Source organism: Clostridium sp. Cult1, from assembly GCF_021655095.1.
GTDB lineage: Bacteria > Bacillota > Clostridia > Tissierellales > Tepidimicrobiaceae > Schnuerera.
This window is the reverse complement of record NZ_PPXW01000001.1, coordinates 928,368-986,038: the sequence shown is the minus strand read 5'-3', so window position 1 is coordinate 986,038 and position 57,671 is coordinate 928,368. Positions and strand designations below refer to the sequence as shown.

The following is a 57,671-nucleotide window of genomic DNA, read 5'->3' as shown; positions in this document are numbered from 1 at the left end:
TCTCTACCATTTCCCTTACTATTTCATCTCTTATCTTCCACCAACTTTCATTCCAATTTACAAACAAAGCATTTTCTTCTGGAGCTCTGCCAATAATCCTTTGTATAATTATTTTTTCATCTAAATACTCTAAAAATGTAATTACCCTTTCTTTGTATTCATCCTTAGATATTAATTTGACTCGTCCTTCTTTATAAATCTTGCCCAATTCTGTTCCCTCAACTATATATAGTGCGTGAAGTTTAACTTCATCAACTCCCAGTGCAGATAATATTTTTGCATTTTCTATAGTATCCTCCATAGTGTCCCAAGGGAGATTTAAAATTAAATGAATACAAGTCCTAATTCCATATTTTTTAGTCCTTAACACTGCATCTATTAATTCCGCTAAAGAATGACCTCTATTAATTTTTCTCAAAGTATGGTAATTAACAGTTTGTAAACCTAACTCCAAGGTAATTTCCAATCTATATCTATCCTTTATATAGGATAAATACTCTAAATATTCGTTATTTATACAATCAGGTCTTGTGGATACCGATATACCAACAACTCCCTCTACTATGGATTCTTCAATATATTTTTTAAAATCCTCTAAAGGTAAATAGGTGTTGGTAAAGTTTTGAAAATAAGAGATAAATTTTTTTGCTTTATACTTCATACTTATATATTTTTTATTTTTATCTATTTGTTCTTTTACAGTAAGGGTATTGGGAAGGTTCTCAAAGGAACCTCCCTCTTCTCCACAAAATATACAACCACCAGTACCTATACAACCATCCCTATTAGGACAAGTAAGGGGCAAATTAATAGGTAGTTTATATACCTTTTCTCCAAATCTTTCTTTTAAATACTTAGAATAAACATTGTATACTGTTATTTCCAATTATTTCACCTTTTCTATTTGTACATTCCTTTTACTTCTACATCCCCCATATTTATTATAAATTGAACATCTGAATTATATAGTGGATTATATTGATATATTGTATCCATATCTAATATATATCCTTCAGGTGTTACAATATGTTCTTTCTTAACTGAGTTTTCATCTAGAAATATAATTAAAGCTAGTTTCTTATTATTGTTTGGATTTTTTGATATAAAAATACCAGATATATTTTCATTTTTAATGGAAATTCCATTAATATCAATTGTTTCTGAATTTAAATCGATTGGAAGTTCTGTTTTTATTTCCTTTATAAAATCTATCTTTTTAGGATAACCTATTAGTATTACATTGTTTTCTCTATCCTTATCTGTAAGGTTTCTTTCTTCAACTATCTTAACCTTAATACCAAATTGAATTTCCAAATCGTTTGTAAGCATTCTTATTAACTCTTCTAGTTTCTGTAAATCCTTATCTTTTATATGTTCTGGTCTTACTAATATTAATTCTTCTCCATCTAATGCCCTAAGGACTATACTGCCTAATACTAATCCCTTTGCATTCTCATATCTTCTCAACCTTTGCTTTTCTTGCCTTCTATAAAAAAGCATTTGTTCTTCCTGGCTCAATTGTATACTTTCGGGATGATAATTTGGTTCTTTAACAGCTTTATCCATAACCTTTCTAATTTCTTTTCCTGCTACTTTTTCTATAATATTTAATAAACCGTCTATACTTGCGTTTTTAAATAAATATTCCTCATAATAAGTTTGTAGGATTTCAACAAATTTTTCTTCCCCAACTTGTTGTCTTAAATCTTCAAAAAAAGCAGGTCCTCTTGTATATATAGCTAAAGAATAATCTCCCCAGTCCTTAAAATCATCTACGCTACTATTTAGTGGAAGTACTGTTGACGGATATACTCTGTTTCTTATAGTGTAAGCTACTCCATTTTCATGGTACTTATCGTATTCCTTCTCAAAATAATAGGCAGTGGTAAATACGGTTAAAGATTCGTCTAAGAAAGGTTCATTAAATTCATCGTTCCCTACTCCTACATACCACCATTGGTGTACTGTTTCATGAACTGCTGCTTCTATAATAAAAGGTGCATTCTCTTCAATATTTACATGGGACAAATCATGGTATCCACCCATCTGGATTACTTGAGGATATTCCATAGCTCCTCCAGAAAGATAAGTTTCTACTATCCTCAATTCATCATAAGGATATCTGCCTATAGTATTGTTTAAAAACTTTATAGCTTTAGCAACTTCATCTAATACTTTTTCTGCTGTTTTATCAACGGGATGGCTCTTATTCTTCATATAATAGTTGCTAATCTTTATTCCGTCTACTTCCTTAGTTTTAACTTTATAATTTGGACTCATTAAAATTACAAAATCTCTAACATTTTTGGCTTTTATATTTATTATTTTATCGTCACCAGCTACCTTTTCCTCTATTATAGTGCCAGTAGGTGCTACTACCATATCTTTAGGAACGGTGAGTTTTACATTATAATCTGAAATATCACTATAGTTAGATTCTCCAATAGGGTGATATGGGTTTTCATCCCATTTTTTTGTCTTTTCGTTATAAATGGATAACAAAGGATACCAATTGGTTAGAGAGTAGGTTCCTTCCATTTGGTGTAGGCGCTGATAACCCTCTGGAACTTTTAATGTAAATTTGATTTTCAGCTGGATTTTTTCTCCTTTCCCCAAAGGCTTGTCTAAGGGAATTCTTAATATTTGCTCATTCTCTTTAAATTCGGCTTCTTTTTTATCTATATATACTTGATGAATTTTTATATATCCTTTTTCTTCTTCCTTCATTTCAATTTTTTCTCCATCCATTGGATAGTACATACCACCAATGGCAGGCATTGTTTCATAGGATTTAAAGGAATTAGGATATAGATGGAATACCAATTCTTTCAAATCATCATTGTAAGTATTTACAAAGCTAATACTTTGTTCACCTTCTACAGTATGTTCTTCTCTATTCAACTTAATGTTCATATCGTACTTAGTAAGATTATTTGAATCTACTGCATAACCTAGTTGAAAACTACTTAGTAAAATTACTAAAACTAAAAAAATAGATAATAAATTTTTTCTCTTCACAATACCCCTCCTCGTTATTTAACGATTAATACTAAAGCTCTTTTTTAATAAACTCTAAGACTTTTTCTGCATGCCCCTTTGCTTTTATATTTCTAAATTCTTTTACCAATTCTCCTTCTTTGTCGAAGATAAAAGTAGACCTTTCTACTCCCATATACTCCCTTCCATACATCTTCTTAAGTTTCATAACTCCAAATAAATTATGTACTTCTTCTGTTGGATCACTTAAAAGAAGAAAAGGTAGATTTTGTTTTTCTCTAAACTTAGCATGAGATTTTAAACTATCCCTACTGATTCCTAATATAATAGTATCCATTTTTAGAAACTCATCATGTAAGTCCCGAAACTCGGTAGCTTCAGTAGTTCAACCGGCCGTATTATCCTTAGGATAAAAGTACAATACTATATTTTGTCCTTTAAAATCCTCTAAGGAAATATCCTTTCCATCAGTTTCCTTTAAAATAAAATTGTATTTTGACATAGTCACCCTCCTATAAGCGTAATATTTTCTTTAGTTCAAAAGCTACTCCAGATTCATTGTTATCCTTTTCCGTAATTACATTGGCTACTTTCTTTACTCCTTCACTGGCATTTTTCATTGCTATACCACATCCTGCATTTTTTATCATCTGAGCATCATTGTTATCATCTCCAATAGCAATGATTTCCCTTTCAGCTATTCCCTTTTCCTTAGCATATTCTGATAAACTTAACCATTTGCAACCTAACGGATTCATTATCTCTAATAAAGCTTCTGCTACTATTACATTTTCCATTACATGAGAATTAAATCTATTAGGATACTTTTCATTTATATGATAATGGAATCCTTTTAATTCTTCTTTACCTCCAGCATATACTACAGCTAATATTTTATCCTCCTCAATTTCCAAAAAATTTTCCACTTTTTTATATCTTTCTTCAGATTGAGCCACATAGTTATGGTATTTTTTATGATCTTTATCCATTTCAATTATTAGATCTATTCCTTTTTCAAATTGATCTACATGGATTATTGGATATAATCCTCTTTCTTTTCCTTCTTGAATTAATGTCTTAAAATCCTTTAAATCTAAATATTTTTTAATTATTATTTGATCATCTTTAGTGTCCCTGACTATATTGCCGTTATTAGCTAATATAACCATAGGCCTATTTATATCCTTTACTAATTGCTTAGCAGACCAATACCTTCTCCCCGTTGCAATAACAACTTCATAACCATTATCGATTATTTCTTTCATTAGTTTTAAATTGTCTTCAGGAATTATTTTATTGTCGTTTAATAAAGTGCCATCTAAATCTATGGCAATTAGCTTGTACATATTATTGATTTCACCTCTATTTTTAATACTTAGTTTAAGTATACCAAAGTTTACTCCAATTAAGAAGAAAAAATATAGGTTCCAAAGAACCTATATTTCATCATCCTCCTCATAATAATCATCTTCATCATCGTCATAATAATCGTATTCATCATCTAAATCTTCTACAAATAAAGTATAAAAGGCTTCAGATGCTATGTCTAATTCTTCATCATCTTCAATATTTACTAAATCTATACCATCTTCGTATTCCTCGTATCTATATAATAGTACTTGGTCATCGTCTACTGGTACTAATGCAATGTACTCATAATCATCTACCTCAAAGATTCCTATAACATTACATTCTATTTCTGTATCATCATCAAGGGTAAGATAGATTACATCCATCTCGTGATCACAATCACAGTGCTCATGGTCATGCTCGCAATTGCAATTTTCATCATGATTTTTATTCATATTAATTCTCCTTTCAAGAGGTTATTTAATTATATGCTAATGATATCTTATATTATTATAAAAGTATATAGTATTTTAAACTATTTTATTTCTTTTAATACATCTAATAGTAAATCATAGGTCCTTTGAGTTGATAATATGCTAAGTTTTTCTTCTGGTGTATGGACTCCATACATATTTGGCCCAAAAGAGATCATATCCATATCACTAAACTTTTCTGCAAATATAGCACATTCTAATCCAGCATGAATAGCAGCTACCTTTATATTTTCTCCATATTTAGCTTTATATACTCTTTTAAATATTTCCCTTATTTGCGAATTTTCATTATATTCCCAAGCAGGATAGGAGCCATAGGTTTCCCATTGGCCTTTAACTATATCTGCTACAGTTTTTATTTGGTCTCCAATACTCTTTTTTAATGTTCCTTTAGAACTTCTAATAGAGGATTCTATTGTAACTTCATTATCTGATATTCTAACAATCCCTAAATTATTCGAGCTTTCTACTAGCCCTTCCATATCCTGACTCATTGACTGAACTCCTGTTGGGATCAAAGTTAAAGCTGCAATCATCCTATTTAGACTATCTTCTGTTAACACCCTTTCCACTTTAATTTCAGTTTTTTGTGCAATGAGTTCAAACTTAGGATCGGAACTTTTCAATTCCTTCTTTATTCCTTCATCTAGAGCTTCTATAGCTTGTAAAAATATATTTTCATCTTTTTTATCCAATACTATAATTGCTGTTCCATTCATTGGTATTGCATTGGTCTTTGAACCACCTTCTATATGAGCTAGACGTATTTTACATTCATCTTTGACGAAAGCCAATATTCTAGCAATAATCTTGTTAGCATTACCCCTTCCTTTGTGAATTTCCATTCCTGAATGGCCACCTTGCAAGCCAGAAGTCTTTATAGAATAAACTAAATCATCTTTTAAAGGTTTAAAAGCTTCCCATTCTATAGGGATTCTCACTTTGCTCCTTTCTCCACCTGCACAGCTTACTAAAATAGTACCTTCTTCTTCTGAATCTATATTAATAAGTATCCTTCCATCAATATGTTTAGGATCTAATGCTTTAGCTCCATCCATTCCTGATTCTTCATTAGTTGTTATAAGTACTTCTAAAGGAGGATGAGGAATATCTTTAGATTCTAATAGGGCTAAAGCCATGGCTACAGCAATGCCATTATCTCCCCCTAGAGTAGTGCCATCTGCTTTGATAAAATCTTCTTCTACTATTAATTTAAGAGGATCTTTTGAAAAATCATGGTTTGAATTCTCTTCCTTTTCACATACCATGTCCATATGACCTTGTAACACCACAGTAGGGCTATTTTCATATCCTTTAGTACCTGGTTTTTTTATTATAATATTTAATGCCTCATCCTGAAGGGTTTCAAGTCCCTGATCTTCACCGAATTGTTTTAAATAATTGCTTATTTTTTCTTCATGGAAAGAACAACGAGGGATCTTCGATATTTCCTCAAAATAGAAAAATACTCTTTCTGGCTTTAAACCTTCTAATTGTCTTGACACAAAACCACCCTTTCTTTGATTATTTCATAGAGATTTGAATTACTATGACCAAATATATCCACATACCGAATAAATATTTTTTGACCATTTTTAATATGTTTAGTAGTTAGATTTATATATGAATTAATACTTAATCCATCATTATTCCTATAGTATTGCCATTTAAGACAAGGAGTATTACCATTATAATTTATATCTATACCAATAAAATCTAACAAAGATAAAGAGTCATTAGTTAATTTTTCTCTTAACATATTTTTATATTTATCTTTTATGGGAACTCTATTTAAATCTAATTCATATCTATCTAATTCTATATGTAATTCTTGGATACCTTCTTTATTATTTTTGATTTCTATTTCTTTTAAAAATAATTTACCTGATTTATCATGATTCTCATAGGCCTTATATATGTAATATGGTAATGCTTTATTTGCGATTAATCTTTTATTAATAGTCGTAGAAGATAAGGTACCTACATCTGCCATTATCCAATTTCTATTTAACCTTTCTGCTACCACCCCTGTAGTACCGCTACCAGCAAAAAAATCTGCTACAATAGAATCTTCCTTTGAAGATGTTAAGATTATCCTTTCCAATAATTTTTCTGGTTTTTGGGTATCGTAACCTACCCTTTCTTTAGATGTCCTTCCTACCATGTCTATTTGCCAAACATCTTTTAAATTCACTAAAGTATACCAACCTAAACCGTCTTCGTATTCTTTGACTCCTTTGAATCTATAGGGTTTAAATCCTCTGTTATAAGACTTTTCCTTTTGGGGATTGAATATATAGTCTTTCCCCTTAGTATATACTAAAATAGTATCATGCTTCCTTGAATAGTACTTTTGGCTAACTCCACCAGATTTATAAGCCCAAATAATCTCATTTAAAAAATTTTCCTCTCCAAATATTTGATCCATTAATACCTTCACATAATGAACCGTTCTATAATCTAAGTGGATATAGATAGTTCCTTGTTGGCTTAATAGTTCTTTCATCAAATATAGCCTAATACATAACATTTCTAAATAAGATTGAAGTCCATTTTCCCATATATCATCATAAGCAAAATACTCTATTACATCCTCTTTATTTCCATTGTTGATTAATATTCTTCCTTTAAATCTTGATTTGGTTAAAAAAGGTGGATCTATGTAAATCAAGTCTATTTTCTCACCATATCCTTTTTCCAATAGTCTTTTCATAACTGCCAAATTATCTCCTTGATAAAATTGATTGATCCAATCCTCTCTATATATAGGTTTCCTATTATCTAAATTAGGTATAACTTTTTCTATGTAAATAAATGGGTCTATAAAGGATTTGTTCAAAATACTTTCTGCTTTTCCCTTGCTATTATGGAGGATTTCATGTAATTTTTCTATTATGATAATATCCATCTCCTTTTACAATGTTTTAATTTAATTATACTACAGTTGATAAGATAAAAAAGATTTTATTAAATTATTTTAAATTCATTTTTACACTTACTTCTGGATTATTAAAAACGAGTCATTCTTGTAGGCTCCTTATCAACACCCTCCAGCCTTAGAATGACTCGTTTTACTCAAATTATATTGAACATGGACTATATCCACAGTCTTGGCATTCAGAGCATCCACCGCTATGGATCAATTTACCTCCACACATGGGACAAGTTTCAGGGTCTTCCTTTAATTGTTTCTCTACCAATTCTTCTAATTCCTTTTGTAATTTTTCTATTTTTTCTATATTAGTTAGATTGGATTTATTGGTAATAAGTATCCCTTCTCTAGCACAACCATCCCTATAAATTGTAATCCCTTTTAATCCCTTTTTCCATGCATTAATATACAGTTCTTCTACCTCTTCTACGGTAAATTCATTTGGTACATTAACTGTTGACGATATACTTGCATCTATATATTGTTGCCATGCTGCCTGCACTTCTATTCTATCCTTGTAATTTAAGGTTGAAGTAGTTACGAAGAAATCTGGTAAATCTTCTTCTCTTGAAATATTATTTCTATCCATGTATTCCTTTACTATAGGAGTAAATACCTTATAGTAGGTATCCTCATGATGTAAGGATTCAGATTTTCTAGTATATGAAATCTGGAATATTGGCTCTAGCCCATTACTACAACCTATTAAAGTAGATATACTTCCTGTAGGAGGTATAGTTAGAAGTTGGCTATTTCTAAGTCCATATTTTTTAATAAGTTCTAATACATCATCATTAGCATTGGAATTTAAAAATGGTGATCTTAATATAGCCTCTTCTCTATATCTTGGAAAAGGTCCTTGTTCTTTAGCTAATAATGCAGACTGTCTCAATGCTTCATTTATTAGAACTTTGCCAATCTCATGTATTTGCTCTATGGATTCTTGGCTACCATATCTAATGCCTAGTTTTATGAACATATCTGCAACCCCCATAATACCAAGGCCAATCTGTCTCAGCTCCCTTGCCATCTCCCTTTGTTGTGGCAATGGATGAAGTTCCATGTTTTCGTCTAATACTTCATTTAAGAAAATAATTCCTTCTCTTACCATCTCCCCAAATCTTTCATATTCAAATTTTGCTTTATTGGTGAAAGGATTTCTAACAAATTCGCTTAAATTAATAGAAGACAGATTACAACTTCCAAAGGCTGGTAAAGTTTCCTCTGCACATGGATTTACTCCAGCAAATTCAAAGGTCTCATCTTCGCTCATCAAATGCCATGAGTTTATTTTGTTGGTGAACAACATACCAGGTTCTGCCATATTCCAATTATTTTTTGCTAGCTTTCTAAATAGATCTCTTGCCCTTATGGTCTTTCTAATCTCTTCACCAGTAGCCTCTACTTTAAAATAAAGCTCATATTCTTTATCATTTACAACTGCATCCATGAATTCATCAGTAATATTTACAGAAATATTTGCGTATTTTACTTTGGTTAAGTCGTTCTTCACATCTATAAAATCTTCAATATCCGGATGATGGCAATCTAAATTAAGCATCAATGCCCCTCGTCTTCCCCTCATACCGATCAATCCAGTAACTAAAGAATAAAGATCCATAAAAGAAACGGCTCCTGTAGTAGTACTTGCAGCGTTATTTACCTTAGCACCTTTTGGTCTTAATTTTGAAAGAGTCAAACCTACACCGCCACCATAGGAATAAGTCCTTGCCATATATTTTGCTGTATCAAATATAGATTCAATATTATCTTCTACTTTTGGCATTACATAGCAATTTGATAATGTCATCTTTCTACCATGTTTATCTAGACCCCTTCCTGCTAATATCCTACCTGCAGGCATAAATTTTTTATCTTTAATAGCTTTTTTTATAAAGTTATTGCCACCACTTACTCTAGTTAAAAATTCATCAAAACTTTCATTGGCAAACCTGTATTTTTTTTCATATATATCCCTCTGTAAATCTGTCATAACCCAGCCATGTTTTCTAAGTCTTGCTCTTTCATCTCTATAAAGAATATACTTTTTTGCTACATCAGGTCTAACTTTCATCAATTGAATTTCAACAAAGTCCTGTATTTTTTCAATGTGTACCACATCTAAATTTCTGAAGGTATCATAAGCCTTATCTGATATCTGTTTGGCTATGTTCTCATCTATACCTATTTCTGTCTCAGCCATAGCTTTGCTAATGGCATTGACGATTTTATCTCCATCAAAATCTACAATCATACCATTCCTTTTCTCTACTTTTAACATAAAATCCCCCCGCATCAATATATTGTGTATTCGTTTGGTTTGTATACTATATATGCCCAATTTATCATAAGTTAAATCTTAAATCAAGCAATATTTTAACCCTATTTCTTTATTCTAACAAGAATATATTCCATCTAATGATCCTACTTTCATTTTTTACAATTTATCTATATAATATATTAAAGTAAGTAAATAATTTATGGGGGGATAAAAGATGAACAGATTGGGATCCTTAGTAGCTGATTTGCCAGAAGACGTAAACCGATTAATGGTATTCGGTGATTTTACAAAGGCTTTAGAGCTAATAGATCTATATATGACAAGAAATATTCCAAAAGTATTAAAAGACAGATTGATTTTTGAGAAAGATAGAATTAGAAGATTTAAGCAAGATTATATATATTCCTTCGATGAAGCCTTGTCTATTGCTCAAAAAGAAATTAAAGATTTTTCAAAAGAAGACTTGAAATCTTTAAAAGATGGTAGGTATGCAGATTGGATCTATATAGATGGTCAAGTTACTTTTCATAAACGATTTTTACAGAATTCCATTAGAGTACATCCTATTCTAAAGACCAGACTTATTAATCCAAAAGAAGATGACTCTAGCATACTAGATGAAACTATAGACGAAATTATAGATAAAGGGGAAGTTAAATACTTTATCCATGTTAAAACTGGTTTAAGATTAAAAAATGAATATTCTAGAATAGGCGAAAAAATAAGGGTTCACTTACCTATTCCACGAAATGCTCAACAGATAAAAAATATGAATATATTAAATACTTCTCATAATCCTAAAGCTATGGCCCATGAAAATCATCCTCAAAGGACTATCTATTTTGAAGAAATAGTAAAGGGCAAAGATGAATTTACTGTTGAATATTCCTATGAAAGTCATATTAAATACAATGACCTAATAGCCGATAATGTCTCTAAAAATCAACCTACATTTTATACAGAAGAATATCTGCCCCATATAAGATTTACACCTTTTTTAGTCGAATTAGCAAATGAGATAGTCGAAGAAGAAACTAATCCATTAATTAAAGCTAGAAAGATTTACGATTATATAACTCAAAATGTGCAGTATTCTTATGTTAGGCAGTATGCCGCTATAACTAATGTACCTGAATATGCTGCCTACAATCTTAAAGGGGATTGTGGTATTCAAGCAATGCTATTTATAACCCTTTGTAGGATAGTTGGAATCCCTGCTAGATGGCAATCTGGATTAGTAGTTAATCCTAATTATATAGGCTGCCATGATTGGGCGGAATTTTATATAGAGCCTTATGGATGGGTATTTGCTGATCCATCCTATGGTGGTGGAGCTTTAAGGAGAGGTAATGAAAATAGGTGGAACTTCTATTTCGGAAATCTAGATCCTTTCAGAATGGTTGCCAATTCTGAATTTCATTATAATTTCTATCCGGAAAAGAACTTTTTAAGACAAGATCCTTATGATAATCAAGAGGGAGAAATGGAATATCTAGATAGAGCTGTATTTTATGATGAGTATGAGGTTATACAGGAGATTGTTGAGGTAAGTAAAATGAAATAAATGTTTTGTAAAGCATAGGGAGCAAGGCAAACCTTGTTCTCTATTGAATCATTTAGATATATAAATGTATTAAAGGCATATTTGAAAAATTAGGTCTTATATATTCTTTGGTGATTAATTATATCATGTTTTATAAAATATGCATCGCAATATTGGATTGAGTCCTATGAAAATGTTCCTTACTTTTGTTTAGGTTCACGATATGTTTGGGAAAATAAGCCCTAACTTATAAAAGATTCGATTGAAGTATCCGACTAAAAGGAAAAAATCGTTTGGCCGTGTTTTTTAGCGATAGCGATCTCCACGGCCATTTTTACCTTGTGTCGAGATACTTCACGAATCTTTCATTGGAAATGCCATTCTTTATAAATATGCTGGAAACTGCCACTAAAGTTTAAGAACAAAACTAATATACATAAATTTACTACTACACATCATATAAAAATTATGACACATTATGCTGATTTAATCATAGACCTTTTCCATTTTTTTAACTTTAAATAAGGCTCTTGTGGTAAAATACCTATGATAATAAAACATATTGCCAACCCTTGTGAAAATCCTAAAAATAAATCAGGTACATTAAAAAAACGGCTTAAAATAATGTATATTGCTTGTGCAAAAAATCCTACAAATAGTTCTTTTCTCATATAAATACCTCCTTGTAATTAAATAACCGTTATGATACATTCATTTACTTATACTTCATTTAAATATTTTTCCAATCTATATATTCATTTAAAATATCTACAAATTTAATGAAATATTCTTTCTCCAGTTCAGTAAATCTTTCTTTTTCTGGACTGTCTAAGTCTAAGACTCCATATACACTATTATCTTTTATTATTGGAATAACTAGCTCAGAGTTAGAAGCCGAATCACAAGCAATGTGGCCTGGGAATTTGTGAACATCGGGAACTAGTTGAACCATTCTAGTTTTAACCGCCGTACCACATACACCTTTTCCTATTTCTATCCTGTTACAAGCAGGAAGCCCCTGAAAAGGTCCTAGTACTAATTCATCTTCTCTTAATATATAAAATCCTGCCCAATTTAGTCTATCAACACATGCCATAATAATACCAGTAGCATTGGATAAATTGGCTAAATCATCTTTTTCAGAGCTTAATTGTGATTTTAAAAGAAGATTCATATATTTTAATCTTTCTTCCTTATTCATGTTTTTAATAGGATCTAATTTAAACATAGTAATTTCTCCTTAATTTTCGATTATTGTAATTTCTTTGGCAGTTGCCTGAACTGGGTAGGATTCTGCCACAGATCCATCAAAAATAACTTCAACAATTAATCCTTCTTCTACAACCTCTATTTCTACTTCTTCATTTTCTTTCAAAATCTTAGTACCATTGGATATGGTAATTATAGCACTATCATATAAAGTGTCATCTTCTATTTCTCCTTCTACTAATATACTTTGAATTAATAAACCTTCCTCATCAGTATGAATCTCCTTTATTTCACCCCTTATATCAATGGTTTCTGCTGATTCTTTATTGCAGCCAGTAATAAATATAACAGTAGAAAATATTAATATTAATAAAAATATTCTTTTCATAATGGCCCCCTTGTCAAAATATATTAACTATATTTTATCAAAGTATTTGGGACTAAAGCAATCCCCTTTGTATCCTATTCCAGCCAAATAATCCTCCTGTATGGATGAATAATATATTCTGATGCTTATGAAATCTACCTTTTTTTATTTCATTAATCAATCCGTACATAGCTTTTCCAGTATATACTGGATCCAATATTATTCCTTCTAGCTTTGCAAAATAATGAATAAAACCTATCTCTTCAGGTTGACTTAGTGCATACCCTAAACCTGGATAACCATCGATTATATCTATTTCTTCTTTAGTTACAGAAATCTTCTTATCAGTATAGGTGGCAATTTCATCTAATAGATTTATAACAACATCTTGAAAATGTTCTTTTGTGTCACAGATATTAAACCCATAAATAGTAGCCCAATTATCATTTATGTGATTTCCATAATAAAGGCCTGCAAAGGTTCCGCCGGACCCTACTGTAACTACTATTGCGTCAAATTTAATACCCAGCTCTTTTTCCTGTTTTAAAATCTCATCCATGGTATTTACATAGCCTAGCGAACCTATTCCATTAGATGCTCCTTCGGGTATTACGTATGCTTTATGCCCCTTATTTTCTAGCTGTTCTCTTATATCTACCATTATTTTAGCTCTGTGATTTTTATATTCATCTGCTGTAATAAATTTTATATTAGCACCTAGCATTTTATCTAGAAAAAGATTCCCTTCTGTTTCCTCTTCTTCATTTCCTCTCAATACAAGATATGCTCCTAATCCTAATTTTGCAGCTACAGCAGCAGTGGCTCTAGCATGGTTCGATTGAATTCCACCACAGGTAATTAAATAATCACAATTTTTCTCTAAAGCTTCTCCAACTGAAAACTCCAACTTTCTTATTTTATTGCCTGAAACCTCTGTACCCGTTTGGTCATCTCTTTTAATAAAGATATTCTTCCCAAGTTTGTCACTTAGCCTATTTAATTTTTCAATCTTAGTAGGTAGATTGGCTATTCTTATCCTTTTTACCATATTGACACCTCCCTAATATACTATTCAGGAAACTTCAAATCCTTCTTAAACCCCTTTATTGCATCTTCTAGTAGTTCATAATCAACTATATACCCGAATTTATTGTTGCTCTTATCCATCCTTATCACTTTAGAAGTAAGAAAGTTGTTTAGATGATAGGATACAGTTGCACTGGATACTCCTAAAGACTTAGCTATTACTTTGGTAGAAGTTTCTCCTGCTGCAATTAGCTTTAATACTTCATATCTAGTTTTATCTCCAAGGTTTTTAAATATCTGCACTCTTTCTAAAGTTTTGTTCTCGTTTATCTCCTTCATCTTTTTAAATGCTTCTTCCATCCTTAATCCCCATACAGTATAATTTATCTTACTAGTAGTAGCTATTGTAAGAGCATAGGGAAATATCAAAGAGATTAATATATTCGTATTTTCGTCTAACACCTTTGTGTTTAAAATTGAATAGGTAATCTCTTCTAATCCTTCAGCACCTTTATCATTTAAAAAGTTCATTAGATACTCTCCATAATCCTCCACTTTATTTTCAAAGGGACTATAGATTTCATTAAAAATAGGCAATAATTCTTCCATTAGTCTGACATACATCTTTATATACTTTAAAGGCTCTTCAACTATTAGGAAGAAGTTCCACTTAGAACCTGCCTCTATAGGTAATTCCTTAATAAATTCAACCATGCTGTTATAATTTAAGCTAATTTCTTCTGCCTTTTTCATAGCTCCATCTAAATCATCAGGGTAATCATCGTTTATTAACATGATAGAAAAGATAATACTCCTTTTTATCTCATGTTCTTTTAAAGATAATAGCATATCCAAATATTCTTTTTCTTCTTCGTAACCAAATATTCCAGTAGCTCTAGAGATTATATCAATAAAATCATATTCACTTAAATACTCTTCCATATAGAATTTTTTTATTTCCTCTTTAAAAGGTTCTAATCTTTCTTTCACTTTGCTGACAAAGTTTAGATAATCATCTTCTAATATATCTCCATAATTTATATCCTCTTTTGTTTTGTCTAGCTCCTTCTTATAATAAATTAATCTTGGAAATTGTAAAAAATCATATAATTTACTTTCTTGTAAATAGAATTTAAACTTCATTTATTACATCTCCCTTTATTTCTTCTTTCTGTTCATCTACTTCCGTTAAAGCATTTTTATATTTTCTTATAGCAAAAATTAATATTATTCCGCTTATTGCCATTACATAACTTGGTGATATTATATCATAAAGATAACCGAAAAGCATTTGTCCTACTGGAATAAACACAGTAACCGCTAAATTAAATACGGTGGAAGTTCTGCCCATTAACTCAATAGGAGTTACCTGATTAAATATTGTACCCATGGCAATATTAGCTATTGTTGCAAATATCCCTACCATAAAAGAGATTATTAACATTAAAATATATGGTATTAAATTAGTATCCAACCTATCTAGTATAGTCTTAGAAGGTATTGGTGACATAATCAATATAAATAGTGCTATGGAAATGAAGCTTATATAACATAATTTGCCAACATTAATCTTCTTTATATAGTTTGCAGAAAATATAGGAGCCAAAAGCATAGAGGATGATAAGACCATTTGAAATATCCCAAATTGAAAGTCTGTTGCTCTTAATACTTCTTTAATAATAAATATTAACCCTATTGAAAAAATTGGTGCTATAACGAAGTTGATAATAGTCCCCAATGATATCATTGTAGATATAAATTTATTGCTTTTAATTATATTTATTCCTTCTAACAAATCCTTTTTAAAAGCTTTTATACTAATACTTTCCGGCTTTTTATGTTTTTCAGGTATGTTTATAAACATTTCGCTAATAGCAGATATCAGAAAGCTTAACGAATTAATTATCATTACTATCTTTAACCCGAAAGTTCCATAGACGACAGCACCAATTATAGGGGCTAATAATTGGCCAATATTCATAACTAAAGAATTGAATGAATTTGCATCTAACAATTCCTCTTTATCTACCATACTTGGAATAACAGCAGACATCGCTGAACCAAAAAATATTTCTGTGATTTCTAAGAGTATCACTAGAACATATATCATTGGTAAAGTCAAACTACCATTGAGTGTAAAAATCACCGCATATATGCCTATAATGATAAAATTTAATAGATCTAAAATTACTATACTCTTCTTTCTATCGAACCAATCTCCAAAAACTCCGGCTATTGGTGATAATAGCAATCTAGGAAGAATTGATATGGATAGAATTGATGCAAATATAGTTGCAGAACCCGTTAATGATAATACATATAGGGACAATGCAAATTGCTGCATATTGCTTCCCAATAAAGATACTAATTTCCCTAACATTAATAAAAAGAAATCCCTTTGTTTGATAAGTTTCATACTCATAATATAACCTCCATATTGTTTGTTGATTATATTATATTTATATATATATTTAATGTCAATATGATTATTTGATATTTATCTAATCCTATATAAAAATAATATATTTATCTCTAATATGATCTCCAATAAAAAAGAGCCGCTTTTAATATAGCGACCCAAAATTTATTCTATATCTCCTTTTAACCCAATTCCTTCTGCTACCTTTTGCATCCCTTTTATTGTTTCAGCTATTACCGTATTTAAATCCATGCCTAACATTTCCGCCCCTTTTTCTATAATCGATCTATCTACTCCTGCAGCAAAACTACTTTGTTTCCACTTTTTCTTTACAGATTTAGGCTTCATATCCAATACGCTTTTACTTGGTCTTACTAAAGCAGTTGCAGCTATTAACCCTGTTAATTCGTCTATAGTATATAATACCTTATCTATTGTTTCTATTGGTTCTACATCAGTACATATTTCCCATCCGTGGCTTATAATAGTCCTTATATATTCTTCTGGCCAGTTTCTCTCTTCTAGTATTTCTTTAGTCTTGATACAGTGTTGTTCTGGATACATTTCATAGTCCAAATCATGTATAAGACCTATTACAGCCCATTTTTCTATATCTTCTTCACCAAATAATTCTGCAAAGTGTACCATGACCCCTTCAACAGCTAAAGCATGTTTAATTAAGCTTTCATTTTTATTGTATTCTTTTAATAATTCAAAAGCCTCTTCCCTAGTCGGTATATATTCACTCATATTAAAAAACACCCCTTATATAAAGTTATTTAAAACAAATATAAGGCTTTTTTATCATAATGTCAAGGAAACTTGTAGCTATAAAATTTTCTTCTCTTCTCTTGTGTGAAAATATTTATCCGTGATAAATATTATAGCCAATGCAATAACTCCTAATAAAATATCAGCCATATTTACGCTACTTACTAACATTTTTCTAGCTATAGCATATAGTATCACTTGTAGTACTTTACCTGGTGTATGGCTTATTAACATTATGGCTAATTCCAAACCCACTACCAATAAAAGTGTATGGGACAAAAAACCTTGCAATATTTCATAGCTGGCATCTGCCTCTGTTGTAAATATAACTTTCCCTAATACTAACAAATCTTTTATGCTTAAAATAACAATCAAAATTATTAATAGTGCCAATAATACTTCGATAATAACGGTGAACTTTTCAATTAGCTTCTTAATATTATTTATCCTTCCTTCATGTTTGTTGCTCATATAAACCCTTCTTCCTAATTTATTTTCCAATCATCATATTTAAATCCATAAGATTTTGTTGTATTAATATCAATATATTTTTAAGGGAATCATATTCTTTTTCTAATAATTTTTGATCTAATAATTGATCCTTCCTTATGTTTAAGGATTGAAATTGATTGTAAATAAATTCTAAATCTTTCATAATACTTTGTTCTAAATCTATAGGCTTCCTCATTGTTCCTCTAGTTAGTTCGATGCTTTGTTTTTCTATAACAAATTTATCTCCTATATTTGGTATTATAGTCTCTATACTAAACTCCTCTTGTATTAAACCAGCTAAAGTATTTGAGGATTTCTCTTCACCATGAACAACGAAGATTCTTTCTGGTTTCTTTTTAAACTTTCTTATCCAGTCCATAAGCATAATTTGATCAGCATGACCAGAAAATCCCTCCAAGTCATAAATCTCAGCTTTTACTGCTACTTCTTCTCCTAGTATTCTAACTCTCTTAGCTCCGTTTAATATAATCCTTCCTAAAGTGCCTTCAGCTTGATAACCTACAAAAACTAAGCTATTCTTTTCGTCCCATAAATTATGCTTTAAATGATGTCTTACCCTTCCAGCTGTAGCCATACCACTTGAAGATATTATTACCTTAGGAAATTTGTATTTATTTAAAGCCATAGATTCTTTTTGATCCTTTACATATCTTAGATTAGGAAACTGGAAGGGATTATCTCCTTTTAATATGAGTTCCTTTGCTTCATCATCAAAACTACTAGAATTAGCTTGAAAAGCTTCCGTAGCCAATACAGCCATAGGACTATCAACATATATAGGAATTTTCATATATTCTTCTATTTCTTTATTATATTCATAGTATTTATTTAATTTGTAAATTAACTCTTGGGTTCTGCCTACAGCAAATGAAGGTATGATTACGGTGCCCCCTCTAATTACAGTTTTATTTATAATCTCTACCATTTTTTCAGTACTCCTATTAAATTCTTCATGGATCTTATCTCCGTAGGTAGATTCGATTATTAGATAATCGGCATCTTCTATAAATTCAGGATTGCTAATAATAGGTCTATTAGGCATTCCCAAATCTCCTGAAAAAACTATTTTAAAATTATCTCCTTTTTCTCTAACCCATAATTCGATTATAGATGAACCTAACATATGTCCAGCATCCCTAAACATTAGATATATATCTTCATTTACTATTATCTTTTGACCATACAAATAGGTTTCAAAGAATTTTAAGCTAATTTCTGCTTCTTCCATAGTATATAAAGGTTCTATTGGTTTCTTACCAGCCCTTTGTCTTTTTCTATTTTCCCATTCTACGTCTGCTTCTTGTATCTTTACTGAGTCCATAAGCATTATTTTGCATAGATCATAGGTTGGTTTCGTAGATATTATTTTTCCTTTAAATCCATCTTTTATAAGTTTTGGTATCCTTCCACTATGGTCTATATGAGCATGAGATAGGATTAAGTAATCAATTTCAGAAGGGTTATAAGGAAAGGGTTGGTAATTCATTCTATCTAATTCTTCATTTCCCTGAAACATACCACAGTCAATTAATATATTATATTTATCAGTAGTAAGTAGATAATTTGAGCCAGTAACAACTTTTGCAGCACCACAAAATTGAATATCCATATTTCCACCGCCTTTGCATATTACTAATATTATTGCATTTTTGACCTTCTTTGTAAATAATAGACTCAAGGTTTCTGTTATTATTAAATATTAAAAAGATACAAAATTATGAGGGAACTCTTTTTTAATAGAGTTCCCTCATAATTTATCTACTTTTCTATTTTAAATTATTCCTCATTCTTATAATAATCCTTCTATGATTTTTGCGCTCTTTCATGCTTATATGAAAATAACAGTTCAAAATATCTATCTAAAACTAACTTACTTATCTTTCCTATTTAAATTTATCATAGCAATAAGCATATGGTCTTGACATAACCTGTTTTCCTTTACCAAGTTCACCTACAAATTTTCCATTTTCTGCTACAAGGTTACCTCTGAGAAATACTTTTTCAGCTATTCCTTTTTGTTTATATCCCTCATAGGTACAGTAGTCTGATCCTGATAAACTATCTTTGATACTAATAACACCTCGGTAGTTAGGATCAAAAACAACGATATCTGCATCTGAACCAACCATGATATCACCTTTTTGTGGATAAATTCCACAAATTTTTGCTGGCATTGTACAACAAAGCTCTACAAATTTTTGGCGAGAAATTCTTCCCGTTTCTACGCCATATGTCCACATCATATATAAGCGTTCTTGCACACCTGGAGAACCTGGAGGGATCTTACTAAAATCGTTAATACCTTTTTGCTTCCCTTCTGCAAAGCCACCAATAATAGCACAGTGATCCGAACTAACACTTTTTAACCACCCTTTGTTAATAGCTTCCCACATGAAATCAACATCTGATTGTGGTCGTAGCGGAGGATTGCATACATATTTTGCTCCTTCAAAATTAGGCTTAGCTAAATTATTATCACTTAGCATTAGATAATGTGTGCAAGTTTCTCCATAAACAGATAGCCCTTCATCATAAGCATCTCTAATAACTTCCGCAGCTTTTTGATTAGTTACATGAACAACAAATAATGGGGCATCAGCTATTTTGGCCATATAGATAGCCCTAGAAGTAGCTTCTACTTCAGATAATACTGGTCTAGAGTCACCAAAATATTTTGGCTCACTTTTCCCTTCAGCTATAAGTTTCTTAGTTAAAACATCAATAATATCCGCATTTTCAGCATGAACCATAATAGTTACTCCTGCCTTTTTGCTCATGCACAGCGCCTTAAATATCCATTCATCTGATACATAATAAGGCATACCTTTATAGGCCATGAAAAGTTTAACAGATGAAACACCTACTGAAGGCATGTTAACCAAATCTTCAACACTCTCTTCTGATGGATCCATAATGATTCCATGTAAAACATAGTCTGGTGTTGCTACTCCATCAATATAATCCCTTTTATAACTTATTATAGAATCCCTAAGTCCTACTCCCATAGGTTGAACAACAAAATCTCCAACTGTAGTTGTACCACCAACCAAAGCTGCATGGGAAGTTTCGTACCCTAAGGAATTGAAGGAATTATAATGTACGTGTTCATCAACTCCTCCTGGGAAAACATATTTTCCAGTAGCATCTACAACCTCATGACCTTTCAAATCTAGATCTTTACCTATAGCAACAATTTTCTCCCCCTCTACAAATATATCTGCAATATACTCATTTTCGGATGTTATGATATTTCCACCTTTAATTATTAATCCCATATACATCCTCCTTTAAAATAAAAATCATTTAATTATAGGGGATACTACTTTTATTTAATCGTATCCCCTATAAACCTAGTCTAGTTTTTTATATTATCTAAAATTATTTGTTATATACTTTTGGATCAATGCCTTCTAAATATTTAACAACTTCATCTACTGGAAGAACGTCAGCAAATTTAGCATCCATATCAAATAGATTCCATTCAATAACGCCAGGTACCCTATCGCCAACTGTTCCTTCGGGAACTATAGTTTTAAATCCATATCCTGTTGAATCCATTACAGTATGTCTAACACATGCACAGGAAGTAGCTCCCATTACTATTACAGTGTCAACTCCTAATTTGACTAAAGTTTGAGCTAGATGTGTTCCAAAGAAATTACTTGCATATTTTTTATGAATAACTGGTTCTTCTGGTCTTGGTTTTAATTTAGGATCAATTTCCATCCATTCTGAATCAATTTCTAATGTATGCATAGGAATTTTTTCATCCCATCTTGGTAAATCCCATTGTTCTTTTCCTACGTATCCAGTAGTTGTATGGAAAATAGGAACTCCTGATTTTCTTGCAGCTTCTAATACTTTAAGTGCATTGGCACAAACTTCTTCATTGTTATTACATGTAAATGGATGGCCATCAGACATCCAAGCTTTAGCCATATCTACAGTTGTTACTGCAGGAGCTTTACCAAATCCCATTCTTCTTTGGAATCCTCTTTCTTTATAAATCTTTTTTGCTTCCTCAAAAGCCCTCTTTAATAATTCTGTATCAAATTCATATGCTCCACCATTGTCTACAAATTTTTCATTTGCCATTAATAATTCCTCCCTTTTTATTTATTATTAATTTTTTATTTTCTTGCCCTTATATATAGCAAGTACCGTGCCAACTTTTAAAAAGGGAGGAATTCAGCTAAATTTATATTTTTCCCATTATAACAGTGTTGCAATAATGCAATAGTTTTTTTAGGACCTTACTAAAACTTAGTAAATATCAGGGTTTGCAAATCTGCAATCCTTTTCCTAGCTATTGCAAATTTGCGTCACTCCATAATTTTATTTCTGAATTAATCTAAAAAATCATAATGTATATTATGTTTTTTAATTTTTCTAAATAGAGTAGAAGGGTGAATATCTAAAAATTCTGCTGTTTCTTTTACAGAATTATGTTTCCTCAGTGCAAAGGTAATAATATTTTTTTCATACATATCGAGCATATAATTTAATCGAGGAATACAATTATCTCCTTCACAATAATAATCTTCAATTACATGTTCAGTTAATACCCAAGATGGAAGTTGCTCAATAGTTATTTCATCATTAGGATTTACAATAAAAAGATATTCTACTAAATTTTCTAGTTCTCTTACATTTCCCGGCCACGAATAATTAGTTAGTACACTCTCTACTTCAGGTGAAAATACTATATTCCTTTTGTATTTTTTATTTAATTTTTCTAGAAAATATGAAGCGATTTCAATTACATCTTCTTTTCGTTCTCTTAATGAAGGAATTTGTATAGGCAGAACATTTAATCTAAAAAATAGATCTTCCCTAAAGCTTCCTTCTTTAACAGCTTCATTTAAATTCACATTGGTTGCCGCCAATACTCTTACATCTATCTTTGTTGGCTTTTCTGCTCCTACAGGATGGACTTCCATTTCTTGTAATACCCTTAGAAGTTTAGGCTGAACAGACAAATCCAATTCCCCAATTTCATCTAATAAAATAGTCCCTCCATCAGCTAATTCAAATAAACCAGTTTTCCCTTGAGAGGATGCTCCTGTAAATGATCCTGGCACATATCCAAACAATTCCGACTCAAATAATTCAGCTGGTATAGCTGAACAATTTACTTTTATAAAGGGTCCATCTTTTCTTGAACTATGTTGATGGATAAACTTGGCTAATACTTCTTTTCCAGTTCCTGATTCCCCATTAATTAAAATTGTACTGTCAAAGGCTGCCGCTTTTAAAGCAAATTCTAGAGTATCTGCCATGGCTTTGCTCTTATATACTAACCCTTCACATTTTAATTGTTTCTCTCTAAAAATTTGCAATTCTTCAGAATATTTTTGTGTTAATTCTCTTGTTTTTTCTAATTCTTTTCTTAAACTTACTAATTCTGAAATATTTCTAGTATTACAAACAACCCCAATCAATAACCCTGATTTATTGAAAATAGGATTTGCTGTAGTTAATGCCGATTTACCAGTTACATATTTGTGTATAATGGATACTGGTTTTTGATCTTCTAATACCGAAAGTGAAGCAGCAGCATTAAAAAGCTTTTTCTCCAATAACAGTTTTAGGTTCTCTCCCAATATATTATCCTTTTTTAAACCTGTTGTATTTTCATAAGCCTGGTTTACATAAAGTACTTTTCCCTCCTCATCAGAAATTAAAATTCCATCTGAGGAAGAATTTAAAGATCCTAACAGAAGTTCTTCATCGTAAGTACTTATAAATTCATCTTTATTTTTTGAAGATGGCATATAATTCCCCCTTCTTATAATTAACATATTTCTGTTTTATTTCTCTTAATTATAACATACAGCCTTTAACCTTTAATATATTATTTTACTAATGGCATATATTCTCATATTTAAATGAAGTAAATAAATCAATAAAACAGTGTAATGGAGTATCCACTACACTGTTTTGTCGAAAAATATTAAAAAATTCCTGTCACAAAGATTATAACTAATGCAGCTGGGATTAAGAACTTGACTAATGGAGCCCACCAGTTAAATATTTTGATTCTATTTGTACCAACATTGGCTTCTTCTTGAAATTTATCAAATTTCCACACAAGTACGGTATAAAAAGCTAATACCAAAGCCCCTAAAGGCATCATTATATTCCCGGAAAGATAATCTGCAAAATCGAATAGATTTCTGCCACCAACTAATATATCTGACCATGGTCCGTGGGCTAATATAGTAGGAAAACCAACTATAAATATAATAATTAAACTTAACCATACCGATTTTTTTCTATCTATTTTAAATAATTCAGTACAAGTCATTACAATAGGTTCTAAATATCCTAAAGCAGATGATAATGCTGCAAAGAATACTAAAAGAAAGAACATCCCTCCAAATAAAGCTCCTGCTGGCATTTGGTTAAATAGATTTGACATAGTTACAAATAATAAATTTGGGCCTGATTCAGGAGATAGTCCTAAAGCGAATATTGCAGGAAACATTACTAATCCTGATATTAAAGCTGCCAAGGTGTCAAATCCAATTATCATTAATCCATCTGCTGGAATATTGCTATCTTTTTGAAGATAACTACCATATATAAATGCACCACCACTTGCTATACCAATAGAGAAAAATGATTGACCTAAAGCTGCAAGGACTACTTCTCCATTTATCTTTGAAAAATCAATACTTAAATACCATTTCAATCCTTCCATTGAGCCTGGTAAAGTTAAGGATCTTATAGCCAATATTATTAACATAGTAAATAAAGTAGGCATCATTACTTTACATGCTTTCTCAATACCATTTTCTAATCCTTTAGAAGAAATGAATCCTATTATAATAACACAAAGTAAAGTCGCAGCTGCTACAAGGCCTGTATTGGCTGTAAATTCTTCAAAAGCTAATGTATAGCCTTCAGCAGTCAATCCACTTAACGAACCTGAAATCATCTTGATTAAATAAGTTAAAATCCATCCCATTATTTGTATATAATAGGTTAATATTACAAAAGCTGAAAGCACTCCTAACCATCCAAAAGCTACCCAAATGCTCCCTTTTTTGGTTAAGGATCTCATACCCTCAACAGGGTTCATCTGCGTCTTCCTGCCTAAACCCATTTCCATTGTAAATAGTGGAATTCCTATTAATAAAATAATTATTAGATAAACAAATACAAAAGCCCCACCCCCATTGGATCCAGCTAAATATGGAAACCTCCATATATTTCCCAGCCCAATGGAAAAACCTGCTGCCGTCATTATGAAACCAAATCTACTTCCCCAGCTTTCTCTTTTTTCCATTTTTGACACTCCTTATCTTTTAGTTCACTGCATTTAGAATAGGCTCTACTTAAATTCCACGTCAAATTTTTAACATAAAAGGTTAAAACAAAAGTTTGTAAATCCGATTCTCTCCAAAGGAGAGGGGAAGGAAAGAATCGGATTTATGTTTATATTATGTTTATTTTATATCCATTACTCCTAAAGGAGAGGTGAAATAAGGAAATGGATTAAAATAAAAACTTTATTCAAATTGTGTTGGTTCTTTGACTTCTGTGCCTAAAGCATCTAAAGCTTTTTTAACCATTCTACGTCTCAATTCTAATTCTTCATCAGCAGGAAGATCTGGATTTCCAACTGGATGAGGAATTGCAATAGTTGGTACTATTCTGTTGGCTCCTACTGATTCTGAGATAGTAGTTATTGTTGCCATATGAACTATAGGTATACCATACCTTTCTATTTCTTTTACCATTGTTGCACCGCAACGTGTACAGGTGCCTCAGGTTGATGTTAAGATAACACCATCTACTCCTGATTCTTTTAATTCCTTACCTATTTCAGTACCAAATTTAACTGCGTTTCCTACAGATGTTCCAGTACCTGTAGTTGTATAGAAATACTCAAATACTTTTCCAATATAATTTTCCTTTTCAAATTCTTTTAACATATCCAATGGTGCTACTCTATCTGGAATTTCATTAGCGTATACTGGATCAAATCCACCATGGATTGTACAATACTCTCCAGTAAGTGCATCTCTACTGCTTACATCATATTTACCCCATTTTTGAGCACTGGCTGATTGAATTCTATCAGGATTTCCTAAAGGAACCATACCTCCACTAGTAACTAATGCAATAGTTGCTTTGCTTAAATCCTTAATCGCTGGAGCTGGATCTACAGTATCAAATACTGGCATTGGTAACTCAGTTTCAAATTCTTCATTATTTAAACGAGCTAACAGCATTTCCACTGCTCTTTGAGATCCTCTTTTCTCTGCAAAAACTGTAAGTCTCTTCCCTTGTGGAATATAGCCTTCTTCTTCTGGAAGACCTAGTTCTTCACCTTTAGCAATTTTCCTTACTAGATTAGCCATAACTGGCAATGCCTTACGCATACCTGCTGCTGAATCCGATGTTTCTGCTACTATTGCAATATCTTTACAAACATCTAATCCTGGATTTTCAATATACATACCTGAAACCACTGGAATATTTAACTCTTTTACTACTGCCTTAGCAATCTCTGCACAAGCCATTCCATATCTACCAGCATTAAAAGCTGGACCTGTAACAACAATATCAGGGTTGTTATCTTTTATAACCTTAAGAATATATTCTAGGGCTTCTTCTTTATTTTCATTAAAATAGTTGTCACCACATATTAATGTTCCAATTACTTCTCCTTCACCTTTTAAATTACCGTTGAAACCCATTGCAGGTCCTACAGTTTCTTCTTTATACATAGGTTCCATTCCAGCCTTATCTTCGCCACCTATTTGCCCAAAAAACTGGTTTACATAGTATAATACTTTAAATTTTTCAGCCATCTTCCATCCTCCTTTCAATATTTATTAATATAGTTTAACTGTACAGTAATGATAGCCAATTTCTGAAGTAGCTCCTATTACAGCATTTAGTTCACACATTAATGTTCCGTCTTCAAGTAATGCTCCATCCCAACCCCCTGCTAAAGTTGCAATGGCTTCTGCATTTCCTATTACCTTATCAGCAGGTGGTAATGTAACAACATGACTTACGTTTCCTCCTGATACAACAGCTACTGCTTCTTTAGCTGTATCTGCTAATGGTTGACTCATTCCATCTCTACCTGAGCATTCATCTGTAATCAAAACTGTTTTTATTCCTGAATCTTCTAATCGTTTGCAAATCATTAGTAAGTCTGAATCTGGATTACCATATCCTTCTTCTGAAATTATAACTCCATCTGCACCAACCATCTTGCATAATTTAGCAGTATAATCACAGGTTCTAAACTTTCCTTCTAAAGTAGTAAGTTCTGGTGTCAATACTACTCCCATAAAGTTTAATGTCTTTCCATGTTGTGCATATAGATCTAGTATTACTGAGTTGTTTTGGTGTTGATAAGTGGTTATTTTGTCACAAGCTGCGACACAGTTACCACTGATTACAGCACCATCAAGCTCTTCATTTGGATGTAATAAGGTTGGTAGTATCTTTTGGCTATTAACTCCATAAATATATCCGTCATGAAGTAATCCTTGGGAGATTAACATTTCTACATATAATACCTTTGGTAAGTCTGGATATTTTTTAGTTTCTTCTGCATGACTTCCTATTTCGTAGGTTAATACTTCATTTGGCTCTACACTTCTTCCTGCTTCACCAATAAATTCTGCAGCTTTTAACCCTGCTAATCTTACAGTTGCTTCATGGGAGTGAGGATCTAATCCTTCCACTGGGGTAATATCCAATACTAAATTATAAGTTTTGGAAAATGGGGTCCACTTTGCTCCTTCTCCCCACATATCTATAACCCCTTCTTGAAATCCTACAATATCTCCTACAGTAACTATTGCAGCTCCATATAAAACATTTACCTTTCCTTCGCCTAGTTGAGCTATTTTTGTTGATACACCTGGAAATCCATTTCCAGTACCTTCGATTTTAACCCTTGGTTCAATTACGTCTTTTACTGGTATAATTCTTACCTTTTCTCCAGGTCTTGCTACATCAACTTTAATATCTTTAATTCTTTCATCCTCTTTTAGTTTGTTAATTAATTCTTCTTGGCTTACAATCAATATACCATCTTCAACTTTTGTCTTTTCGCCAAATTGAATATCCTTAATATGAATTCTTCTTAGTTCTAATTTCAAAAAAATCACCTCCAAAATTTTTAGATATCTTTATTAAAATTAACTTCCAAGTCCTTTAAGGTGGACTTTAAAAGTTCATTGTCAATTAAAGCATAATCATCAGCATGCACCCAATCTATTTTCCTTGCTTCCAAGTTCTTTTTATAATTCATTATGCTATTTTCAATAATTTCCATATGAAAAGGATCAATCGTTTTTTTATTCTGTCCAACAACTATAGAACGATAAGGTGAATATAGCATTCTCATACTAGCACCTAAAGGATGACTAATTAATTCTACGCCTTCATAAACTAAATCTCTTACTTTAACTAATACATCCTCATATGAACCTTCAACATAATATAGATCTTCATACTCTTTTTTAACCACTGGATTATTTGTGACAATTCTATATTTCAAACAACCCCACCTCTCATGAAATATTTCTAAAACATTTTTAAAAGTAAATATTTAAATGTTCTAACAGAAATCACAGATTAAATGTTTCATGTTTTTATTATGTTTCTTACTTGTATTCTACATGTATTTCATTAGTATTTCAATAGTATATTTGAATTTTTTAAAAAAAAGTTAGTTTTTTATCAACTTTTATGGTTCTTGCTGCCATAGTTACCACTTTATGGATCCCACCTTATTAATATCTTAATATTTTTATACTTTAACTAAATTTTGCAAATTAAAAAGCCTTAAAGTTTATCGAACGATAAACTTTAAGGCTTTTTAAAACTTTAATTAAAGTAATTCTTGTTTTATTTTGTCCACAAAGGCGTCTATATGCTCTCTTGCATATTTTTCTGCATTATCTCTGTCTTTTTCTTTAATAGCTCTCAATACATTGCCTAAACTATCGGTAAATAGATCCATGGAATCAAAATAACGTTGAGAATAATGCCATAACCTTTCAGTATGACTATGTAAACTTAGAAGAACCTCTTGTAAACACGGATTTCCACTACTTATAAATATTATATCGTGAAACCTTTGGTCATCAATAATTGCTTTTTGATAATCTACAGTAATATCATAAGTTTCCAACCTCTTAACTATGGCTCCTAACTCTTCTAACTGTTCATCAGTAATTCTATCTACAGCTAATCTGGCTGCAAAAGGGTCCAAAATTCTAGTTACTTCAAAAACTGATTTCATATACATAAAATCCATTGGAGCTACTTGAACACCTAGCCTCGGTATAATATTAAGTAGTTTATCAGTGCTTAATTGTTGAAAAATTTTTCTTACGGGTGTTCTACTGATGTCAAATTCTTCAGCAATATCTACTTCATTAAGAACCTCTCCTGGTTCATAATCTAGTTCAATTATTCTTCTTTTTAAAATATTATAAATTTCCTCAGTTTTAATCTTCTTACTCACAGTCATAACCCCTCATAAAAGTATTTACTACTATCATATCAATATAATATGGATTCTGCAATTACTGAAATCATATTTTTTAGCAAAAATGTACCAGGAAATAGTCTCTACCCCATAAATAACCCAACACACAATTAGACTTTTCCTGGTACATCATTGGAATATTATCCTTATACTATAAGTATACCACAATAAAATCTTATGTAAATATATTTACATAAGATTTTATATATGATATACTTAATATAAGTAAAATATATAATAAAGGTTGGAGAATATGGAAAACAATAAAATCACCATAGGACAAAATTTAAAACGAATAAGGAAGGACTTTGATCTAAGACAATATGAATTAGCTGGTGAACAAATTACCAGAAACCTAATTAGCCTTATAGAAAATGACAGAACGCCTATATATCATAACGTAGCTACCATTATTTCTAAAAACATAAATAAAATAATTTATGACAAAGGTATGGATATATACATCCAGCCTGAAGATATTCTTAATCCCGAAAGATATGATGCAAGAAAACAAGCTAATATATATATTGAAAAGCTTACTACTAGATTGAAGGATCAAAATTATGAATTTGAGCTAGAAGAATTAAATAATGTAGAAACATTTTTAAATAAGTGGAATTTTATTGATAAAAAGGTTAAAGTTTATGAATTATTGGGAGATATTTACTATAATGCTAAGGATTCCAATAAAGAATACTATTATTATTTAAAAGCTCTAGAGGTTTCCTATGAATACCCCTACAAGAGAGAACGTTATAAAATAATTTTAAAATTAGTCTATAATTGCATTGTAACTGAAAAATTTGATGAGGCTCTTAGATTGTGTAATTTCGCCTTATCGACCCAAGATGATATTCCAAATAAATATAAAGGTATTTTTTATTATAACAGTGCATTAGCATATTATCACAAAAAAGACTATAGTCTATGTTTAGAGCAATTAATATATGCAAAATACTATATAACCCATAAAGACTATAGAGAAATAAAAAGGGTATTGATGTTAGAAGGAATAACCAACGCCGAATTTGAAAATTATGATGGGGCTTTAAGAAGCTATACTAAATTACTAAATATAATTGAACCCTTTAAAGACCCTGAAGAGATTGGCTTAGCATATATGAATATTATACAAATACATATAAAAACCGACAATCGTATAAAAGTTCTTGAATATAAAGATAAGGTTGTTAGTTATGTAAAAAAGGCGGACAAAAATTCACTTTACTTACCAAAATTCCTATATAGTCTAGCTAATATATTCTATTATTTAGAGGAATATAATCCTTATGAAGAATATTTAAAAGAAGCACTGATATTATCTAAAGACCATAAAGATACTAGTTTGTTCCCTAGCATCTTTTTGAAATTACTAAATTTCTATAGAGAAACCAAACAATTTCAAAAAATCAATGATTTAGCAAAGATTTTCATAACAAAAATTGATAATTTTAAAATAAATAATGATTTTATAATTATCCTAAAAATCTTACTCAGTTATATGGAACAAAATAATATTATGGAAGCAAGATATTTAATTGAGAATCTATTAAACGGGGAGGTGTAATTAATGAATCTTAAAAAAAGAATAGCTCTATTAATTGCAATTGGAACAATAATTATTAACTTAGGTACTGCTGTGTTTGCTGAAGCAGTTTTTATACCACCATATCCAATAAGAGATTCTATAGTTGAAAAGCTTTAACTCAATGTTATACCTTAATACTTATAATTATATTAACAAAACTTAATCCAATCCAAATAAAAAGTGTGACAAGATTTGTCACACTTTTTATTTGGATTACTATTTTATTTAAATTGTACATTACCATCTAAATAGGAATCAATATCTGTATTTTCAGTAACTGCTTTTTTAAGCTTACCCATGGATTTTGTATCGCCAAATAATATTCCACCAGTAAGTTTCCCTTCTGTAGTAAATAATTTGTGGTGTATACCATCATTTTCATCTTTATACTCATAAACTTTATCAAAATCCTTAATATCTCCTACTGAAAAAAGTTTAATATCTCCCAATGATAAGGAGGTGAAAAGTTTTGCTTCCGTATACTCTAAGGCATTTCCTGACATATTAGCTCCTGCTACTTTCCCTTGTTCATTTGCTGAAGTCCACAAACCTATAACCATTCCATCTATTTGAATTACATCTCCTGCAGCGTAGATATTATCTATATTTGTTCTTAAATTCTTATTTACTATTATTCCTTTATCAAATTCTATTGAAGTATCCCTAATAATATCTAAATTTGGCCTTATGCCAACAGAGAACAATATTCCATCAGTTTCTATTTTTTTGCCATCCCTTAATAATATTCCGTTAGCTCTATTCTCTCCCAATATTTCTTCTGCTGCTGAAGAAAGGTATATATTAAAACTTTCTTCTTTTAACTTTTTCTCTAGTTTAATGCCTATTTCATCGTCTAGTTGTCTTGGGAGTAAATAGGGTGCAAATTCTACAATATTTATCTTTTTGCCTAATTTTTTTAATGACCAAGCTGCCTCTAATCCTAAAAGTCCACCACCTATTACAGTAATACTATTACAGTTGTCAAAATAACTTCTAATATATTTTAGATCTCTTAAAGTTCTTAATGCTAATACTCCTTGTTTAAACTTTCCTGCTACTGGCGGTATAAACGGTCTACTACCAGTAGCTAATAGTAGTTTTTCATATTCTATTTCAATTCCATCATCTAGCCTTACTTTAGATTTATCTACATCTATCTTTTCAACTATTTTATTTAACAATACTTTTATATCTTTTTCTTCATACCATTTATCTTTATTTACTAAAAGTTCTTCATCTTTAAAGTCTTTAGATAAGCATTCTGTTAATCTCACTCTATAATAGGTATGGTATGATTCACTTGAAATCATAGTAATGGTACCTTGCTTGTCGTTATTTCTTATTTCCTTTGCTGCAGAAAGTCCTGCAATTCCATTTCCTATAATTAAATATTTTACTTTCTCCATTCTGTACCTCCTTGGGTTAATAATCGCTAGTTAATTATTACCCAAAGTATTAAGTTATAAGCATAAACCTACAACTACCTACTGATTATCCTCTATCCATTGATAAAGCTATCTTTGTGCTTTAATTTCCATCCAAATTTCATCGTATATTTTCAAAAAGTCCTTAGGATCTTTAAATATTTCTACCTCTCCTATTTCTTCATCGGTAGGATAAGCTACCTTACTATTTACTATATCTTCAGGTAAATGTTCCAATGCTTTATAGTTAGTTGTTGAATATCCAATATAATCAGTATTTCTTGCTGCTATCTCTGGTCTATTCATAAAATTAATAAATTCTTCAGCTAATTCTTTATTCTTTCCTGTCTTTGGTATTACCATATTATCAAACCAAAGATTAGTCCCTTCCTTAGGTATTACATACTCTAAGTTTTCATTCTCTCTAATCATTGCAACTGCATCCCCTGACCAAACTACTGCAAGAGCTGCTTCTTCTCCAACCATTAAATCTTTTACTTCGTCTCCTACATAGGCATAAATTAAAGGTTTTTGCTTAATTAATTCTTTCTTTGCTTCTTCTAGTTCTTTAGCATCTCTAGAATTCATTGAATAGCCTAGTTTCTTTAATGCTACAGCTATAGAATCTCGTTGGCTATCCAGCATTAAAATTTGGCCACTGTACTTTTCATTCCAAAGAATATCCCAACTATCTACCACATCATCAACCATGGTTTTATTATATATGATGCCTACCGTTCCCCACATATAAGGTATTGAATACTCATTATTAGGGTCGAAATCCAAATCTAAAAATCTATCCTCTATATTATCCAAATTCGGTATATTTTCTTTGTTGATCTTTTCCAATAAATCTTCCTCTATCATTCTTTCTATCATATAATCAGAAGGGAAAGCTACGTCATAGCTAGTTCCTCCTTTTTTAATGCTAACATACATGTCTTCATTAGTTGCAAAAGTATTATAGTTAACCTTTACATTAAATTCTTTTTCAAACTCATCTATAACATCTGGATCTATATAATCTCCCCAATTATATACATTAATCGCAGGTTTATTGCTACCACATCCCGTAGATAATAACCCAATTATAACTATTAATCCTATACTCAAAATCATCTTTACACTCTTTTTCATATAATATCACCTCTCTCACTAATACTTTTAGAAGATCTACTATTTATTATCAAAAGTAGAACTAGTAAGCCTACAAACATCAAAGTAGATAAAGCATTTATTACTGGATTTATGCCTCTCCTTGCCATAGAAAAAATAGTAATGCTTAAATTTGTTACCCCTGCTCCTTTATTAAAGAAACTAATTACAAAATCATCAACGGACAATGTAAATGCTAGTAAAGCTCCTGTTATTATTCCAGGCATTATTTCAGGAATAACCACCTTTCTCAATGCATAAATAGGGGTTGCTCCTAAATCCATGGCTGCTTCTGCTAAATGTCTATTCATCTGCTTCAATTTTGGCAGTATGGACAATATAACATAGGGTATGCAGAAGGTTATATGGGATAAAAGCATTGTTATAAATCCAAATTCAATTCTTAAAAACCTGAATAAGGTCATCAAAGATACTGCTGTCACAATATCTGGATTTAATACAGGTAAATAGTTTAAATTAAGAACTATTTTTTTACTAATTCCTGGCATACCATAGATGCCTATTGCTGCAAAAGTACCTATTATAGTTGATATAATCGAAGATAGTACTGCAATAAGTAGAGTATAATACAATGCCTTTAGTACTTCTGCATTTTTAAATAATTCTATATACCATTTAAAGGTAAAGCCGCTCCAATTTCCTCTAGATTTTGAATTATTGAAGGAAAATACGATTAATACTATAATAGGAGCATATAGGAACAAAAATATTAAAAATGTATATAGCCTTTTTGATATTTTGCCTACCATAACCCTCCACCTCCCTCTTTTTCGGAATCAAACTTAGCGGTAATTGCCATTGTTAAAAGTATAAAGGCCATCATAACTATGGATATAGCAGAACCAAAATGCCAATCTCCAACCCATAAGAATTGTTGTTCAATTAAATTTCCTATAAGCATATATTGTCCTCCACCTAATAGCCTTGAAATTACAAAAGTACTAACAGCAGGCATAAATACCATAGTTATTCCAGTAATTATACCAGGAATACTTAATGGGAAGGTTACTCTAGAAAAAACCTTTATCTTATTTGCTCCTAAATCCTCAGCTGCTTCAATTAGGCTTTTATCTATCTTTATTAAAACCGAATATATGGGTAAAACCATAAAAGGCAAAAAGTTATAAACCATTCCCAATAATACCGCTAAATCATTATATATTAGATTTAAAGGTTTAAATCCTAATTTGGTTATAATGTAATTTATAAGTCCATTCTTACCTAACAAAGTTAACCAAGCATAAGTTCTTAATAAAAAATTCATCCACATGGGTATGACGAATAGGAGTATCATTACATTCCTACGTTTAGGTTTTTCACGGGCAATAATCATGGCCATAGGATAACCAAGTAGCAAGGTAATTGCTGTAGACTTTAATGCTAAACTTACAGACACCCATAATATATCTAAATATTTCGGATCCAGAAATCGCTTAAAGTTCTCTAGAGTAAATTGAATATTTTTTATGCCTCCTTCTTCACCAGTGGTAAGAGAAAACACGAGAATTAAGGCTAAAGGAACCACTATAAAGATTATCATCCACAATATATATGGATAAGAAGTCCATTTCATCTTCATTTTTCAATCACCTTCTTCATGATGTGAATATTTTCAGGTAGGACTTTCATGCCTATTTCAGTCCCTACAGGTTTCATAATGGTACTATGAACCATCCATTCTATTTCCCCGTCTTTAACCATCATTTCATAATGAACTCCTTTGAAGGTTACTGATGTAACAACTCCCTTTAACAAACCTTCCTCAAAGGGTACTATTTCTAGATCTTCAGGTCTGATTACCACATCTATTTTTTCCATCTTACTGAAGCCTTTATCTACACATTTAAATATTCGATTAGCAAATTCAACTACAAAATCTTCATGCATAATACCGTCTACAATATTGCTTTCACCAATAAATTTTGCAACAAAAGCATTCTTAGGTTCATTATAAATATCAACAGGAGTGCCTATTTGTTGGATTACTCCTTTATCCATAACTACTATGGTATCTGACATAGTTAGAGCTTCCTCTTGATCATGGGTTACGTATACAAATGTTATACCTATCCTTTTTTGCATATTTTTTAATTCTGTTTGCATATCTTTTCTTAATTTTAAATCTAGGGCACCTAAAGGTTCATCTAATAGTAATACCTTTGGTTCATTAACTAAAGCCCTAGCTATAGCGACCCTTTGTTGTTGTCCACCGCTTAGGGAATCAATGGATCTGTTTTCAAAGCCTTTAAGGTTTACTAACCTTAGCATTTCCTTAACTCTAGCCTTTACTTCATCTTTTGCTACTTTCTTTATTTTTAAACCAAAGGCGATATTGTCAAAAACATTCATATGTGGAAATAATGCATATTTTTGAAACACTGTATTAATTTGCCTTTCATAGGGGGGTAAAGTTGTAATATCTTTTCCTTCGAACACTACTTTTCCTTCTGTTGGTTGTTCAAATCCTCCTATTATTCTTAAAGTGGTAGTCTTGCCACATCCACTTGGGCCTAATAATGTTAAAAATTCATTTTTCCTAATATAAAGATTTAAATTGTCAAGTACTTTAGTCCCATCATATTCTTTTGATATATTTTTTAGATCAATAGTATGAGTATTATCCATAATCTAAACCCCCTTAAATAATATTAAAAGCTTGGTGGTGAACTTACCCAGATTAAAACGGCCTTAGTTTTTCCTGGATTATATAAATAATGATTAGAATTAGCCTTATAATAAAAGCTTTCCCCTTTTCTCACTTTATATTTCTCGCTGCCTAAATGGATAATAATGCTTCCTCTTAATATATAGCCAAATTCTTCTCCCTCATGGGGTGAATCTTCCTTTGATCTTCCCTCTGGCTCTAGCTCTAGAAGAATAGGCTCCATAATATTTTTTTGTGCATTTGGTACTATCCACTTCAAAATATATTTGTAATCCTCATTCTCTGTAATAAAAGCATCCCCTTTAGAAAAAACTATTTTTTCATCTTCTATTTCATTGAAGAAATCTCTTAAATTGGTTCCTAAGCCTTCTAAAATATCCATTAGAGTAGCAATAGAAGGAGAAGTTAAATCCCTTTCCACTTGAGATATAAACCCTTTAGTTAGTTCACATCTATCTGCTAACTCCTCTTGAGTTAACGAATTTTGGACTCTAAGGCGTCTAATTTTCTCACCTATTTTCACAATTACCCTCCTCAATATAAACCACTAACATACTAAACTTTTTGTTTATAATTACTAAACCTTATTTTAGACTATTACATTATAAGCAAAATAATACTAAAAAGTCAATAGATTTTATTAAAATTTTATTACTTGTTAATTCTAGTAATATACAAAGCTTCATCAAATTTAGTATTTAATTAAGTTTAATATATGAAATTTTATACTTAATAAAAAAAACCAGCACTTAAGCTGGCTTTTTATACTTATTTTTAAAACTTTCAATAATTATGACTATTAATAATAATAATATGGCTGATAATACAATAGTACCTCCTGGGGCTAAATCTAAATAGAATGATAAAGTTAAACCTGTTATTACTGAAACAAAACCAAAGATATTTGAATATATAAGTCCAGTTTTAAAACTTTTAGCAATTAAAAGGCTAGTCGCTACAGGAAGTATCATCAAAGATGAAATTAGAAGTACTCCTACTATCCTCATAGAAATTGCCACTGTTAAAGCTACTAGTATTGAAAAAAAGAGATTAATAAATCTAATAGGAACTCCAGCTAAATAGGCACTTTCTTCATCAAAGGATATGTAAAACAAACCTTGATAAAAAAGGACAATGGTTATTAAAACTATTATTCCCAAACCAATTACTAGAAATATATCCTGCTTTGTGATTAAAGCTAAACTACCAAATAAATAGGATAATATACCTTGAGTATTGCCTAGGCTAATCAATAGGGAAGCTAATCCAACACCAGCAGATAATATTATAGCTAATGATAGCTCTGCATAATTTTCAAACTTTTTTCTTAAACTTTCTATTCCAAGTGCTGCTATTATGGTAAATAAAATAGCTGTATATACTGGATATGAGTTAGTGACCATACCAAATGCAGCACCTGATAATGCTACATGGGATAGGGTATCTCCAATTATTGATTGTCTCCTAAGAACAAGAAAATAACCTATTGTCGGGGCAATAACTGCTATCATAATCCCCATAATAAATGATTTTTGCATGAATCCATAAGAAAACATAGTATTCCTCCTAATGATCATGAAACAATATATTCATATTGTCTCCAAAGATGTCTTTAAACGTATCTAAACAAATACTTTGATTAGAATTGTGTCCATAGACTTTACCTTTAGACAGGCAAAATATTCTATTTACTTTTTTTGAGATAACCCCTACATCATGGGAGACCATTATCAATGTCATATTATAATCTTTATTCAATCTAGCCATTAAATTATAAAACCTATTCTGAGAGTCTAAATCTACACCTACTAATGGTTCATCCATAAAAAGTATTTCAGGATTATTTACCAAAGCCCTAGCAATAAAAACCCTTTGTTTCTGTCCACCAGATAGATTCCCAATCTTTCTTTTTCCAAACTCTTCCATTTCAACTATCTGTAATGCTTTTTCTATTTTTACATAATCTTCTTTTTTCAACCTATTAAATAGACTCCTTTTTAAATAAAGATTAGCACCAACAATTTCTTCAACCGTAGCAGGAAACATCTGATTAAAATCTCTAACGTTTTGAGAGATATAACCTATTCTTTTATAATCATTAAATTTCCCAACCGGTTTTCCAAATAGTTTTATTGAACCTTTATCTGGTTTAAGTAAACCTACCATTAATTTTAATAGTGTACTCTTTGCAGATCCATTAGGACCAATAATCCCAACAAAATCTCCTTCTTTAATTTTAAAACTAACATCTTCTAGCACTTTATTTGGACCATAACTAAAACTTAAATTATCAACAGTTACTATATATTTATCCATATCACTCCACCAAAGCCTTTTTCAAGTTTTCAAGGTTTTTCCCCATAATAGATATATAGTCTTCTCCATTATTTACTTCTTCCTCGGTTAAACCTTCTATGGGATTTAATACAAGAGTTTTCAAATTAGCTTCTTCAGCAATTATCTCTACAGTCTTTGGATTGGCTAAAGTCTCTAAAAAAATATATTCATAGCCTTCCTCTTCAACTATTTCTATTATATTTGCAATAGTCCTAGGACTAGGTTCTTGTTCTGGGCTAATTCCTGCAACGGATATCTGCTCAAAATCATATCTTTTAGCCATATAAGCAAAAGCAGAATGGGATACAAGTATTGTATCTTTTTTCTTTATTGTTAATTCTTCTAGAAATTGATTATCCAATGTTTTTAATCTACTAGATAAATCCTTGAAGTTTTTTTCATATTCATCTTTGTTTTCTTTATCTAGTGATGTTAACCTATCTTTGATCTTTTCTCCAATTGAATTCATATTTTCAGGATTCAACCAAATATGAGGGTCTACAGTACCACTAATTTCGATTAACTCTACTTCATCACTAGCTCTCAACGTCTTTTCCTCATCTACTATAGTACCTATAAGTTTATCTACCCAAGCTTCAAATCCTGCTCCATTATATATAAATATATCAGCTTCTTCTAAACCCTTAAGCTGTTTCATGGAAGGTTCATAATCGTGGGAATCTACTCCAATTGGTATAACCATTCTCACATCAATATTATCTCTACCTATTTCATTTGTTAAGAAATATAATGGATAAAAAGATGTATATACTATAGGCTTTTCACCAACAGTTTTATTTGAATTCCCTTTGGGAGAACATCCTGTTATTAGCAATATTAGCAAAATAAATATTATTATAATTTTTCTCATGTTTATCATCCTTCCTTACCACTTACCTCCAGCGCCTCCGCCGCCAGAACGGCCTCCACCGCCAGAGGATCTGCCACCTCTGCCACCTCTGCCACCAGAGCTTGAACCTCCAAACCTACTTCCTCGTAATAAAGAATAGGTTAGAAAACCATTAAAAAATTTAAAGTCAATAAATAAAAATATAATTATCCCTAAAACCAATAATGCTTTTCCAATTCCATTAAATAAATTAGATTTACTATAGGAATTGTCAAAATAATATAGTTCTTCGTTAATTCTTTCACGCCCTAGTTCAATTTCATATTCTTTCTCTACCTCATTGATTATTTCATTAAATCCAGATAATATACCTTCAGAATAATTCTCTTCTCCAAAAAACGGGAGTATTGAAGCATCTAAAATATTTCCTATTTTGCTATCAGGCAATGCTCCTTCTAAACCATAACCTACCTCAATCCAAATTTCTCTATCTTCTGGAGCTACTAGGATTAATAAACCATTATCATATTCTCTGCTACCTATCTCCCATTTTTCAAATAATTCATTAGCATATTGCCTTATATCTATACCCTTTAAATCCATAATATTAGCTACTACTATTTGAGCTCCTGTTTTTTTATATAATTCTTTATTAGTTTCAATAATATATTCTTCAACTTGATTATCAATTATATTTGCTTCATCATATACATAAAATGAGTAGCTAGGTTCTGGAAGGTTAAATTCTATAGCTAGGCTTATACTATTGTTAAACAAAATTAATATAAATATAATAATAAACAAAGCTGACTTTTTTCTCATATTATCACCTAGAAGTTCACTTCAGGAACTTCTGCATCTTCTGAATTAATCTCAAAATATTGCCTTTTCTCAAATCCAAATATTTTTGCTATGATATTGGTTGGAAATCTTCTTATACTAGTATTAAAACTTTCTACTGTTTCGTTATATCTCATACGTTCTGTTGCTATTCTATTTTCTGTACCAGCTAGTTCATATTGTAGTTCAGTAAAATTTTGATTAGCTTTTAATTCTGGATAATTTTCTACTACTGCATATAGATTTGTTAAAGCTCTATTGAATTCTGCATTAGCTTCTGCATATTCATTAGGTGTATTAGCTGAGTTGAATTTTGTTCTTGCTTCTGTAATTCCAGTCAATACTTCTTTCTCATGACTAGCATAACCCTTAACTGTCTCAACTAAATTAGGTATTAAATCTGCCCTACGTTTAAGTTGATTCTCAACTTGAGCCCAAGCACTTGTAACTCTTTCATCTCCGACGGCCAACCTATTATAACTTCCGCCTAGTAATGCAATAATTAAAACAACTATCACTATTGGTATTAGATATTTTTTCTGCATTTTACTCCTCCTTTATAATTATGATTTAATATATACCCTATTATATATTATAATACATTATTAATAAAAAGTTTTTATTTCACAAAGAAAATTAAGCTAGGATGACAAGATCCTAGCTTAATCTTCATTTAATTAATATCTAATTTCCTGCTAACTGTTTCTTTTTTTCTTCTTGGCGTTGTTTCCAAAGTTTATCTGCTGTTATAGCCCAATTTTCCGCAGCATTTTCAGTTTTAGCAGTTAAATCTTCTACATCCTCTCTATCTATAGGTTGTGTAGAATAGGCATCAGATTTATTTACCATACTCTTTATTTTTTCTGGGTTATCCAATAGAGGACATGGCCTTAGATGATTTTCATTGAAAGGCTGATTTTCTCTATATTGCATAAATAAAGGTGATTGCAACGCTTCAACTAAACTTACATTTTTAATATTGACATTTGAATAATGTATAAATGCACAAGGTTCAACATCACCATTAGCATTTATATGAAGGTATCTTCTTCCCCCAGCAATACATCCTTGAACATATTCTCCATCATTCCAAAAGTCCATTATAAATATAGGCTTTTTAGTTCTTAAGTCCCTTACTTGATGATACATATATTCTCTTTGTTCAGGCGTTACCATTAGATCGGTTACTGCATCTTTGCCAATAGGCATATAAGTAAAATACCAGCCAAACATACAACCTTTTTCAATTAAAAAATCTATATATTCTTCTGAAGCTATAGATTCAGTATTATACTTATGATAACAAGTGGAGAATCCAAATACTACTCCCTCTTTTTTTAGTAAATCCATGGCTTCCATAACCTTTTTATAAGTTCCCTTTCCTCTACGCATATCCGTTTCTTCTTCAAAACCCTCTACACTAATGGCCAATCCAAAGTTTCCCAAATCTCCTAAGGTTTTTGCAAATTCCTCATCAACTAAAGTTGCATTGGTAAAAGAAAGGAATGAACAGTCACTATGTTCTCTAGCTAATTTCACTAAGTCATTCTTTCTGACTAACGGCTCTCCCCCTGAGAATATATACATATATATTCCAAGATCTTTACCTTCTTTAATGACTCTATCTAGTAGATCATAGCTTAAAGAATCTGTTTTATCATATTCTGCTGCCCAGCATCCTGTACATTTTAAATTGCAAGCACTAGTAGGGTCAATTAATATAGCCCAAGGTATATTACAATTATACTTTACCTTCATCTTATCCTGAATTGGAATCCCAACGATTCCGGAGTTTACCATATAGTTAATCATAAACTTCTGTCTTGTAGCGGGTGATAATTCATCAAAATATCTTTCTATTAGTTTGTACCAGTTGCTTTCTGGATCATCTACTACATTTCTAAAGGTTTGGAGCATACCTTTATGATTTTGTCTCGTAATGATCTTTTCTGCCCAATCCAATAATTTTGGCATATTTTCCATAGGATTTTTCTCAATATATTTAAGTCCTTCATTCATAACCTTGGTGCTAATAAGTTGTTTTACGCTTGCCATTTTTAATCCCCCTTTAAGTTAAACCTTCAATCCATCAATTAACAAATTAAGTGATTCTACTTTAACTTTTATATCTAAATTGCTAGAGGTTCTTTGAAGAGTAAAAGTTTCTATAAAGGTATATATGGTTTCTGCTAAGCTTCTACTATCAATTGGTTTAATTTCTTTAGCTCTTATAGCTTCTTTTATTAATTCTTCTAAAACTTTTTTTAGTTCTTGGGTATATTTTTTTAGTTTTTCCAGGGTCTCGTTTCTTTCCCTTCTTAATATAAGCCATATTTCTAACAATAATATAAAAGTGTTATTATGGTTCTGTTCTTCTGTCAGCTGATGGATTATTTCTTTCAATTTCTCTACAAACGATAATTTATCATTTGCAATAATAACATTTACCTGGCTTTTAATTTCTTCTAAAGTATATCCCATAGAATGATAAAATATTTCATCCTTATTTGTGAAATATTGGTAAAGGGTAGTTCTACCCATGCCGCACTTTTTTGAAATGTGGGATAAATTAGTATTATGATATCCTCTCGTAGCAAAAACAATTCTTGCTTTTTCAATTATTTCTTGTTTTTTAGATTCATAATCTACTATTTTCGGCAAATCTCTTCTACCCCCCTCTCCTTTGTTAAATTATTGGCTTAATTATATTTTATCATACTCGACACTAGTGTCAATATAAAATGGCAAATTCTACTTTATAACAAGAGGGATTAAAATAATTTATTCAATGTAATAGACTTCCATATTTTCAACCGCTTCCTCAACTAATCTTTCCACATTAATATTTTCTTCAGACTTTTCTATATCAATAAGTTTTGGTTTGGTTACAGGATGTTTTGGCAAAAATAAAGTACAACAATCATCATAGGGTAGAATTGAAGTTTCATAGGTTTCAATATCTTTTGCTATATCTATTATTTCTACCTTATCCAAACCTATCAAAGGTCTTAATACAGGTATATTGACTGCTGCATTTGTAACAGATAGTCCATTAATAGTTTGACTTGCAACTTGGCCTAAACTTTCTCCAGTTATAAGGGCATCTATACCATTATCTAAAGCAATCTTTTCTGCAATTCGCATCATAAATCTGCGGGATAATATAGTCATCTCATCCTCAGGGCATTTGGTATTTAACTCCTTTTGGATCTTTAAAATATTAATACTATATAGCTTAATCCTTCCTGTATATATCCTTAGTATTCTAGCTAAGTTTTTTACCTTTTCTTCTGCCCTCTCACTGGTAAAAGGATAGCTGTGAAAATGGATTCCACTTAGCTCTACTCCCCTTTTAGCCATTAAAAAACCTGCCACTGGGCTATCGATGCCACCTGACAGTAACAACAACCCTTTACCATTAGTACCAACGGGTAAACCTCCCTGACCTTCTATTCTTTCAGTATAAATATATGCATTTTGCTTAATATCTATGAATACATAAGTGTCTGGATTGTGTATATCAACCTTTAAGCCTTCAACATTCTTTAATATAACTCCTCCTAACATTTTTGAAATCTCTGGTGATTTCAGAGGAAAGTTTTTATCAACCCTATTTGTTTTTACTTTAAAAGTTTTAACAGGATCCTTTAATTGTTTTTCTTCCATTATTGTTATAATAGCTTTTTCTATTTCTTCCATACTTTTTTCTACTCTTATACAGGGACTAATATATACAAGTCCAAATACTTTCTTCAATTTTTTTATCATAGTATCAAAATTTTCTTCAGATGTTTCTATATATATTTTTCCTTGCTCTTTATATATTTTAGAATAATCTAAGCCTTTAATCGCTCTTCTCATCCTTGATATAAGTTTGTCTTCAAAATACTTTCTATTTTTCCCTTTTAATGCTATCTCACCAAGACTTATGCTTAGTACCCTATCCAATATGATCACCTCATAGTTATTTGTCTAATTTCTTCTACTGACTTTTTTAGTACCTCTATGGTATAATCCATTTCCTCTTTAGTATTTTCATAGGAAAAACAAAATCTAATTGCCCCTTCTATTTCCATATCCGAAAGACCTATAGCTTTTAACACATGACTTTTATCTGTACCTTTTGAAGAACAAGCAGAACTAGTGGATACGTATATGCCTTTGTCTTCTAGATAATGAAGTAAAACCTCTCCTCTTACAAATTCAAAGGAAACATTTAATATATAAGGGGAGGAATTATTGTCTATTGGGCTATTGATATGAATATAGTCAATTTCTTCTCTTAAACGCTTTGTAAAATAAAGCTTAATTTCATTAACATGATTATTTTCTTTTTCAAAGTTTTTTCCCATGATTTCAACAGCTTTTCCTAGTCCTATTATACCTGGAACATTTTCTGTACCTGAGCGAAATCCCCTTTCTTGATTTCCACCAAATATTATAGGATTTAATTTTAGATTTTTGCTTACATATAGTCCACCTATTCCCTTTGGTCCATAAATTTTATGACCACTAAAGGAGAAGGTATCTATGCCCCAATTCTCTAAATCAACAGGAATTTTGCCGAAAGCTTGAACTCCATCGACATGAATTAAGGCATTTGACTTCCTTTCTTTTAAAATATTTTTTATTTCATTAATAGGCTGAATGGTCCCTATTTCATTATTTACTAACATTACAGATAGGAGGATTGTATCCTGCCTTAGACTTTCTTTTAACTGTTCTAAAGAAATTATACCTATATTATCTACTTCTAAATATGTTATATCATAACCTTTTTCTTCGTAATACTTTAATACATTTAATACCGACGGATGTTCAATTTTAGTCGTTATAATATGTTGTCCTATTCTACTGTATTTATTTACTACGCTTTGGATAGCCATATTATTGCTTTCTGTACCACCAGAAGTAAAGTATATTTCATCTCTATTTACCTTTAAATAGCTAGCTATATTATTTCTTATTTCCTCTATTCGTTTTTCAATATTAAATCCCATCCTGTGAAGGGAAGAAGGATTTCCATATTCTTCTCTTAAAGCATATACCATATCTTCTATAACTTCTTCTCTTGGTTTAGTGGTGGAACAATTGTCTAAGTAAATATTCAAAATATCACCTCATATCTTTAATATCCCAAATCCTCGTCTATTAAGTATATATTAATATTAGCTCCTGATGGATTTCTATGTATTATAACCTCTACATTACATATTCTATCTGGCGAATTACAATCACTGCATTTGCCTGTATATTTACAAGGTGTATTAATATTTAATCTTTGAGCATTTTTTGGAGCTGCAATATTTTTGATTCTTTCCCTAGCATCATCATAGTCCTTACATATTTTGTTCCTTCCCACTATAATATATACCCTATCATGACCATAAAACATAGATGAAACCCTATTAGCCGTTCCATCCATATTTACTAGCTTACCATCTAAAGTTAAAGCATTGGTACTAGTTACATATATCTTAGAATTATAAGCTTCTTTTAACTCTTTTTTTCTATCTTCACCTTTCCAATGCCAATAAATTTCATTTCCTCTTTTTTTGAAATCTTCGTAGATTTCTAGTTGTGACAATGTCATAGAGCCTCCAAAAGCTATTGATTCATCAATGGAAATTGATTCTATCAATGCTTTTTTAGCTTCTTCTTTATTGTTAAAAACCTTTACTTGAAACCCATTTCTTTTAAGACTTTTTTCTGCTAATAAAATTTTATCATTCATTTTTAACCCCCCAATTTTGTCTTGGCTTTTATAATAATTATATAGTATTTGTGATCTATAATAAAGGTTAAGTTCATTAGATATAAAATTACCATAAATTATTTTATATTTTTTCAAAAAAGTGTTGCAAACTTTGTCGTTATTTGCTATAATTTAAAAGTGGTTATCCCCCTGGTAACCTCAAATAAGATCTCTATTCCCAATACCCCTTTTGAACGGTTTATTTACATCCGTTAAGGATGAAAAGCCCCTTTAAGGGGGCTTTTTCTTTTTTGCTATTTCTCCTCCTTAATTTATGTTAAAATATAATTAACATAAATTAAGGAGGAATTTATATGTCTAATCATAATAAAGTTGCTATTATCTTTACTGGTGGTACCATTTCTATGAAAATAGATCCTAGAATTCATGCTGCTATACCAGCCCTATCCTCTGAAGAAATAATGGCTATGGTTACAAATATAGAAAAATTTGCAGAAATTGAAATAATTAATTTTGCTAATCTTCCTAGTCCTCACATCACCCCTGAGATGATGATGGATTTAGCAATGCTTGTGAAAGAAACTATAAGTAGAAAAGATATAACTGGGGTTGTAGTTACACATGGAACTGATACCCTGGAAGAAACAGCATATCTTCTGGACTTAATTGTTGATTCAGAAAAACCTATTGCCGTTGTTGGTGCTATGAGAAACAGCTCTGAACTTGGTTATGATGGTTCTAGCAACTTATCTGCAGCTATTTGTACTGTTATATCTAAAAATGCTAGAAACAAAGGGGTTTTAGTCGTTATGAATAACGAAGTAAATGCTGCTAGTGAAGTGACAAAAACCAATACTTTATCCTTAGATACTTTTAAGTCTCCAGAATTTGGTCCATTGGGTATTGTAGATAATGATGAAGTAATTTTTTACAGAGAAATTATATCAAAAAAACACATTGAAACTGAAAAAATAGAACCAAAGGTAGCTTTAATAAAATGTGGTCCTGGAATGGATTCGGATATTTTTGATTTCTATATAGATAAAAATTATAAAGGCATTATAATTGAATCCTTAGGAAGGGGAAATATCCCTCCAACTATGGTTCCCGGTGTTAAAAAATCTATATCTAAAGGCATACCAGTAGTTATGGTGTCTAGGTGTCCTACAGGTAGAGTTTTAGATACATATGGTTATGAAGGGGGAGGTAAACATTTGAGAGATTTAGGTGTTATATTTGGCAAAAATCTCCCTGGTCAAAAAGCTAGAATAAAATTAATGTTAATATTGAGTATAACTAATGATTTAAACACAATTAAAGACCTTTTTGAAAATTAAATAGATAGATGTTACCTAGGTAACATCTATCTATTTTTACTTCTTCCATAAAAACCTCTAGTTCTACTATTTAGAAACATTTCAATATCTTCAACTCTTTTAACCAATACATCTAACTCATTATTAATTTCTAACTTTTCAATATGAGCTAATCTTTTTTCTAATTCCTCTAACAATAAATATATCTTTTCTAATTCCAATTTTATTTCTTTATAAAGTTTTAAAATTTTGGAATCCTCTTCATAAAATTCTGTTCCATGTTTTTTTTTAACGGTATTTCTATTGTATTTTCAGTAGGTCCAAAGCCAATGAAACCAATTTCAGGAGCTATCTTTCCAAAAGAATAATTTAAAATCATCCCTTCATCAAATAATTTATGATACTTATATCTTACAATATCCTTCCCTTTTGACTCATTCCACAAATAAATAGGGCTCCAAGTATTACCCAAATCATCGCTATACCTACTTAATAGATTCTCATGTTCGACCCATACTACCCACAGCTTTCTATTATAGTATACCAATGTAGGATCTTGTGGGTTCTCCGGATTAGATAATGTATCTTCAATCTCTTTCTCAGCTAGATTGTTTTCATAATTAAATCTTCCATATTTTACCACTAGATTCCCTTCCTCATACTCGCAATAGGTTAGATGGATCTTAGACCCTTTTACTATAATGTCTGAATATAATTTGTTTTCTTTGCTATCTGTTAATCTAATTTTTTCTTCCCATTCCCCTTTATTTATGTTAAATTTCTTTATATAGATCTGTTCTTCTTCAACCTTGTCATAATAAACAATAAAAATTTGATTGTCAGTATAGAATACCCTTAAAGGATTCAATAACTCTCTGACCCTAATTTCATCTACTATGTTGGTTCTCCATTCTTCTCCAGTAAAATAATGATGATATATTCTATATTTCTTTTCAATATCAGGCACAAGTATAAAATAAATAATATGTGGTTTATCTAAATCTAGAATTAAATTTAAATAATATATCTCTAGTATAGGTTCTTCAGTTAATTTAACAGTTTCTAATTCTCCATTTTTCTTTATTAGAGTCAACATCAGATCAAAGGTTGTATCTTGATGAATAATATAAATAGTATCCTTTTCATCAATAGAAATATCATATTCTTTAAAAACTCCTTTGGCCACAATCTTTTCGCTATAATTCTGTCTTTCATAGTTAAAATGATATCTAATTATATTGCCTTTTACCAATCTAAATAGATCAATGTTTTTATATGAATCCGATATTAATAATAATTTATCATTAAAATAAGCCATCTAATCACCACCTAGTTTTAGTTCTTCTAAAATAATATTATTTATAATAGAAAAATATTACTCTTATAATTTGTAACAACAATAACTGTAAAAGAATATAATATGAGTGAGACAAGGGACTCAAGACTATTGAAAGGGGGAAAAATAATGAGTTCGAAGTTTAAACCTGAATCAATAAGTTTAGGTATAACTGATAGATGTTGTCAAGGGAACACGGGATGTGAATGGGATGGTACTTTAAGAAATGTAAGAACTGAGCCTATATTCACACAAAAAGTATATGATGCTACCTTAGTCAATTTGCAAGCTCTAAGTACTGTAAACAATGTTAGATTTACTCCAAATTTAGGAAGAAATGCAAGAATAATAAGGATTCTAGACATTAGATGTAGAAGATTCTTTAACCCTGAAAATATCAACGACCCGAGAAATTTAGTTGTAGATCCAGATACAGTTCTTTCTGGAGGTCAATTTGTTAAAGATGGTAAGGGACGCCCAGTAGAAGTTGTGGGTCCAGATGGATTTAAGTCTGAAAAAATCATATTTGCTGATACTAGTGAATGTGATGAAGAGGGCAGGGGTACTCCAGTTTTTGGTACCCAAAGAGTAAGAATAAGAGGTAATGTTATAATAGAAATAGATGCAGTAGTCCAAACATCTAGTAGTAGAAGAAGAACTGTTACATTATCTGCTAATGTTCCTATTACACCGGTAGAATTGACTAATTTCTTTGAACTATGTATACCTTCTGTTTTTGAAACAGCATTCTTCCCAAGATTTGCAGAGTTTTGTAATATTCTTTGTGAAACAAGGTTGGCAACTAATAGTATTTCAAGAGATATAGATATTGACCCAGAAACAGGTGAAGTAAGAATTGATTTAATAATAGCCATATGTATAGCTTGTGAAAAGAAAATTATAGTTCCAGTTCAACTATGTGTTCTATCTACAGGATTCCCAGAATTATCACCAGAAATATCTCCAGTTTGCACTACTTTCCCAAGCCTATTCCCAAGACAAATAGATGAAAACAGTGATAATGATCCGCCTTGTCATAGGCCACGTCCACGCCTTTCATTAGAGGCTGAAGAAGATAATGATGATATTTATAATTATGACAAATTTGATGAAGATAAATAAAACAGATGCCTAGGCATCTGTTTTATTTATCCTTCTCAAATAGACTATTAGCTAAACTTTTATCTATGACTTTTGAAGCAAAATAAGCAGTTACAGTTGCTACTGTTAATCTAGTAATAAATAGAAGCCATAAATTTGCTCCTACTGCAGCAAATACCAATGTATCTTCAAAAATTGCATGGCATGCCACTAAAAATATTATTAAAACATATAGATCTTTTTTACTTAAATCCTTTCCTTCAGTGCTTTCTATTATTACGCCTGCTCCATAAACTAATCCGAAAATTAATCCTATCATTAATGGGAAAACCGCTTCATTAGATATATTAAAAAATTTAGAAATAGGATTTAATCTTTTAGAAATCCTCTCTAATATATTTGAATCTTTAAGTATTTCCATAATTATCATCAAGGGGATAATTATCTTTGCCATGCTTAAAATAGAATTTAAACTTCCTAAAAAACTATCCTTTAAATATGCCATAATATCCATTTTTCTTCTCCCTACAATATTATATTAAAAACTATACCAGATAATAGAGCTAGTATTACCCTTGTGAGTACTGCTACGATAGTACTTACTCCTACCTTTTTTGCTACAGCTGTTTCTAAAAATAGACCATGAGAGAAAGATAACATTATTGCTAAAATTGTAGCTTGCTTAGGAGTCAATGATAGACTAGCCATAGCACCTAACCCAGCAAAAAGATTAATAAAGTTACCTAAAACTAAAGGCAAAGAGGCTTCTCCAGGAAGGCCAACAATCTTCATTACAGGTTCAAAGAAATCTGAGATCTTACTTAATATAGGAGTATAGCCTAAAAAAGTAACAAAAAAATAAACTGGAACAACAATTTTTGTCAACTTCCATATGGTCCCCATTCCCTTCTTAAATCCATTAAAAATGCTTTCCTTATACATAATGTCTCTCCCTATATTAATATTATAGAGATATTATAGCATAGAAAAGGCCTTAAGTATATAAACTTAAGGCTATGCAAGTTTAGAATCTCTATTGTTTATGGTATTAGACCATTTTCCACATTTATCTCCATATCTAGCTAAAATTCTTCCATCCTCTTTTATTTCAATTACTTCACAAGTATTAGAACAGCCATCACATTCAAATCCATTAACTTGGTAATCCATTTTACATAAAGAAGTTCCTTTAAAGTTAGTCTTACCCTTCTTTTTAACTTCTTCTTTAGCCAGTATGGCTGCTCCAATAGCTCCCATTACATCATAATTATCTGGAATATATATTTCTTCTCCTAATGCTTCTTTAAAGGCTTCTTTTATACCAACATTTGCTGCAACACCTCCTTGAAATAATATAGGAGGTAATATCTCCTTTCCTTTTCCTACATTGTTTAAATAATTTCTAACTAAAGCATCACATAAGCCTCTTGCTATATCAGATTGGTTATGTCCAAGTTGCTGTTTATGAATCATATCTGACTCAGCAAATACAGCACATCTTCCAGCAATTCTTACTGAGTTTTTTGACTTTAATGCTAAATTACCAAAATCACTAATATTTACCCCTAACCTGATAGCCTGCCTGTCTAAGAAGGATCCAGTTCCTGCAGCACATACTGTATTCATAGCAAAATCCACTACAATTCTATCCCTAATAAGGATTATTTTTGAATCCTGTCCTCCAATTTCTATTATAGTCCTTACTTCAGGGATAAAATTCAATCCAGCAACAGCATGAGCTGTAATCTCATTTTTCACTATATCTGCTCCAACGATTATATTGGCCAAATACCTTCCACTGCCTGTAACTCCTACTCCTACTATATCTATCTTTCCAAGTTCATCTTCTATTTCTCCTATACCCAATTTTAAAATTTCAATTGGTTTCCCTTGAGTTCTCATATACTTTTTATAGTATACATTCTTATTTTCATCCATTAAGATTATATTGGTACTAACACTTCCTACATCTATGCCCATATAATATTTATCCATATTTTACTTCCTCCCTCCTTCTCTTGAGTAAATCAACAAAGGCCTCTAACCTTGTTAAATAGCCAGCTTCTCCAGTCATTTCATCAAGTATTAAAGTCATTATAGGGAAATTATAATCCTTGCTTACCGTATTTAATATACTTTTTGCTACTATCTCTGGCATACAGTTTAAAGGTAAAAGCTGTATTACTCCATCAAAACCTAAGTTTTGATAATATATAGCTGAGCCTACTGTTTCTCTTCCATGACCACCTACCAAAGTTTTTAAATAGGGTTTTGCTAATTTATATTTTTTTCTTTCAGTCTTAGAGCCAAAGGGGAAATTTTTCACATGGTGTTCTACCCAAATAGTTGGAGTTAAAGATTTCTCTACCACAACACCCATATGCCCGAGTTTCCTTTCTACTTCTAAATTTACAAAGGGCTCTATAACCGTATATATCTCTCCTATTATTCCTATTCTTATTGGATCATAATTTCTTTTAATTTCTACCTTGTTTAAAGCGTCTATAGTTTCATCCATAAGCTCCATCATAGCTTTTTCCCCAAACCTTTCTTCTACTTTTCTATAATAATCGTCAATTATTAAATCTACTTTATAACTATCAACTGCATAAGCCCTTTTTTCATTGGACAAATGGATTATATAATCCGCTTTTTTTATAAGTTCCCAGCCAATTCTTCCTGCAGCTATTACATCTTTTATGTTATTAGCTTTGAATGTTTTATATATATTCTCTTTTAAGGGTTTTAATCCTTCCCCAATTGGATCGAATACTATGAATTTTACATCATGTCCTAAGTCTCTTAATATATTTTCCTCTAATATTGAATAATATCCAAATCTACAGGGACCACAACTACCTGTTAATAGTATAGTATCTGCTCCTTTTTCTATGCTTTCTACAAAATTCCCAATCATTATTTTCAAGGGTAAACATATTGTTTCCTGAGAGTATTTGGTTCCTATTTCCAAAGTTTTTCTACTACATCTTGGCGGTGGAACTACCTCTTGACCTAATTCTTCAAAAAAAGCTTTACCTGCAATATACACATTACCCATATGTGGAAAAGTTATCTTCACTACCATCCCTCCACTCTAGCATATCTAGAAAAGCTTCAATCCTTGTATTTACTCCTGCTTCTCCCGTTTGTTCATCTATAGTTAATAAAGTAAAAGGTATCCTGTTTTCTCTCGCCTTCCTCTCAACTAAATCTATCAATACAGAATCTAGTCCACATCCGAAAGCTGAAATATAAATAATCCCCTGAATAGCTTTCTTTTCAATCATAGAAAATGCAGAACCAATTATCCTTTGACCATGAGTCCAAAACATCCTCTTAGGCAACTTAGAAGCATAATATCTTGTTGATCTCTCCTCTATCATCTCTGCTGTAATAACCTTTATACGCCTTTTTTTTAGTTTTGTTGCAATATTCATATTAATATATTCGTCATAAATATTATAAGAGTGGCCTAATATCATTATCTGTCTTCTTATATTTTCATCATCTGCATTGAGGTTAAAAGATAGATCATCATATAGTCCTACAGCATTTATAGGTATCACTCCTCGCGACATCAGTTCTGTGTATTTATTGAATTGACTGTAGGCATCTTTGAAAGCTCTATAAATCTTTTTGTTACTTCTTGTAAAGTATTTGCCTGTATATAAAATAGATTTTTTCAAACTTTTATCGGTTTTTCTTAAATTTATTTCTGTATCTATTATTTGAGGCAATCCTTCTATACTATGTCTAACCATATCAGGTAATCCTAAATGTTTTGGACAACAATACTCTTTTTTATAAATACTAATAAATTTTGGTATGAAAATATAATCAACCTTATCTTTTAAATAATCTACATGACCATGAAATACCTTTACTGGCAAACATGCCTCATCTACACAAGCATGAACTCCTTTGTTTAATATATCCTTATTTGTTTTTGGAGAAGTAACCACTTCTACTCCTAAATTATTAAAAAATTCTTTCCATAAAAGGTAATAATCATAATAAAGCATACCTCTAGGAATACCAACTTTATATTTCATTTAATCCCTCCAATCCACATTAATCTATTATTACCAAAAGAATATGAAAATATAATACACATAAAAAAAGAAAGGCTATTATTGCCTTTCAAGGTATTCATTCAATAAAAAATTTACTGCATCTATACTAAAAAGCACTTCTTCTGCACTTAAAGCTCTTCCATCTAAAGAATACTGTATATAGGAAAAAAATTCTTCCATATTTTCAAAAGGTAATTGAAGTAAGGATAAAAACCTTCTCATTCTAATTTTTCTTTCTAAATTATTCATTGTAGATATACTTCTATTCATGTACTGAATTAAATTATCTACTAATTGTATCAAATAGTCTCTACCTACTATTTCATATTTATCAGGAAATAATATATCAGATCTAGTAAATTTTAAATCATTATAATAAGTCAAAACTTTAGTTGTGAACAATACCTTATCATTAAAACTTTTATCAGTAAATTCTTGTCTACTTATAGCTTTCTGATTTAAACTTTCTAAATTCTTTGCTCCTTTTAATAATTCTCTTTCTAATTTTTCCAATTCTTTTTCACATGTATTTTTTAGAGATTCTAATAGACTTCCCTCTCTCTTTCGATAATATTCTTCCCAATTTTCAAAAACATCCTTTACTTCGTCAGGAAGTGCGGATTCTTTCTTGGTCATATAAATAACTATGAGCCTATTTATTATTATACCTAGATGGTTAATAAAAAGACTCCATTTACTGATTTCTTTAGTTAATTGTATAATATCTTTAGAAATATCCTCTAGTTCCTCTGTAGTTTTAGATAATATATCCATATGACAAAATTTTTGAATTTCGGTAAAGTAGTTGTCAAAAAGAATCCCATAATTTCCAACTAATCTACTATCGAATAGTATTTTGTACTCTTCTATTTGAGCTTTTATTATATTTATCGGGTAGTTAGTAAAATTCCTAATTAAGGTTGATTTAACTATATCGAAATATTTTAATTTACTAATTCTAAAGGGTAATACGCTTAATATATTTGAAACCACAGCGATAAAAACATTATATTCTCTTTCATTGTCTAATATTTGCTTTATTCTAGCAACTAAATTACTTACTTCAGTTCTATCTACATTCAAATCCTTATATTCTATTTTAGACATTTTCCTCATTATATGGTGATCAATTAACTCTTTTATATAAGAATTTTCAATTTCGTAAGCATATAATGCCATTGTTAAGTCATATAATTTTTCTCTAATATTTGATAATATATCTATCTCTTGTTCTATCTCTTTTTCCATCATACTAGTATGGAATTTTTTAAAGGAGTTAATAATCAGATAATAACTTTCAATTATAATCTTTTTTTCCTCTGTAAGCTTCATTTCATCTAAAACATTTTCACCTTCAACTAATTTAACAAGCTTCCCAGTTTTAGATATTAGATAATAGTAGGACATATTTTTAATGTTAGACAACTGATTATCATTTAATTTAATTATTCTGGATCTTAATTCTTCATCTGTTAGTTCTATTGTATTTGAACTATCTTGAGATTCATGCCATTGATTCATGCTTATACTCCTTTCAATAGATTATTGAATATTAATATGATAAAATCAATATATAGTTCTGAATATAGGATTATTATATCATATTATAGGAAAAGGGAGAATTATATGGACATATATGAACATGTATTAGAATCTAAAAACTTTGTATTTGATTTGTTTCACAATAAGAAAATATGCTTTTTAGATATAGAAACAACGGGTTTAAGCAGAAAGTTCAATCAGATTTATTTAATAGGTTTAGTATATTTTAATGAAGAAAAAAACAAATGGAATTTAAAGCAATTGTTCGCTAAAAATATTGAACAGGAAAAGATTTTATTGGAGAAATTTAATTCTTTTATTGACAATTTTAATCTTTTAATTACCTATAATGGTGATAGTTTTGATATTCCTTTTATTAAGTATAGATTTAAAGAACATAATATTGACAGTAATATTTATAATATAGATAGCTTTGATATCTATAGAAAAATAAAAGCCGAAAGCCCTTATCTAAACTTTAATAATTTTAAATTGAAAACCATTGAAGAAGCCTTAGGTATATATAGGGAGGATGAGTATTCTGGAAAAGACTGTATTAACTTCTATTATCAATATATGAATAGAAAAGATGACATTTTAAAGGAAAAAATTTTGAAACATAATTATGATGATCTTTATTATCTAATAGATATACTTAAAATATTTGAGTTAATAGATAATATTAAAACTCTATCTATAAACTTTAATGGAAGTAATATGAAAATCAAAATAGAAAATATAAGCATTGAGGGGGATCTTTTAAAGATATTATGCGAGCCTTCTGTATTAGATAAAAGAAGGAATATCATATATTATCAAGATGGAATTAACATCCATTGGCAATCTCAATCTATTGCCATTAGCTTAGAAATAGGGAAAGGCCTTATAACTCCGACTAAGAAAGCCCTATATTTTAATAAAACCAATTTCCCCTCTGATATGGATATTGAATTAGAAGATCTGTCAGAGTATATGGTTCCTGATAATATTCTACTTTTAAAGGTAGAAAATAAATATGTTATGGAAAATATTAAAAACATAATAAAAAATTTACTTTCTTCTATTAAGTAATAAAAAAACAACAGACCTTAGCTTCAAAGTCTGCTGTTTTTTTATTACTATTGTTGGTGGGCCTTCAGGGACTCGAACCCCGGACCTACCGGTTATGAGCCGGGCGCTCTAACCGACTGAGCTAAAGGCCCAATATTCAATTGACAATTAGTTTTCTATTGTTCTTTGTCAATTGTACATTGGTTAATGGTGGGCCTGGGTGGACTCGAACCACCGACCTCACGCTTATCAGGCGTGCGCTCTAACCACCTGAGCTACAAGCCCATATTTCATATTTGCATAAGTGGTGGGCACAACAGGGCTTGAACCTGTGACCCCCTGCTTGTAAGGCAGGTGCTCTCCCAACTGAGCTATGCGCCCTGGCAGGGGTGGCAGGACTCGAACCCACGACATTCGGTTTTGGAGACCGACGTTCTACCGCTGAACTACACCCCTTTAAATAGTATTGGTGCCCAGAGGCGGAATCGAACCACCGACACGAGGATTTTCAGTCCTCTGCTCTACCGACTGAGCTATCTGGGCGTAATTTTTTGTTGCTGTGGCAATATATGAATTTTAGCTCTTTGTTTTATGTTATTAACGCGGACTAAGCGATTCACACCAAATCAAAGTACATGATTTAGGTTCTCTGCTTATACCAACTGAGCTATCTGGGTAAAAATTGGTGGGCCTTCAGGGACTCGAACCCCGGACCTACCGGTTATGAGCCGGGCGCTCTAACCGACTGAGCTAAAGGCCCACATTACTGGCGGAGAAGGAGGGATTTGAACCCTCGCGCCCCGATGAAGGACCTACTCCCTTAGCAGGGGAGCCTCTTCAGCCACTTGAGTACTTCTCCATATAAATGAAATGGCGGAGAGGGTGGGATTCGAACCCACGTGGGCCGTAAGACCCTAACGGTTTTCAAGACCGCCCCGTTATGACCGCTTCGGTACCTCTCCAAAGTTAGCCCTTCTTATATTATTAAATTGTTTAATATAATCCAATAATAATGGTGACCCATCGGCGACTCGAACGCCGGACACCCTGATTAAAAGTCAGGTGCTCTACCGCCTGAGCTAATGGGTCATAATGGCTGGGGCGACAGGACTCGAACCTGTGGAATGCTAGAGTCAAAGTCTAGTGCCTTACCGACTTGGCTACGCCCCAATATATGGTGCACCTAGGAGGATTCGAACCCCCGGCACACGGATTAGAAGTCCGT

55 protein-coding genes and 10 tRNA genes (1 of these 65 only partly in view) are annotated in these 57,671 nt (G+C 31.0%); 6 read left to right on the top strand and 59 right to left on the bottom strand.

Features of this window, described 5'->3' with window-relative positions:
- The 8 genes from C3E89_RS04750 to C3E89_RS04715 form a co-directional block, all read right to left on the bottom strand.
- Positions 1-886, bottom strand: the 5' portion of a protein-coding gene (locus tag C3E89_RS04750; RefSeq protein WP_236911331.1) for a TIGR01212 family radical SAM protein. It extends 95 nt beyond the left edge of the window; the window shows 886 of its 981 coding nt (coding positions 1-886); it begins with the start codon at positions 884-886; its stop codon lies off the left edge, out of view.
- A gap of 14 nt (positions 887-900) precedes the next feature.
- A complete protein-coding gene (locus C3E89_RS13425) occupies positions 901-3,018 on the bottom strand; it encodes a M1 family metallopeptidase (RefSeq protein WP_236911330.1) in 2,118 nt (705 codons plus the stop codon).
- A gap of 31 nt (positions 3,019-3,049) precedes the next feature.
- Positions 3,050-3,499, bottom strand: a complete 450-nt coding sequence (locus C3E89_RS04740; RefSeq protein ID WP_236911329.1) for a peroxiredoxin — start codon at positions 3,497-3,499, stop codon at positions 3,050-3,052.
- Positions 3,500-3,509: 10 nt separating this feature from the next.
- A complete protein-coding gene (locus C3E89_RS04735) occupies positions 3,510-4,343 on the bottom strand; it encodes a Cof-type HAD-IIB family hydrolase (protein ID WP_236911328.1) in 834 nt (277 codons plus the stop codon).
- Positions 4,344-4,433: 90 nt separating this feature from the next.
- Positions 4,434-4,802, bottom strand: coding sequence for a DUF1292 domain-containing protein (locus tag C3E89_RS04730; protein ID WP_236911327.1), 369 nt, complete (start codon positions 4,800-4,802; stop codon positions 4,434-4,436).
- A gap of 80 nt (positions 4,803-4,882) precedes the next feature.
- Positions 4,883-6,346 (bottom strand): aminoacyl-histidine dipeptidase, encoded by a 1,464-nt coding sequence (locus C3E89_RS04725; protein WP_236911326.1) that lies wholly within the window; start codon positions 6,344-6,346, stop codon positions 4,883-4,885.
- A complete protein-coding gene (locus C3E89_RS04720; RefSeq protein WP_236911325.1) occupies positions 6,331-7,749 on the bottom strand; it encodes a DNA methyltransferase in 1,419 nt (472 codons plus the stop codon). The genes C3E89_RS04725 and C3E89_RS04720 overlap by 16 nt, the downstream gene beginning before the upstream one ends.
- A 172-nt stretch (positions 7,750-7,921) precedes the next feature.
- Positions 7,922-10,054, bottom strand: a complete 2,133-nt coding sequence (locus tag C3E89_RS04715) for an adenosylcobalamin-dependent ribonucleoside-diphosphate reductase (protein ID WP_236911324.1) — start codon at positions 10,052-10,054, stop codon at positions 7,922-7,924.
- Between the two features lie 214 nt (positions 10,055-10,268).
- Between C3E89_RS04715 and C3E89_RS04710 the strand changes: the two genes are divergently transcribed.
- Positions 10,269-11,618, top strand: a complete 1,350-nt coding sequence (locus tag C3E89_RS04710; protein ID WP_236911323.1) for a transglutaminase-like domain-containing protein — start codon at positions 10,269-10,271, stop codon at positions 11,616-11,618.
- A gap of 455 nt (positions 11,619-12,073) precedes the next feature.
- Here the strand turns inward: C3E89_RS04710 and C3E89_RS04705 are convergent, their stop codons facing one another.
- The 17 genes from C3E89_RS04705 to C3E89_RS04625 form a co-directional block, all read right to left on the bottom strand.
- Positions 12,074-12,268, bottom strand: coding sequence for a hypothetical protein (locus tag C3E89_RS04705; RefSeq protein WP_236911322.1), 195 nt, complete (start codon positions 12,266-12,268; stop codon positions 12,074-12,076).
- A 59-nt stretch (positions 12,269-12,327) separates the two neighbouring features.
- Complete coding sequence (locus C3E89_RS04700; protein WP_236911321.1) at positions 12,328-12,825, bottom strand: GAF domain-containing protein; 498 nt, start codon at positions 12,823-12,825, stop codon at positions 12,328-12,330.
- Positions 12,826-12,837: 12 nt separating this feature from the next.
- Positions 12,838-13,194: a DUF3221 domain-containing protein gene (locus C3E89_RS04695; protein ID WP_236911320.1), complete on the bottom strand. Its 357-nt coding sequence runs from the start codon at positions 13,192-13,194 to the stop codon at positions 12,838-12,840.
- 52 nt (positions 13,195-13,246) lie between these two features.
- Entirely contained in the window at positions 13,247-14,221 is a 975-nt protein-coding gene (locus C3E89_RS04690; protein WP_236911319.1) for a D-cysteine desulfhydrase family protein, read from the bottom strand.
- A gap of 20 nt (positions 14,222-14,241) precedes the next feature.
- The gene (locus C3E89_RS04685; protein WP_236911318.1) at positions 14,242-15,342 is read right to left on the bottom strand and encodes an ArsR/SmtB family transcription factor; all 1,101 of its coding nucleotides are present in this window, start codon (positions 15,340-15,342) and stop codon (positions 14,242-14,244) included.
- Positions 15,332-16,621, bottom strand: a complete 1,290-nt coding sequence (locus tag C3E89_RS04680; protein ID WP_236911317.1) for an MFS transporter — start codon at positions 16,619-16,621, stop codon at positions 15,332-15,334. The genes C3E89_RS04685 and C3E89_RS04680 overlap by 11 nt, the downstream gene beginning before the upstream one ends.
- A gap of 162 nt (positions 16,622-16,783) precedes the next feature.
- Positions 16,784-17,368 carry an HDIG domain-containing metalloprotein gene (locus C3E89_RS04675; RefSeq protein ID WP_236911316.1) on the bottom strand — a complete coding sequence of 195 codons (585 nt, stop codon included), beginning with the start codon at positions 17,366-17,368 and terminating at the stop codon, positions 16,784-16,786.
- Between the two features lie 78 nt (positions 17,369-17,446).
- A complete protein-coding gene (locus tag C3E89_RS04670; RefSeq protein WP_236911315.1) occupies positions 17,447-17,860 on the bottom strand; it encodes a hypothetical protein in 414 nt (137 codons plus the stop codon).
- Positions 17,861-17,879: 19 nt separating this feature from the next.
- On the bottom strand, positions 17,880-19,511 hold the full coding sequence (locus tag C3E89_RS04665; RefSeq protein ID WP_236911314.1) for an MBL fold metallo-hydrolase RNA specificity domain-containing protein: 1,632 nt from the start codon (positions 19,509-19,511) through the stop codon (positions 17,880-17,882).
- Positions 19,512-19,785: 274 nt separating this feature from the next.
- Complete coding sequence (hydA, locus tag C3E89_RS04660; RefSeq protein WP_236911313.1) at positions 19,786-21,177, bottom strand: dihydropyrimidinase; 1,392 nt, start codon at positions 21,175-21,177, stop codon at positions 19,786-19,788.
- A 103-nt stretch (positions 21,178-21,280) separates the two neighbouring features.
- Positions 21,281-21,997 (bottom strand): isochorismatase family protein, encoded by a 717-nt coding sequence (locus C3E89_RS04655; protein ID WP_236911312.1) that lies wholly within the window; start codon positions 21,995-21,997, stop codon positions 21,281-21,283.
- A 251-nt stretch (positions 21,998-22,248) separates the two neighbouring features.
- Positions 22,249-23,676 (bottom strand): sigma-54 interaction domain-containing protein, encoded by a 1,428-nt coding sequence (locus C3E89_RS04650; protein ID WP_236911311.1) that lies wholly within the window; start codon positions 23,674-23,676, stop codon positions 22,249-22,251.
- 179 nt (positions 23,677-23,855) lie between these two features.
- The gene (locus C3E89_RS04645; RefSeq protein WP_236911310.1) at positions 23,856-25,193 is read right to left on the bottom strand and encodes a sodium-dependent transporter; all 1,338 of its coding nucleotides are present in this window, start codon (positions 25,191-25,193) and stop codon (positions 23,856-23,858) included.
- Between the two features lie 223 nt (positions 25,194-25,416).
- Positions 25,417-26,724: a glycine/betaine/sarcosine/D-proline family reductase selenoprotein B gene (locus tag C3E89_RS04640; protein ID WP_236911309.1), complete on the bottom strand. Its 1,308-nt coding sequence runs from the start codon at positions 26,722-26,724 to the stop codon at positions 25,417-25,419.
- Between the two features lie 24 nt (positions 26,725-26,748).
- Positions 26,749-28,035, bottom strand: coding sequence for a glycine/sarcosine/betaine reductase component B subunit (locus C3E89_RS04635; RefSeq protein ID WP_236911308.1), 1,287 nt, complete (start codon positions 28,033-28,035; stop codon positions 26,749-26,751).
- Between the two features lie 20 nt (positions 28,036-28,055).
- Positions 28,056-28,436 (bottom strand): GrdX family protein, encoded by a 381-nt coding sequence (locus C3E89_RS04630; RefSeq protein WP_236911307.1) that lies wholly within the window; start codon positions 28,434-28,436, stop codon positions 28,056-28,058.
- Positions 28,437-28,769: 333 nt separating this feature from the next.
- Complete coding sequence (locus C3E89_RS04625; RefSeq protein WP_236911306.1) at positions 28,770-29,408, bottom strand: GntR family transcriptional regulator; 639 nt, start codon at positions 29,406-29,408, stop codon at positions 28,770-28,772.
- Positions 29,409-29,685: 277 nt separating this feature from the next.
- Between C3E89_RS04625 and C3E89_RS04620 the strand changes: the two genes are divergently transcribed.
- Positions 29,686-30,999, top strand: coding sequence for a helix-turn-helix domain-containing protein (locus C3E89_RS04620; protein ID WP_236911305.1), 1,314 nt, complete (start codon positions 29,686-29,688; stop codon positions 30,997-30,999).
- Positions 31,000-31,002: 3 nt separating this feature from the next.
- A complete protein-coding gene (locus C3E89_RS13275) occupies positions 31,003-31,137 on the top strand; it encodes a hypothetical protein (protein WP_272876567.1) in 135 nt (44 codons plus the stop codon).
- A 104-nt stretch (positions 31,138-31,241) separates the two neighbouring features.
- Here the strand turns inward: C3E89_RS13275 and C3E89_RS04615 are convergent, their stop codons facing one another.
- From C3E89_RS04615 to C3E89_RS04540, 16 genes are all read right to left on the bottom strand, one after another.
- Entirely contained in the window at positions 31,242-32,426 is a 1,185-nt protein-coding gene (locus C3E89_RS04615) for an NAD(P)/FAD-dependent oxidoreductase (RefSeq protein ID WP_236911304.1), read from the bottom strand.
- 108 nt (positions 32,427-32,534) lie between these two features.
- Positions 32,535-33,581, bottom strand: a complete 1,047-nt coding sequence (locus C3E89_RS04610) for an ABC transporter substrate-binding protein (RefSeq protein WP_236911303.1) — start codon at positions 33,579-33,581, stop codon at positions 32,535-32,537.
- Complete coding sequence (locus C3E89_RS04605) at positions 33,578-34,369, bottom strand: ABC transporter permease (protein WP_236911302.1); 792 nt, start codon at positions 34,367-34,369, stop codon at positions 33,578-33,580. Before C3E89_RS04605 ends, C3E89_RS04610 begins: the two co-directional genes overlap by 4 nt.
- On the bottom strand, positions 34,363-35,199 hold the full coding sequence (locus C3E89_RS04600) for an ABC transporter permease (protein WP_236911301.1): 837 nt from the start codon (positions 35,197-35,199) through the stop codon (positions 34,363-34,365). Before C3E89_RS04600 ends, C3E89_RS04605 begins: the two co-directional genes overlap by 7 nt.
- Positions 35,196-36,245, bottom strand: coding sequence for a spermidine/putrescine ABC transporter ATP-binding protein (gene potA / locus C3E89_RS04595; RefSeq protein WP_236911300.1), 1,050 nt, complete (start codon positions 36,243-36,245; stop codon positions 35,196-35,198). Before potA ends, C3E89_RS04600 begins: the two co-directional genes overlap by 4 nt.
- Positions 36,246-36,268: 23 nt before the next feature.
- Positions 36,269-36,808, bottom strand: a complete 540-nt coding sequence (locus tag C3E89_RS04590) for a helix-turn-helix domain-containing protein (RefSeq protein WP_236911299.1) — start codon at positions 36,806-36,808, stop codon at positions 36,269-36,271.
- Positions 36,809-37,034: 226 nt separating this feature from the next.
- On the bottom strand, positions 37,035-37,841 hold the full coding sequence (locus C3E89_RS04585) for a metal ABC transporter permease (protein ID WP_236911298.1): 807 nt from the start codon (positions 37,839-37,841) through the stop codon (positions 37,035-37,037).
- 10 nt (positions 37,842-37,851) lie between these two features.
- Complete coding sequence (locus C3E89_RS04580; RefSeq protein WP_236911297.1) at positions 37,852-38,601, bottom strand: metal ABC transporter ATP-binding protein; 750 nt, start codon at positions 38,599-38,601, stop codon at positions 37,852-37,854.
- Position 38,602: 1 nt separating this feature from the next.
- Positions 38,603-39,493 (bottom strand): metal ABC transporter solute-binding protein, Zn/Mn family, encoded by an 891-nt coding sequence (locus tag C3E89_RS04575; RefSeq protein ID WP_236911296.1) that lies wholly within the window; start codon positions 39,491-39,493, stop codon positions 38,603-38,605.
- A gap of 15 nt (positions 39,494-39,508) precedes the next feature.
- Positions 39,509-40,294, bottom strand: coding sequence for a TPM domain-containing protein (locus tag C3E89_RS04570; RefSeq protein ID WP_236911295.1), 786 nt, complete (start codon positions 40,292-40,294; stop codon positions 39,509-39,511).
- Between the two features lie 8 nt (positions 40,295-40,302).
- Positions 40,303-40,857, bottom strand: a complete 555-nt coding sequence (locus C3E89_RS04565; protein ID WP_236911294.1) for a LemA family protein — start codon at positions 40,855-40,857, stop codon at positions 40,303-40,305.
- Positions 40,858-40,996: 139 nt separating this feature from the next.
- Positions 40,997-42,367, bottom strand: a complete 1,371-nt coding sequence (locus C3E89_RS04560; protein ID WP_236911293.1) for a radical SAM protein — start codon at positions 42,365-42,367, stop codon at positions 40,997-40,999.
- 18 nt (positions 42,368-42,385) lie between these two features.
- Entirely contained in the window at positions 42,386-42,973 is a 588-nt protein-coding gene (locus C3E89_RS04555) for a TetR/AcrR family transcriptional regulator (RefSeq protein ID WP_236911292.1), read from the bottom strand.
- Between the two features lie 120 nt (positions 42,974-43,093).
- The gene (gene thiI, locus C3E89_RS04550; protein WP_236911291.1) at positions 43,094-44,260 is read right to left on the bottom strand and encodes a tRNA uracil 4-sulfurtransferase ThiI; all 1,167 of its coding nucleotides are present in this window, start codon (positions 44,258-44,260) and stop codon (positions 43,094-43,096) included.
- A 5-nt stretch (positions 44,261-44,265) separates the two neighbouring features.
- Positions 44,266-45,423 (bottom strand): cysteine desulfurase family protein, encoded by a 1,158-nt coding sequence (locus C3E89_RS04545; protein ID WP_236911290.1) that lies wholly within the window; start codon positions 45,421-45,423, stop codon positions 44,266-44,268.
- A gap of 17 nt (positions 45,424-45,440) precedes the next feature.
- Entirely contained in the window at positions 45,441-46,046 is a 606-nt protein-coding gene (locus tag C3E89_RS04540; protein ID WP_236911289.1) for a lactate utilization protein, read from the bottom strand.
- 335 nt (positions 46,047-46,381) lie between these two features.
- On the opposite strand from C3E89_RS04540, the gene C3E89_RS04535 reads away from it, so the two are divergent.
- Positions 46,382-47,365 carry an asparaginase gene (locus C3E89_RS04535; protein ID WP_236911288.1) on the top strand — a complete coding sequence of 328 codons (984 nt, stop codon included), beginning with the start codon at positions 46,382-46,384 and terminating at the stop codon, positions 47,363-47,365.
- 26 nt (positions 47,366-47,391) lie between these two features.
- Here C3E89_RS04535 and C3E89_RS04530 read toward each other — a convergent pair whose 3' ends face one another.
- Both C3E89_RS04530 and C3E89_RS04525 read right to left on the bottom strand, forming a co-directional pair.
- Positions 47,392-47,565: a hypothetical protein gene (locus tag C3E89_RS04530; protein WP_236911287.1), complete on the bottom strand. Its 174-nt coding sequence runs from the start codon at positions 47,563-47,565 to the stop codon at positions 47,392-47,394.
- Between the two features lie 20 nt (positions 47,566-47,585).
- Positions 47,586-48,662, bottom strand: a complete 1,077-nt coding sequence (locus C3E89_RS04525) for a hypothetical protein (RefSeq protein WP_236911286.1) — start codon at positions 48,660-48,662, stop codon at positions 47,586-47,588.
- A 147-nt stretch (positions 48,663-48,809) separates the two neighbouring features.
- Between C3E89_RS04525 and C3E89_RS04520 the strand changes: the two genes are divergently transcribed.
- Positions 48,810-49,802 (top strand): hypothetical protein, encoded by a 993-nt coding sequence (locus tag C3E89_RS04520; RefSeq protein WP_236911285.1) that lies wholly within the window; start codon positions 48,810-48,812, stop codon positions 49,800-49,802.
- A 22-nt stretch (positions 49,803-49,824) separates the two neighbouring features.
- Here C3E89_RS04520 and C3E89_RS04515 read toward each other — a convergent pair whose 3' ends face one another.
- From C3E89_RS04515 to C3E89_RS04490, 6 genes are all read right to left on the bottom strand, one after another.
- Positions 49,825-50,295, bottom strand: a complete 471-nt coding sequence (locus C3E89_RS04515) for a nucleoside recognition domain-containing protein (RefSeq protein ID WP_236911284.1) — start codon at positions 50,293-50,295, stop codon at positions 49,825-49,827.
- A gap of 11 nt (positions 50,296-50,306) precedes the next feature.
- Entirely contained in the window at positions 50,307-50,723 is a 417-nt protein-coding gene (locus C3E89_RS04510; RefSeq protein ID WP_236911283.1) for a nucleoside recognition domain-containing protein, read from the bottom strand.
- Between the two features lie 72 nt (positions 50,724-50,795).
- Positions 50,796-51,776 carry an acyl-CoA dehydratase activase gene (locus tag C3E89_RS04505; RefSeq protein ID WP_236911282.1) on the bottom strand — a complete coding sequence of 327 codons (981 nt, stop codon included), beginning with the start codon at positions 51,774-51,776 and terminating at the stop codon, positions 50,796-50,798.
- Positions 51,769-52,860, bottom strand: a complete 1,092-nt coding sequence (locus C3E89_RS04500; RefSeq protein ID WP_236911281.1) for an acyl-CoA dehydratase activase-related protein — start codon at positions 52,858-52,860, stop codon at positions 51,769-51,771. The genes C3E89_RS04505 and C3E89_RS04500 overlap by 8 nt, the downstream gene beginning before the upstream one ends.
- Positions 52,832-53,833: an acyl-CoA dehydratase activase-related protein gene (locus C3E89_RS04495; protein WP_236911280.1), complete on the bottom strand. Its 1,002-nt coding sequence runs from the start codon at positions 53,831-53,833 to the stop codon at positions 52,832-52,834. The genes C3E89_RS04500 and C3E89_RS04495 overlap by 29 nt, the downstream gene beginning before the upstream one ends.
- 78 nt (positions 53,834-53,911) lie before the next feature.
- Positions 53,912-55,375, bottom strand: a complete 1,464-nt coding sequence (locus C3E89_RS04490; protein WP_236911279.1) for a hypothetical protein — start codon at positions 55,373-55,375, stop codon at positions 53,912-53,914.
- A 105-nt stretch (positions 55,376-55,480) separates the two neighbouring features.
- Here C3E89_RS04490 and C3E89_RS04485 point away from each other — a divergent pair, with 105 nt between their 5' ends.
- The gene (locus C3E89_RS04485; RefSeq protein WP_236911278.1) at positions 55,481-56,467 is read left to right on the top strand and encodes a ribonuclease H-like domain-containing protein; all 987 of its coding nucleotides are present in this window, start codon (positions 55,481-55,483) and stop codon (positions 56,465-56,467) included.
- 54 nt (positions 56,468-56,521) lie between these two features.
- On the opposite strand, the gene C3E89_RS04480 is transcribed toward C3E89_RS04485, so the two are convergent.
- From C3E89_RS04480 to C3E89_RS04435, 10 genes are all read right to left on the bottom strand, one after another.
- Positions 56,522-56,598 (bottom strand) — tRNA-Ile (locus tag C3E89_RS04480).
- Between the two features lie 56 nt (positions 56,599-56,654).
- Positions 56,655-56,731 (bottom strand) — tRNA-Ile (locus C3E89_RS04475).
- A gap of 20 nt (positions 56,732-56,751) precedes the next feature.
- A tRNA-Val gene (locus C3E89_RS04470) sits at positions 56,752-56,827 on the bottom strand.
- Positions 56,828-56,902, bottom strand: a tRNA-Trp gene (locus C3E89_RS04465).
- A gap of 11 nt (positions 56,903-56,913) precedes the next feature.
- Positions 56,914-56,989: transfer RNA gene (locus C3E89_RS04460), tRNA-Phe, on the bottom strand.
- 140 nt (positions 56,990-57,129) lie between these two features.
- Positions 57,130-57,206, bottom strand: a tRNA-Ile gene (locus C3E89_RS04455).
- Between the two features lie 7 nt (positions 57,207-57,213).
- A tRNA-Ser gene (locus C3E89_RS04450) sits at positions 57,214-57,305 on the bottom strand.
- 12 nt (positions 57,306-57,317) lie between these two features.
- Positions 57,318-57,408: transfer RNA gene (locus C3E89_RS04445), tRNA-Ser, on the bottom strand.
- A 51-nt stretch (positions 57,409-57,459) separates the two neighbouring features.
- Positions 57,460-57,535, bottom strand: a tRNA-Lys gene (locus C3E89_RS04440).
- Positions 57,536-57,539: 4 nt separating this feature from the next.
- Positions 57,540-57,616: transfer RNA gene (locus C3E89_RS04435), tRNA-Gln, on the bottom strand.
- Between the last annotated feature and the right edge of the window lie 55 nt (positions 57,617-57,671).

Bases quoted from the DNA above. Each gene is read 5' to 3' on its own strand.
- C3E89_RS04735 (WP_236911328.1), bottom strand. From the start codon at position 4,343: ATGTACAAGCTAATTGCCATAGATTTAGATGGCACTTTATTAAACGAC.
- C3E89_RS04730 (WP_236911327.1), bottom strand. From the start codon at position 4,802: ATGAATAAAAATCATGATGAAAATTGCAATTGCGAGCATGACCATGAG.
- C3E89_RS04720 (WP_236911325.1), bottom strand. From the start codon at position 7,749: ATGGATATTATCATAATAGAAAAATTACATGAAATCCTCCATAATAGC.
- C3E89_RS04715 (WP_236911324.1), bottom strand. From the start codon at position 10,054: ATGTTAAAAGTAGAGAAAAGGAATGGTATGATTGTAGATTTTGATGGA.
- C3E89_RS04710 (WP_236911323.1), top strand. From the start codon at position 10,269: ATGAACAGATTGGGATCCTTAGTAGCTGATTTGCCAGAAGACGTAAAC.
- C3E89_RS04705 (WP_236911322.1), bottom strand. From the start codon at position 12,268: ATGAGAAAAGAACTATTTGTAGGATTTTTTGCACAAGCAATATACATT.
- C3E89_RS04700 (WP_236911321.1), bottom strand. From the start codon at position 12,825: ATGTTTAAATTAGATCCTATTAAAAACATGAATAAGGAAGAAAGATTA.
- C3E89_RS04695 (WP_236911320.1), bottom strand. From the start codon at position 13,194: ATGAAAAGAATATTTTTATTAATATTAATATTTTCTACTGTTATATTT.
- C3E89_RS04690 (WP_236911319.1), bottom strand. From the start codon at position 14,221: ATGGTAAAAAGGATAAGAATAGCCAATCTACCTACTAAGATTGAAAAA.
- C3E89_RS04685 (WP_236911318.1), bottom strand. From the start codon at position 15,342: ATGAAGTTTAAATTCTATTTACAAGAAAGTAAATTATATGATTTTTTA.
- C3E89_RS04680 (WP_236911317.1), bottom strand. From the start codon at position 16,621: ATGAGTATGAAACTTATCAAACAAAGGGATTTCTTTTTATTAATGTTA.
- C3E89_RS04675 (WP_236911316.1), bottom strand. From the start codon at position 17,368: ATGAGTGAATATATACCGACTAGGGAAGAGGCTTTTGAATTATTAAAA.
- C3E89_RS04670 (WP_236911315.1), bottom strand. From the start codon at position 17,860: ATGAGCAACAAACATGAAGGAAGGATAAATAATATTAAGAAGCTAATT.
- C3E89_RS04665 (WP_236911314.1), bottom strand. From the start codon at position 19,511: ATGGATATTCAATTTTGTGGTGCTGCAAAAGTTGTTACTGGCTCAAAT.
- hydA (WP_236911313.1), bottom strand. From the start codon at position 21,177: ATGGGATTAATAATTAAAGGTGGAAATATCATAACATCCGAAAATGAG.
- C3E89_RS04655 (WP_236911312.1), bottom strand. From the start codon at position 21,997: ATGGCAAATGAAAAATTTGTAGACAATGGTGGAGCATATGAATTTGAT.
- C3E89_RS04650 (WP_236911311.1), bottom strand. From the start codon at position 23,676: ATGCCATCTTCAAAAAATAAAGATGAATTTATAAGTACTTACGATGAA.
- C3E89_RS04645 (WP_236911310.1), bottom strand. From the start codon at position 25,193: ATGGAAAAAAGAGAAAGCTGGGGAAGTAGATTTGGTTTCATAATGACG.
- C3E89_RS04620 (WP_236911305.1), top strand. From the start codon at position 29,686: ATGGAAAACAATAAAATCACCATAGGACAAAATTTAAAACGAATAAGG.
- C3E89_RS13275 (WP_272876567.1), top strand. From the start codon at position 31,003: ATGAATCTTAAAAAAAGAATAGCTCTATTAATTGCAATTGGAACAATA.
- C3E89_RS04615 (WP_236911304.1), bottom strand. From the start codon at position 32,426: ATGGAGAAAGTAAAATATTTAATTATAGGAAATGGAATTGCAGGACTT.
- C3E89_RS04610 (WP_236911303.1), bottom strand. From the start codon at position 33,581: ATGAAAAAGAGTGTAAAGATGATTTTGAGTATAGGATTAATAGTTATA.
- C3E89_RS04605 (WP_236911302.1), bottom strand. From the start codon at position 34,369: ATGGTAGGCAAAATATCAAAAAGGCTATATACATTTTTAATATTTTTG.
- C3E89_RS04600 (WP_236911301.1), bottom strand. From the start codon at position 35,199: ATGAAGATGAAATGGACTTCTTATCCATATATATTGTGGATGATAATC.
- potA (WP_236911300.1), bottom strand. From the start codon at position 36,245: ATGGATAATACTCATACTATTGATCTAAAAAATATATCAAAAGAATAT.
- C3E89_RS04585 (WP_236911298.1), bottom strand. From the start codon at position 37,841: ATGTTTTCTTATGGATTCATGCAAAAATCATTTATTATGGGGATTATG.
- C3E89_RS04580 (WP_236911297.1), bottom strand. From the start codon at position 38,601: ATGGATAAATATATAGTAACTGTTGATAATTTAAGTTTTAGTTATGGT.
- C3E89_RS04575 (WP_236911296.1), bottom strand. From the start codon at position 39,493: ATGAGAAAAATTATAATAATATTTATTTTGCTAATATTGCTAATAACA.
- C3E89_RS04570 (WP_236911295.1), bottom strand. From the start codon at position 40,294: ATGAGAAAAAAGTCAGCTTTGTTTATTATTATATTTATATTAATTTTG.
- C3E89_RS04565 (WP_236911294.1), bottom strand. From the start codon at position 40,857: ATGCAGAAAAAATATCTAATACCAATAGTGATAGTTGTTTTAATTATT.
- C3E89_RS04560 (WP_236911293.1), bottom strand. From the start codon at position 42,367: ATGGCAAGCGTAAAACAACTTATTAGCACCAAGGTTATGAATGAAGGA.
- C3E89_RS04540 (WP_236911289.1), bottom strand. From the start codon at position 46,046: ATGAATGATAAAATTTTATTAGCAGAAAAAAGTCTTAAAAGAAATGGG.
- C3E89_RS04535 (WP_236911288.1), top strand. From the start codon at position 46,382: ATGTCTAATCATAATAAAGTTGCTATTATCTTTACTGGTGGTACCATT.
- C3E89_RS04525 (WP_236911286.1), bottom strand. From the start codon at position 48,662: ATGGCTTATTTTAATGATAAATTATTATTAATATCGGATTCATATAAA.
- C3E89_RS04520 (WP_236911285.1), top strand. From the start codon at position 48,810: ATGAGTTCGAAGTTTAAACCTGAATCAATAAGTTTAGGTATAACTGAT.
- C3E89_RS04515 (WP_236911284.1), bottom strand. From the start codon at position 50,295: ATGGATATTATGGCATATTTAAAGGATAGTTTTTTAGGAAGTTTAAAT.
- C3E89_RS04510 (WP_236911283.1), bottom strand. From the start codon at position 50,723: ATGTATAAGGAAAGCATTTTTAATGGATTTAAGAAGGGAATGGGGACC.
- C3E89_RS04505 (WP_236911282.1), bottom strand. From the start codon at position 51,776: ATGGATAAATATTATATGGGCATAGATGTAGGAAGTGTTAGTACCAAT.
- C3E89_RS04495 (WP_236911280.1), bottom strand. From the start codon at position 53,833: ATGAAATATAAAGTTGGTATTCCTAGAGGTATGCTTTATTATGATTAT.
- C3E89_RS04490 (WP_236911279.1), bottom strand. From the start codon at position 55,375: ATGAATCAATGGCATGAATCTCAAGATAGTTCAAATACAATAGAACTA.
- C3E89_RS04485 (WP_236911278.1), top strand. From the start codon at position 55,481: ATGGACATATATGAACATGTATTAGAATCTAAAAACTTTGTATTTGAT.